We start from the raw sequence: 56,213 nt of genomic DNA on the forward strand, positions 1-56,213 counted from the left end.
CTGAGGTAGTCGGGGACCGCCACCGGCAGGAGCTGCACGGGTTCCCGGATGCCGTCACGGGCCAGCTGCCGGACGGCTCGGTGCAGCGGCTGGTTGTGGAGCCCACCCGCAGGCGCGACGAGCACGGCCCGCTCGAGCCGCTCCGGGTAGTGGTGCGCGAACTCGCAGATGACGGCGCACCCCATCGAGTTGCCGACGAGCGTCACCCTGTCGATGCCACGGTCGTCGAGGAACGCCGCCGCGGCATGGGCGAGCTCGGGCACGTCGAGGGGTTCGCGCGGCTTGCCGCTGCGGCCGAAGCCCGGCAGGTCAGGCACGAGGGTGTGGAACTTCCCCGCCAGGCGCTCGGCCGTGGGGAGCAGGTAGCGGCCAGACAGCCCGAAGCCGTGCAGGTGCATCATCGACGCCGCACCCGGACCGCCGGCTGACTCCCGGTAGAAGACCCGGATGCCCGCGATCGTCGTCCAGCGTTCGGCCAGCACCGTCATGTCCTCATCGTGACGACGGCCGGACGGCGCAGCCTCACCCCCTCGGGATGAACGGGCCAGTCGACCAGGGCCGGACAGCACGACACCCCGACCGGGAACTGATCGGGGTGTGGTGTTCTGTCTCAACACAGAGTGCACCCGTAGGGATTCGAACCCCAAACCTTCTGATCCGTAGTCAGATGCTCTATCCGTTGAGCTACGGGTGCGTCGTTCCGTCACTGGGAGGAACGAAAAGTTACCTTAGCGCCTCGGGTCCGCATCCACGAAATCGGTCACCCGCGGGCGGCCGGCGCCGGCGTCGGCACGGTCGCAACCGGCATACGCCGTCTGGCCGTGACCGCGGCGCCCGGCGGGCTCCCCGACCTACGGACGGGTACTGAAATTCCTGCAAGAAACCGACAGACAGTCGTCGTATTTCTTGCGGCCCTCAGGCGGTGTGAGCCGTCTCACCGCCCTCCCCCCTGCTTGCGGCCAAAGGCGCTCCCGGCGGCGCGTACCTTGAAGTCATCACGTCATCTGTTCAGCATGTGGACACCTGCGGCCCGATCCGGGCCGGCCCGGGATCCACGTGGGGAGCAGCTTCACACCGGCACGACGTGGTGCCGGGCGGCACCGCGCGCGAAGGGATGGGCCCCGAGTTGACCACGACCCACGAGAAACAGACACACACGACGCACGCGGGACTGGCCGCATGGGTCGAGCAGGTCGCGCAGCTGACGCAGCCGCGCGACATCCGCTGGATCACCGGCTCCCCCGAGGAGTGGACCGAGCTGACCGACCAGCTCGTCGAGGCCGGCACGTTCACGCGGCTCGACGAGAGCAAGAAGCCGAACTCCTTCTACTGCGCGAGCGACCCCACCGACGTCGCACGCGTCGAGGACCGGACCTACATCTGCTCCGTCGACGAGAAGGACGCAGGGCCCACCAACAACTGGATGGCGCCCGAGCTGATGAAGGCTCGGATGACCGAGCTCTACCGCGGCAGCATGCAGGGCCGCACGATGTACGTCATCCCGTTCGTCATGGGTCACCTCGACGCCAAGGTCCCGATGTTCGGCGTCGAGATCACCGACTCGGCCTACGTCGTGGTCTCGATGCTCGTCATGGCCCGCTGCGGCGACTCGGTGCTGCACAAGATCGAGGAGACGGACGCCACCTACGTCCCGGCCCTCCACTCGGTCGGCGCCCCGCTCGCCGAGGGTCAGGCCGACGTCGCGTGGCCGTGCTCCGACACGAAGTACATCGTCCACTTCCCCGAGGAGCGCACCATCTGGAGCTACGGCTCCGGCTACGGCGGCAACGCCCTGCTCGGCAAGAAGTGCTACGCGCTGCGCATCGCCTCGGCGATCGCCCGCGACGAGGGCTGGATGGCCGAGCACATGCTCATCCTCAAGCTCACCTCGCCGAAGGGCTCGGTCCACTACGTCGCGGCCGCGTTCCCCTCGGCCTGTGGCAAGACGAACCTCGCGATGATCACGCCCACCGTTCCCGGCTGGAAGGCCGAGATGGTCGGCGACGACATCGCCTGGATGCGCTTCGGTGAGGACGGCCGGCTGTATGCCGTGAACCCGGAGTTCGGGCTCTTCGGCGTCGCCCCCGGCACCGGCGAGTCGACCAACCCCAACGCCATGGCGACCATCGAGCACGGCAACTCGGTCTTCACCAACGTCGCCCTGACCGACGACGGCGACGTCTGGTGGGAGGGCATGACGGACGAGCCGCCGGCCCACCTCACCGACTGGCTCGGCAACGACTGGACGCCGGCCGACGGCGAGGCCGGCACCAAGGCGGCCCACCCGAACAGCCGCTTCTGCACGCCCGCCAAGCAGTGCCCGATGATCGCCCCGGAGTACGACAACCCGAACGGCGTGCCCATCGACGCGATCCTCTTCGGCGGCCGCCGCAAGACGACCGTGCCCCTCGTCTACGAGTCGCGCGACTGGCAGCACGGCACCTTCATCGGGGCGACGCTCTCCTCGGAGACCACCGCAGCAGCGACCGGTGCCGTCGGCGTCGTCCGCCGTGACCCCATGGCGATGCTGCCCTTCATCGGCTACCACGCCGGCGACTACATGAACCACTGGCTCGAGATCGGCAAGAGCGCGGACGCCTCCAAGCTCCCCCGCATCTTCGGCGTCAACTGGTTCCGTCGCGACCAGGAGGACGGCTCCTTCCTGTGGCCCGGCTTCGGTGAGAACAGCCGCGTCCTCAAGTGGGTCATCGAGCGCCTCGACGGCGACGCCGATGCTGTGGAGACCCCGATCGGGTTCGTGCCGACCGAGGGCTCCCTCGACATCGACGGGCTCGACATGACGCCCGAGCAGGTCGCCAAGGCCGTCAAGGTCGACCCGGCCGAGTGGGAGAAGGAGCTGCCCCTCATCCAGGAGTGGTTCGACAAGTTCGGCGACCAGCTCCCCGCGGAGCTGTGGGCCGAGTTCGACGGTCTCAAGGCCCGCGTCAGCGGCAGCTGAGAGGTCGGTCCCCAGCCTGCTGGCCGGCGGGCGAGGGGCGACGTGATGCAGGGCCCGGCACCTCACGGTGCCGGGCCCTCCGTCATCCCCCGGTGCCCGTCGAAGCCGGCCTGAGCCCGACGAGGTATGCCGTGTCCCCGGGCCCACGGCATACGCCCCCTGTCGTTCGGCGGGGTCCGTGGGGTACATGTGGGCCATGAGCGACGCACACCCCTACCGGCGCGAGGAGTCGGAGGCCGAGCGGCTCGACCGCAACTTCGGCGAGCAGCTGCAGGAGGTGCGCATCGCCCAGGCCGGCGTGCAGATCCTCTTCGCCTTCTTGCTGACGATCCCCTTCCAGCAGCGCTTCTCGGCGCTGACGGACCTGCAGCGCGACATCTACGTCGCCACGCTGGTGTCGATCGCGATCAGCACCCTCGTGTTCATGACGCCCGTCGCGATGCACCGGATGCTCTTCCGTGAAGGGCTCAAGGACTTCGTCGTCCGGCACACCGACACCCTCATCGGGACCGGGCTCTTCTTCCTCGGCGCCGGCATCATCGGCGGGGTCGTGCTCGTGCTCGACGTCCTGCTGTCGCACACGACCGCCTTCTGGATCGGCGGGTCGCTCGCGCTGCTCGCGATCGCCCTCTGGGTGGTGCTCCCGTTGACGCAGCGCCGCCGGCGCAGCCGCGAGGACGCCGACGGCTCCTCCACCGACTGACCCGTCCGGACCGACGGAAGGACCCCCGACACACACAGCGTGTCGGGGGTCCTTCTTCCTCGGCGGAGGCGGCGGGATTTGAACCCGCGAGAGGTTTTATCCTCAACCCGCTTAGCAGGCGGGCGCACTAGGCCACTATGCGACGCCTCCGTGCCCACGACGACGCCGCCGAGGCGGCGGCGGATGCGCGGGCGAGCACAGGCTACCGGCACTGGCGCACCCGACCCAAACCGGGGGGCCCGTCAGCGGCGTGCCTTACCCCGCAGGATGCGGCGCATATCAGGTTGGCGAGGCACAATGTGCAGGCGGCTCGTGCGGACGGGTCGGTGAGAGAGGACTCCATGACCCAACCGAACACGCGAGGTCCGGCTGCGCCCCCGACCCGCGAGGCACTTCGACGCGAGCTCAGGTCGGGCTTCCGTCGCGCCCTCGGCCTCACCGCTCTCGGCACGGTCGTGCCCGGGGCCGGTCTGACCCGGACGCGCAGCCGAAAGATCGGTTGGGTCCTGCTCATCCTGGCCCTCGCCAGCCTCGTCGCGGGCGGCTACTACGTCGCACGACACGGCCTGACCAACACCGCACTGTCGATCGTCGCGCAGCCGACCGTGCTGCAGACCGTCGCCGTCGTGTTCGTGGTCGTCGGCATCGTGTGGTGTGGGTCCATCATCCTCACCGCGGTCCAGTCACGCCCGACCCGGCTGGACCGGGGCCGCACACGCGCGCTCGCGGCCTTCACCACGCTCATGGTCTTCCTCGTGGCGGCCTCGTCCTTCAAGTTCGCCGAGCTCACCACCATCACGAAGGACACCGTCAAGGGCGTGTTCCAGGCGGCGCCGGCGAAGCCCGGCGAGGGGGCCAAGATCGTGACGGGCGAGGACCCGTGGGCCGAGACGCCACGCGTCAACGTGCTGCTGCTCGGTTCGGACTCCGGGGTGGGCCGCACCGGCACCCGCACCGACTCCATGATCGTCGCCAGCATCGACACGAAGACGGGCCACACCGTCCTCATCTCACTGCCGCGCAACCTCGAGCGGGTCCCACTGCCGGCCTCCAGCCCCCTGCGGAACGTCTACCCGAGCGGCTCCTACGGTCGTCCGACCTGCCTGCACCAGGCAGCGAACGACGAGTGCATGCTCAACGCCATCTGGACCGAGGCGGACACGTACAAGCAGGAGCACCCCTCGGCCTACGCCGGCGAGCAGAGCGCCGGGCGCTACGAGACCCGCCAGGTGATCAGTGAGGTGCTCGGCCTCAAGATCGCCTACACCGTGGTCGTCGACCTGCACGGGTTCGAGCAGCTCGTCGATGCCATGGGTGGTGTCACCGTCAACGTGAAGCTCGGCCCGAGCGGGCGCCTGCCCATCGGGGGCTACCAGAGCCACGTCGACCCCACCAAGGTGGTGAACAACGAGGGCTGGTTCAAGGCCGGGGTCCAGAAGCTCAACGGTCACTATGCGCTGTGGTACGCCCGAGCCCGCGCCACCGACAGCGACTACTACCGGATGCAGCGCCAGCGCTGCGTCATCCGCGCGGTCGTCCAGCAGGTCAACCCCGGGGCGATGCTCGGGAAGTACGCCGAGCTGGCCAAGATCGCCAAGGACAACATCTACACCGACATCCCGGCCGACAACCTCATGGCGTTCGTGGACCTGATGGAGCGCGTGCAGAAGTCGACGATCACGAGCCTCCCCCTCACTCCCGAGGCCGGGGTGAACACGGCGCGCCCCGACTACGAGAAGATCCGCGCCATGGTCAAGGCCGCGCTTGCTCCCCCGCCTGCTCCCGCGCCCAAGCCGAGCGGCTCCCCGACCGCGACGCCGACTCCCTCCACGCCGAGCACCCCGACGCCGACCCCCTCGACGCCGTCCGGCGGGGCGACCTCGGCCCCGCCGACGGACGAGTGCGCGTGAGCTGACCTCGACCCGGTGCCGGCCCGCGACGTCCTCTGCGGGCCGGCGCCGCCGGGCCAGTCACGGCGACAACAACAACAACAACAACAAGGCCCCCCGGCCGAAGCCGGGGGGCCTTGTCACAAACGACGATGGGGTGTCGCTCGTTGCTGTTGATCCCTATCGATCAGAGCGGGCGAACTGCGTCGGCCTGCGGGCCCTTGGGACCCTGCGTGACCTCGAACTCGACTCGCTGCGCCTCTTCCAGCGAACGGTAGCCGTTCGACTGGATGGCCGAGTAGTGGACGAAAACGTCGGGGCCGCCGCCGTCCTGGGCGATGAAGCCGAAGCCCTTTTCAGCGTTGAACCACTTGACGGTGCCCTGTGCCATACGGGTAACTCTTCCTTCTTTAGCGTGTGGGACAACGCACCTCGCGCATCCCAAGCTGCCGCTTCGACCCCACTCGACGGGCGAACCCACCGATGTCGAAAAGAAATCCCGTCATCGTTGCGGATGACGGGCCCTGCTCGACGACGAGGAACTGCAACTGCAACCGCGACGAACCTAGCAGAATACCGATCGGTCGGCCCGTCAGATGACAGCATCTTCTGGGCGTTCAGGAGCCGTTGTCCCCGGCGACACGTCGGGTGCCTCGCAGCGCCAGGCGAGGTCGGCGATCTCCACGGATCGTCGCGACCATGTCGACCACCCGGCGGGTCGCCCGCACGTCGTGCGCACGGAAGACCGTGGCTCCCAGCCACGCGGCGACCGCGGTCGCCGCGAGCGACCCCTCGAGGCGTTCCTCGGCTGGCAGGTCGAGCGCCTCCCCGACGAAGTCCTTGCGCGACATCGCTTGCAGCACAGGGTAATTGAGCGCCACCACGTCAGCCGTGTGTCGTAACACCTCGAGCGAGTGCGCCGTGGTCTTGCCGAAGTCGAGCGTGGGGTCCACGAGGATCCGTTCACGAGGTATGCCGGCCAGCTCCGCCGCATGGGCGCCGTCCGCCAGGGTGCGCACGACGTCCCGCACGACGTCGAGAGGGTCGTCGCCATAGGTGACGTCGACGGGGTCGGTGCGCGGCGGCAGGCCGCCGGTATGTGAGATGACGTATCCGGCACCGAGGTCCGCTGCGACATGGACGAGGTCGGGGTCGTGTCCGGCCCAGGTGTCGTTCACGAGGTCCACGACGCCGTCGGCCTCGCGGGCGACCTCCGAACGCCACGTGTCGAGGCTCAGGAGGACGTCCGGGTGCTCCGCACGAGCCCACTGGAGGAACGGGACGACGCGGCGGATCTCCTCGTCGGCATCGACGACCTCACCCTCCTGGCCGGCCCTCACACCGCCCACGTCGACGAGGTCGGCGCCGAGCTCCACCGCATCGACGAGGGCCGCCTTGGCCGACTCCAGATCGGCGTGCCGGTTGCCGCTGAAGAAGGAGTCACGGGTTCGGTTGACGATCGCCATGACCGCGGGCGTGGCCGAGTCGAAACGCTTGCCGCGCAGGACGAGCGGCCTGGCGGAGGCGAGCTCGAGCGGAGCCAGTCGGCCGAGGACGTCGGCAGTTTCGGGCGTGGGGTCCGGGCCGGGCTGTCTGGTCACACTGTCCTATCTCACGGCCTCGCCCAAAGATCAACGACGGCGCCGAGCATGGTTGCGGAACTGTTACGATTGCGGTGCAGACAACCCCTTTGTCCCGTGCCATGAACCCCGGCTCGGTTGGGGGCTGTCCGCCGGTCCTGACCGTCCCGCAATGACGGTCGACCACCGAGCCCTCACCCATGCACGAACTGGGCTCAACCACAAGGAAACTGAATACAGAGATGTCGTACATCGTGTCGTTGTTCGCGGCCATGAACCGTCCGTCCACGTCAGTGCCGGTCGGTCAGTACAACTCCAGCACGACGTTCGAGGAGCGGCTCGGCCTGCTCTGACAACGCGTGCACGCTGGACTCGCTCGAGACCAGCGCATGAGAACAAAAGGGACTCCGGATCTCCGGAGCCCCTTTTTTCATGCCCGCGCCCGACGGCGCGCGTGGCGGAGGGCGTGGGATTCGAACCCACGATGGGCTATGAACCCATAGCGGTTTTCAAGACCGCCGCACTCGGCCACTATGCGAGCCCTCCAGTGTCCCGGGAGTCTATCCGCGGTGGGTCAGATGTAGATCGCAGGGTCGAGCCACTGGTTGGTGGCGTCGCGCTTCGGGAAGCGGATCACTGCCGGTATGCCGGTCGCCACCGCGCCTGCCGGAACGTCCTTGACGACGACGGAGTTCGCACCGATCTGCACGTCGTCACCGATGCGGACCGGGCCGAGCACGCGGGCGCCGGCGCCGATGGTGACGCGGTTGCCGACCGTGGGGTGGCGCTTGACGTGCTGCAGCGACCGGCCTCCGAGCGTGACGCCGTGGTAGAGCATGACGTCATCCCCCACCTCGGCGGTCTCGCCGATGACGACCCCCATGCCGTGGTCGATGAAGAAGCGTCGACCGAGCCGGGCCGCGGGGTGGATCTCGACGCCGGTGATGGAGCGTGCAACCGTGGCGAGCACTCGCGCCGGCAGTCGGCCGCCTGGCTGCTTCCACAGCGCATGCAGACCGCGGTGTGCCCAGACGGCGTGCAGGCCCGGCGACGTCAGCACCAGCTCGAGCCGGGAGTTCGCGGCCGGGTCTCGCGCGATGGCGCCGTCGACGTCCTCGAGGGCCCGGTCGGCGAGCTTGCGCACGAGACCGAGCGGGCCGGCATACGAACGCTCGTCGGAGACGAGACGCGCGTCCGACCCGCCGTCACCGCGCACGAGCGTCAGCGGCTTCTCGGCCGGCCTCGGCTCGTGGTCCATCTGTGGTGCGGTGCTCATGCACGAACTCCTCGGGGTGCTTGATGTGCAACGACGGTCAGTCGACGAGACCCTCGAAGAGGATGGTGGACAGGTAGCGCTCACCGAACGAGGGGATGACGACGACGATCGTCTTGCCCTTGTTCTCCTCGCGCTGCGCCACCTGGACGGCGGCCGCGATGGCAGCGCCGGAGCTGATGCCGACGAGCAGACCCTCCTCGGTCGCGGCGCGCCGGGCCCACTTCACGGACGTCTCGGCGTCGATGTCGATGACCTCGTCGTAGATCTCGGTGTCGAGGATCTCCGGGACGAAGTTGGCGCCGAGGCCCTGGATCTTGTGGGGGCCGGGCTGGCCGCCGTTGAGGATCGGCGACTCCGCCGGCTCGACGGCGATGATCTGCACGCCGGGCTTGCGGGCCTTGAGGACCTGGCCGACACCCGTGATGGTGCCGCCCGTGCCGATGCCGGCGACGACGATGTCGACCTCGCCGTCGGTGTCCTTCCAGATCTCCTCGGCGGTGGTCTTGCGGTGGATCTCGGGGTTGGCCTCGTTGGCGAACTGGCGCGCGAGCACCCCGCCACGCTCTGCGGCGATCTCGTCGGCCTTGGCGACCGCGCCCTTCATGCCGGTCGACGGATCGGTCAGGACGAGCTCGGCGCCGAAGGCCCGCAGCAGCGCGCGGCGCTCCTTGCTCATCGACTCCGGCATCGTCAGGACGACCTTGTAGCCGCGGGCTGCGCCGACCATGGCGAGCGCGATGCCGGTGTTGCCGGACGTCGCCTCGACGATCGTGCCGCCCGGCTCGAGCTCGCCGCTCGCCTCGGCCGCATCGATGATCGCGACCCCGATGCGGTCCTTGACGGAGTTGGCGGGGTTGTAGAACTCGAGCTTGGCGGCAACGGTCGCCGGCGCTCCATCCGTGACCTTGTTGAGGCGCACGAGCGGCGTGTTGCCGATCAGCTTGGTCACGTCGTCGTAGATCGGCATTGCGGTGGGCCCTTTCGGCTGAGTGCGGCGGGACGGTCTGGCGACCCGGATCGCTATCGACAACCGGGCTCTTCTTATACATATTCCAACACGTCGTTATCCAGTGCCAAGTGGCGCCCAAGATCCGGGCGCAGGCCGTCCCGCGGGCTGGGGCGCGCGTGTGCAGCACCGGGACGAAGGGGACGAGCGTCACGGCGCGACGGCCGTCACATTCACTAAGCGCTTGCTAACTCGTCAGTAGACTCCCCGGCATGAGTGCGCTCCAGATCGTCGCCGTCGTCGTCTGCCTCGGCGTGACCGCCGTGGCCGTCGCCCTGCTCGTCAAGACGGTCAACCACTTCCTCGCCACGTTCCGGCTCGGGCAGCCCGAGGACCGCGGTGACGACAAGGGGGCCCGCACCCGGACGCTGCTGCGCGAGTTCCTCGGCCACACGCGCATGTCGCGCCTGCCGGTCGTGGCGATCGCGCACTGGTTCACGATGATCAGCTTCGGGGTCCTCTTCTTCACCCTCCTCAACGCCTTCGGCCAGCTCTTCGCACCGGACTTCGTCCTGCCGGTGATCGGCCACTTCTTCCTCTACGAGTGGATCACCGACTTCTTCGCCTTCGCCGGCTTCATCTCGATCCTCGTGCTCATGGCGATCCGGCAGAAGAACCACCCGCGCTCGGCCGCCGGCGAGGACGGTCGTCGCAGCCGCTTCTTCGGATCCACCTGGTGGCAGGCGTACTACGTCGAGCTGACCATCCTCGGCGTCACCCTCTGCATCGGCCTGCTCCGTGCCCTCGAGTGGACCCTCGCCCGCAAGACGGGCACCGGCATGGACACCGCCCTGCACTTCCCGCTGACCGGCTGGATCGGCAACTTCTTCACCGGCCTGTCGATCGGGGCCATCGAGAACCTCATCGTCGTCATCGCCGCGGTCAAAATCATCATCAGCTTCGCGTGGATGATCACCATCGCCCTGCAGCCGACGATGGGCGTCGCCTGGCACCGCTTCCTCGCCTTCTTCAACATCTTCTTCAAGCGGCACCCCGAGGGCCGCACGAGCCTCGGTGAGCTGCAGCCGATCCGTGTGGGCGGCGAGGTCCTCGACTTCGAGAACGTCGACGAGCTCGACGAGGACGCCGCGCTCGGCGTCGGCAAGGTCGAGGACTTCACGTGGAAGGGCCTGCTCGACTTCACGACCTGCACCGAGTGCGGTCGGTGCCAGAGCCAGTGCCCGGCCTGGAACACCGACAAGCCGCTCAGCCCCAAGCTGCTGGTCATGACGCTGCGCGACCACGCGTACGCCAAGTCGCCGTGGCTGCTCGCCTCCGAGGAGGTGCGCGCCGGCGGCATCGAGTCGGCCGAGGGCTTCAGCGACGCCACCAAGGGCGCGGTGGCCACCGAGCAGCTCGTCGGCGAGACCGGCTACGACATCCGTCACCCGCTGACGGCCTACAACCCGCACGGGCCCGACGCCGTCATCGACGAGGACGTCCTCTGGTCGTGCACGACGTGCGGCGCCTGCGTCGAGCAGTGCCCCGTCGACATCGAGCACGTCGACGCGATCGTCGACATGCGCCGCTACAAGAACCTCATCGAGTCGGCCTTCCCCGCCGAGCTCAACGGCCTGTTCAAGAACCTCGAGAAGAACAGCAACCCGTGGGGCCTCGCGCCGCGACTGCGGATGGACTGGGCCAAGGACCTGCCCTTCGACGTCAAGCAGGTCGGCCAGGACGTCGAGGACCTGAACGAGGTCGACTACCTCTTCTGGGTCGGCTGTGCCGGCGCCTACGAGGACCGCGCCAAGAAGACGACGCGCGCCGTCGCGGAGCTGCTCGACACCGCCGGCGTCAGCTTCGCCGTCCTCGGTGACGGCGAAGCCTGCACCGGCGACTCGGCCCGCCGCGCCGGCAACGAGTTCCTCTTCCAGATGCTCGCGCAGCAGAACGTCGAGACCCTCAACGAGGTCGGCGCGACGAAGATCGTCGTCACGTGCGCCCACTGCTTCAACACGATCAAGAACGAGTACCCCCAGCTCGGCGGGCAGTACGAGGTGCTGCACCACACGCAGCTGCTCAACCGGCTCGTCCGCGAGAAGCGCCTCACGCCGGTCGCCCGACCCGGCGACGCGTCGTCGGCCGGCACCCTGACCGGAGCCGCCTCCACCGGCGCCAAGGTCACGTACCACGACCCCTGCTACCTGGGCCGGCACAACCAGGTCTACGCCCCGCCGCGGGAGCTGCTCCAGATCCTGCCCGGGGTCGAGTACGCCGAGATGGAGCGCTCGAAGGAGAAGTCGTTCTGCTGCGGCGCCGGTGGCGCCCGCATGTGGATGGAGGAGAAGCTCGGCACACGGATCAACAACAACCGCACCGAGGAGGCCCTCGCGACGGGCGCCGAGCGCATCGCCGTCGGCTGCCCCTTCTGCAAGGTCATGCTCTCCGACGGCCTCAACGCCGCCATCCAGGACGGCAAGGCCACCGACGCCGTCGAGGTCGTCGACGTCGCGCAGATGCTCCTCGCGGCCGTCCGCCGGGGCGACGGCGACGGCGGGGCGACTGAGACGCAGACGCCTGAGCCCCAGCCCGACCCGGAACCCACGCCGGTCGGCTGAGCCCGGCGGACGGCATACGTCCTCCCGTCAGCGGTCACGAAGGCCCCCTCCCCCGAGGGGGCCTTCGGCGTCCCACCGCGCGGTGCTTCGGCCTCTTGCCGGCCGCACCGTGAGAACGCTCTCACAAACTCTTGCCCAACCCGTCGCCACCGTGAAAGGTGAGCCCATGACTCAACGACGAGAACGACGCGGCCGGCCGGCCCGCGGACTCCACCTCCTGGCCATCGCGGCTCTGGCCGTCGCCACTGCAGCCGTCCCGACTGTTGCCGCCGCCGGAGCCGGAGCGGCTCCGGCCCCGTCGTCCGCGACCACCGCGGCCGCCAGCTCACCCGACCTCGGTGCGGGCACGCTCGTGCTCGACCCGTCCATGTCGATCCCCGACATCCAGGCCAAGGTGGACGCGATCGCCGCCGCCCAGATGTCCAACGAGATGGGTCCCGAGCGCCACGCCATCCTCTTCAGGCCCGGCACCTACGGCTCCGCCGACCAGCCACTGAACTTCCCGGTCGGCTACTACACCGAGGTCGCCGGTCTCGGGAAGAATCCGGGCGACGTCGTCATCAACGGCTCGGTCTACGTGCGCAACCAGTGCCGGCCGAGCGGGTGCATCGCACTCGACAACTTCTGGCGCTCGATGTCCAACCTGACGATCAACGTGACCAACCCGGACGCCGGCTGCTACAGCGGCCAGTTCTGGGCCGTGTCGCAGGCGGCGCCGCTGCGTCGGGTGCACGTCAAGGGCCTGACGACGCTGATGGACTACTGCACCGGTCCGTCGTTCGCCAGTGGCGGCTTCATCGCCGACTCGAAGTTCGACGGGACCGTCGTCAACGGGTCGCAGCAGCAGTTCTTCACGCGCAACAGCACCGTCGGCACGTGGACCAACGGCGTCTGGAACCAGGTCTTCTCCGGCGTCGAGGGTGCCCCCGCCGAGTGCTTCCCCGCCGCCACGGCGTGCGGCGGCCCGTACACGACCGTGGCCAAGACCTCGGTGAGCCGCGAGAAGCCCTACCTCTACGTCGACGAGTCGGGGGGCTACCGCGTCTTCGTGCCGTCGGCCGCGACCGACACCAGCGGGGTCTCCTGGGCGGCGTCCGGGTAGACGCCCGGACGCTCGGTCGGCATCGGTGACTTCTACGTCGCCAAGCCGTCGGACTCGGCACAGGCGATCAACCGCGAGCTCGCCCGGGGTCGCAACCTGCTGCTCACCCCCGGCGTCTACCACCTCGACCAGACCCTGCGGGTCAAGCGGGCCGACACCGTAGTGCTGGGGCTCGGTCTGGCCAGCCTCACCCCGACCACCGGGCAGGTCGCGATGAGCGTCGCCGACGTGCCGGGCGTCGACATCGCCGGCATCACCTTCGACGCCGGGCCGGTCAACTCGCCGGTCCTGCTCCAGCTCGGCACCCAGCGTGCCGCCAAGGGACAGGGTCCGAGCCGTGCCGGGTGGAGCAGCGCCGCCGACCCGACCGCCCTGCAGGACGTCTTCTTCCGCATCGGCGGGCCCTACGTCGGCAAGGCCACGGTCAGCCTCGAGGTCAACAGCGACCATGTCGTGCTCGATGACATCTGGGCCTGGCGTGCCGATCACGGCAACGGTGTCGGCTGGACGAGCAACACCGCCGACACCGGACTCGTCGTCAACGGCGACTACGTCACTGCGACAGGGCTTTTCGTCGAGCACTACCAGAAGACCGAGGTCATCTGGAACGGTGAGCACGGGTCGGTCACGTTCTTCCAGAACGAGCTGCCCTACGACCCACCGAGCCAGGCTGCCTGGATGTCGGCGCCGGGCCACGAGGGCTACCCAGCCCTGCTCGTCGGGTCCGACGTGAAGAGCTTCTCGGGGTCCGGGATGGGCTCCTACAGCTTCTTCAACCAGGGCGTCGACATCTTCGCCGCCAACGCGTTCGAGGTGCCGACGACGCCCGGCGTGCGTCTGCACGACCTGCTGACGATCTTCCTCGACCCGTCCACCGGCAAGGGCGGCATCCGCCACGTCGTCAACGGCGTCGGCGGGTCCGCGACGATCGCCAACCCCGACACGCCTGTGACGGTCGTCGACTACCCCTGAGCCGGGCCGTCGTCCCGGCCAGACGGCATACGCGATCGTGCGGCCAGCTCGGCGGCGGTGAACAGGCGCGAGCGGATGAGAAACCGCACGCCCTCCGGCGCCTCGACGGAGAAGCCGCTCCCCCGCCCCCCGCACGACGTCGACGGTCAGGTGCGTGCGCTTCCAATCGCATACTGCGACGCCGACATCCAGAAGCCCACGGGCTCCTCGAGACCGTCGACCACCAGGTCGGCGAGGTGGACGTCGGCCTCGCTCGTGATGAAGTCGCCGACCGGGAAGCCTATGGGCGAGCTGCCGTCGCAGCAGCCGCTGGACTGGTGGAACATCAGGTGCCCGTGCAGGCTGCTAAGGCCGCGGAGCAGATCCGCCGCCTCACCGGTGAGGTCGACCCGGCTCGGGGAAGCCGAGGGCATCGGGCGAGTAGGAGACGAGCAGGTTCTTCGTCTGCTGGTAGTGGTCGAGCATCATCTGGTGGCACACACTCCGGGGCCCGTCGACAGGAGTGTGGTGGATCCGCAACCCGTACGCCCGGGTCGGGTTGGACAGAAGGGGTGGCCAAGCGGCGGATTGAGGCGCACCATGAAGGAATCCGCGCAGGATCTCGAGGGAAAGTCCGAGGAGCGACGATGTCACGACGAGCCCCCTTCGTGCCCGACGGCGTGCCGGTGCTGTCACGCGGCCGCCACCGCAGCCCCCGCAAGGGCGCCTGCTTCATGGAGATGGCCTCGTTCCTCGCCGGTGAACGCTGGAGCGACCATCCGGAGTGCACCCACCCGGTGCTCGCGACGCTCGCCCGCTGCGTCAACGACATGCTCGACGAGACTCACCGGCAGCGCCTCGTGACGATGATCCCGGAGGTGGTGGGCCTCAATCCGCATGACCCGCGCGTCGCCACGGCACTCGTGCTCACGACAGCTCGCGCGGCACTGCCCATCGCCGCGGAGGAGCGTCAGAACGTCATGGCCCTGGCGATCCTCAACGCCGAAGGCATCCTCGCCGAGCAGGACGGCCGCTCGGCCGGACAGCTCTCCCAGGCGTCACGGACCGCACTCGCGACCTCGCCGGCAGCGGAGCGCTGGGCACGGATCCATCTGGCACGCATGGGCTTCAACGCTGCAGCGGTGCGCCCCTCGAACGCGGCCAAGGTCGTCGCCCTGGCCGTCGACGGCATCGCGCGGGCCTGCGTCGACGACCCCGAGGAGCGCCTTGTCAGGCTGCTGCGCGACGGCATCGACGTCGTCGCGGCCTTCTCCCCGCTCGCCCCGCCTCTCGCCCCGGCTGTCGTCCCGTGGGTGGCGCCGACCACGAGACCGGCCAGGACGTCGCCCAGCGCGCCCGCCGACCAGCAGGCCCGGACGCTCGCCCGCTGACCCGCTGTTCGCCCAAGATCGAAAGAGCAGTTCGTCGGCCGTCCCGTGGGCTCGAGACCCAGGAACTCGGCGACGAACTGCTCTTTGGATTGCGGTCTTTTCCGACGAACTGCTCTTTCGATCAGGTCAGCGGGTCTCGCGGAAGTCGACGTGCTCGCGAGCGACGGGGTCGAACTTGCGCAGCACCATGCGGTCCGGGTTGCTGCGCCGGTTCTTGCGGGTCACGTAGCTGTACCCGGTACCGGCGGTCGAACGCAGGGTGACGACGGGGCGCAGGTCGGTGCGCTTGGCCATTGAGTGCTCCTTGGGTCTCGGTGTCACGACGTTTCGTGACAGGAATGAGAACCGTTATCGTCCCCCGGGCATTCCCTGACATCACGGGGACTGCCCGTGACCGGCATGACGAAGGCCCCCGCAGCCGCGGGGGCCTTCGTGCTGTCCTGTCGGACGAGGCGGTGTCAGGTCAGGCGAGCCCGGCGCTCGCGAGCCACGTCTTGGCCACCTCGCTCGCGTCCTTCTTGTCGACGACGACCTGCTTGACCATGTCGGCGAGAGCCGCCGTGTCGAGCTTGGCCGAGACCGAGTTGAGAACGGTCTTGACGCTGTCGGCCTTCTCGGTCCGGACCAGCGGCACGACGTTGTCCGAGCCGAAGAGGCTCTGCGGGTCAGCGAGCACGACGAAGCCGTTGGCTGCGATCGACGGGTCGGTGCTGAAGATGTTGGCCGCCTTGACCTGGCCGTTCTTCAGAGCTTCGACCGTCGCCTGGCTCTGCAGCGGGCGGAACTCCTTGGGCGTGATGTTGTAGACCGACTTCAGGCCCACGAGGCCCTGCTGACGGGTCTTGAACTCCGGCGGAGCTCCGATCGTCAGGTCGCCCTGGTGGGCGGCCAGGTCGGGGATCGCCTTGAGCGACCACTCGCTGGCGGTCTGCTTCGTCACAGCGAGCGAGTTCTTGTCCTCGGCGGCGGACTTGTCGAGCACCGTGAGTCCCTGCGGGACCGCCTTCTGGAGGGCGGCGTAGACCTCGTCGGGCTGCACGACCTTGGCGTTCTTGTCGTAGTAGTTGAGCAGGGAGCCGGTGTACTCGGCGAGCACGTCGACCTCGCCCCCGGTGATGGCCTTGAGGTAGGTCTCACGGCTGCCGATGTTGAACTGGCGCGTCACCTTGGTGCCCTTCGCCTCGAGCGCCTGGGCGTAGATCTCGCCGAGCAGGGCGGCCTCGGGGAAGTCGGCAGAGCCGATCTTGATCGAGCCGGCGGCACCGGTCGAGCCGCCGGTCGAACCTGCTGCGGGGCTCGAGGCCGGGGTGAGCGGGTTGCCGCCGCCACCGCAGGCGGCCAGCGGCACGACAGCGGCGAGCAGCAGGCCCGCGGCGAGGAAGCGCGTGCGTGTCATGTTCGGTCCCTTTCGGATGGGGTGCCCGTGGCGGCGGTCGCCTCCACAGGTCCGGAACTGCCAGTGCCGCCGGAGCCGACGACGGCGGCCTGCCGCGCGTCGCCGTCTGGACGGTCAGCGCCAGCGGAGTGTTGTGGGTCGGAGTGGGGATGGGCGTTTCCGGCGCGTGAACGAGCAACACGCGGGGCCCGGCCGGAGATTCCCGGTGAGACCGCCCATCTCTCGAGCAGGGCCAGGACGCCGTCGGCGACGAGCGCGAGGAGGGCGACGAGGATCGATCCGCAGACCATCTGGACGTAGTCGCGCGAGGCCAGACCGTCGATGAGGTAGCGGCCCAGACCGCCGAGGCTGACGGACGCGGCGATGGTCGCGGTGGCGATCACCTGGAGGGTCGCGCTCCGCAGTCCGCTGAGGAAGAGGGGCAGCGCGCAGGGCGCCTCGACCTTCGACAGCACCTGCCACCCGGTCATGCCCATCCCGCGCGCGGCATCACGCGCCGCGGGCTCGACGCTGTCGATGCCGGCGTAGGTGCCCGACAGCAGCGGCGGGATCGCGAGCAGCACGAGCACCGTGATGCTCGGGATCACGAAGGCGAGGTCGCTGCTGATGAGCGGCCCGACGAACATCGACACGGCGAAGAGCAGGCCGAGCGTCGGGATGGCCCGGGCGGCGTTGGCACCAGTGACGAGCCACCGCAGACGACCCGAGTGCCCTACCCACGCGCCGAGCGGCACGGCAATGGCGAGGGCGATGACCAGGGTCAGGCCGGTGTAGAAGAGGTGCTCTAGCAGGCGGTTGGGCACGCCGTCGGTGCCCTGCCAGTTGGCCGGGTCGGTGAACCAGGCCCAGATGGTCGCGAGGCTCATGCGGGCACCGCCCGGGTCCACGGCGTCAGCACCCGCGAGACGACCTGGATGACGAGGTCGAAGACGAGGGCAAGGAGCAGGCAGGCGACGATGCCGACCCACACCTCGGTCGGGAACGAGCGGGCGTAGCCGTCGGTGAGGAAGTAGCCGAGCTGGGAGATGCCGATGAGCGAGGCCACGCTGACGATGCTGACGTTGCTCACTGCGGCCACGCGCAGGCCGGCCGCGATGACCGGCACGGCGAGCGGGAGGTCGACGGCACGGAAGCGCGCGAACGAGCCGTAGCCCATCGCGATGGCGGCCTGCCGCGTGGACGCGTCGACCGACGAGAGGCCGTCGGCGACGGTGCGGGTCAGCAGGGCCACGGTGTAGACGGTCATGGCCACGATGACGTTGACGGGGTCGAGGATCTTCGTGCCCAGCAGCGGGGGCAGGAGGATGAAGAGCGCGAGCGACGGGATCGTGTAGAGCAGACCCGTGGTCGTCAGCACGGTGGCTCGAAGACCCGGCCGGCGGGCGGCGAACCAGCCGAGGGGCACGGCGATGACGAGCCCGAGCACGAGCGGCAGCCCCGCGAGCCAAGCGTGCTGGGCCGCTCGCGACAGGATGTCGCCGATGTGGTCGAAGGCCCAGGTCACCGGGTGACCGCCCCCTCGTGACGTCGCGCCTCGATCGCGGGGATCACGTCTGCAGCACGGATGGTGCCCACCAGACGGCCGTCGTCGTCGGCCACGACGCCCCGACCGCTCGGCGAGGAAAGAGCCGCATCGAGCAGGGCCCGGAGCGATCCGGAGGTCGACGCGACGGTGCCGCCCCGGTGCAGGACCGTGCGCGTCACCTCGGACTCGACGGCCGCTACGCGGACCCACCCGATCGGCTCGCCTGCGTCGCCGACGCAGAGCACCCACGGCGCACCGACCGCGCGGACGTCGGCGGCGGTGGCCCCGAGCCGGACCGTGGGCTCGTCGGTGAGCGAGAGCTCCGGGGCGGCTGCGAAGGACAACGCGCGATAGCCCCGGTCGCGGCCGACGAAGCCGGCGACGAAGTCGTCGACCGGGTCGGCGAGCAGCTTGGCCGGCGAGTCCAGCTGTGCGAGAACGCCGCCCACGCGCAGCACGGCCACCTGGTCGCCGAGCTTGACGGCCTCGTCGATGTCGTGGGTGACGAAGAGGATCGTCTTGCCGAGCTCGGACTGCAGGCGGAGGAACTCGTTCTGGAGCTGCTCGCGAACGACGGGGTCGACGGCCGAGAAGGGCTCGTCCATGAGCATGACGGGCGGGTCCGCGGCGAGCGCCCGGGCCACGCCCACGCGCTGCTGCTGGCCACCGGACAGCTGGGCCGGGTAGCGACTCGCCATCGCCGGGTCGAGGCCGACGCGTTCGATGAGCTCCATGCCCCGTGACCGTGCGGTGCGCTTGTCGGTGCCGAGGAGGCGCGGCACGGTCGTGACGTTGTCGAGGACCGTGCGGTGCGGGAAGAGGCCGGCGTGCTGGATGACGTAGCCCATCCCGCGCCGGAGCTCGGCGACGTCGAGCTCTGCGGTGTCCCGGCCGTCGACCGAGATCGTCCCGGACGTCGGCGTGATCATCCGGTTGACCATGCGCAGCGTCGTCGTCTTGCCGCAGCCCGAGGGGCCGACGAGAACGGTGATCTTGCCGGTCGGGGCCTCGAGGGTCAGGTCGTCGACGGCGACCGTCCCCTGCTGGCCGTCGGTGCCGGACGCCTCGGCATACTGCTTGGTCACGCCCTCGAAGCGGATCATGCTCCTCAACGTACCCGCCCCCGCCGACCGGGGAGCGTACCCCTCGACACGTCGTCAGATGTCGATGACGACTCCGCCGGAGTGCACGACCCGAGCCACGACCGCGCCGATGGGGCCGGACCGCGGCTCCCCTGTGCCGCCGAGCTCGCTCGCGAAGCTGGCCTGGACGACCTCCGTGACGAGTGCGGTCCAGACGCGGGCCCGCACGAGCATCGCGTGGTCCGCACGGGCGACACGGACGAGCGACGCGTCGAGCCCCTCCGCCTGCATCTGCTCGACCGCGGCGCGCGTCCGCGCGAGGGAGCAGATGACGTCGCGGTCGCCGTGGAGCAGCACGGTGCGCGTGCCGGCCCCGGGGCGCGGGTCGCCGGGCTCGACCCAGGGCGCCAGCCCCACGACGAGCCGCACGTCGGGGTCGTCCCCGACGAACATCGCCACCCGTCCGCCCATCGAGTGACCGACGAGCGCGATGGGAACGCCCGGGTATGCCGCCCGCACCTGTGCGAGCGCCCACCTGGCGTCCTCGACGGGCATCGCGTCGCCGTTCCAGCCGCGGACCCGGAACCGCAGCCGCGCGACGGCGAGCGGGCCCGGCACCTTCTTCAGTGCGCGAGCGAACGGGACGAGCCGCGCGACGTTGTGGGACCACGCACGGTTGAGCTCGTGGCCTTCGACGGCTCCGCCGTGCATGACGAGGGCGACGACGGTGGCATCTGCGGGCTGCGCGTCCCAGATGAGGGACGCGAGCGGCATTCCGGAGTGATCGCCACTGACGTTCGCCCGCTCGCCCGCAGTGCCGCTCCCCGGCTCCACGGGCGGCGCGTCGCCGGCAGCGCCGGCGGGTGCCTGTGGAGCGCTCACACCGGTGTGCGGTGGAAGTTGGCGAACGACCGGCTCGCCGTCGGGCCGCGCTGACCCTGGTAGTGCGAGCCGTACGCCGCTGAGCCATAGGGGTTCTCGGCCGGCGAGCTGAGCCGGAAGAAGCAGAGCTGGCCGACCTTCATGCCCGGGTAGAGCATGATCGGGAGGGTCGCGACGTTGGACAGCTCGAGGGTGACGTGGCCGGAGAATCCCGGGTCGACGAAGCCGGCCGTCGCGTGGGTCAGCAGGCCGAGCCGGCCGAGCGAGCTCTTCCCCTCGACCCGCGCAGCGAGGTCGTCGGGGAGCGTCACGGTCTCGAGCGTCGAGCCGAGGACGAACTCCCCCGGGTGCAGGACGAACCCGTCCTCCTCGGACGTGACCTCGACGAGCCGCGTCAGGTCGGGCTGCTCGGCCGCAGGGTCGATGTAGGGGTACTTGTGGTTGTCGAAGAGCCGGAAGAACTTGTCCAGCCGGACGTCGACGCTCGACGGTTGGACCATCTGCGGGTCCCACGGGTCGAGCACGACACGCTCGGCAGCGATCTCGGCCCGGATGTCCTTGTCGGAGAGCAGCACGGCACGAGGCTATAACGCCCCGCCGAATTCGCCCGGCGACTCCTGCCACGCGGACGTCGCGGCGCCCTATCGTCACGTCATGGACCCCTTGACGCCCGCCACCTCCTCGGACAACAACGGCGCAGGTCGCGGCGACGCGCTGCTCGCCGACTTCCACACCGTCCTGCGGCGGATCCTCGAGGAGCTGCCGGGCGCCGACGGCGGCCGACGGTTGTCCGAGGCCCTGCAGGAGCACCTCGGGGTGGAGCCGCACCTGCTCGCCGTCGTCGGGGCGCCGGTCCCGGCCCATCGGCTCGTCGACGCGGACATCGCCCTGTCCGAGGTCATGGCCGCCGACCCGGACGCCACGATCATCGGCATCGCCGGGGACGCCCGCCACCACATGTCGCTCGGCGACCTCGTGCAGCGCTTCCACGGGCCGGGGATGGCGGTCGGCCAGGTCGACTACGACCGGATGCCCACCGGGCCCGGCACGGACGACCAGCGGCAGGTCGTGACGTCCGGCATCCGGCTCTTCACCTTCGAGGGGCGTCCGGTCGCCGTCCGCCAGCAGGGCATGAACCGGCAGTTCGGCCGGGAGGCCGGCACCATCGAGGTCGTCGCCGAGGACCGCGAGCTCTCGGACGCCCTGATGGCCCGGGTGCAGGCGCTCATGGACGAGCGCAGCGTCATCCGGGGACAGGTGGTCACGTTCGGCTCGGACCCCTACGGCCCCGGCCTCGCCGGCGTGACCTTCATCGAACGCCCCACGGTCGACGCCGCCGCGGTCGTGCTGCCCGACGGCGTGCTCGGCCGGGTGGCGCGTCACGTCATCGGCATGGGCGAGCAGCGCGAGCGCCTCGTCGCCCACGGCCAGCACCTCAAGCGCGGCGTCCTGCTCTACGGTCCTCCCGGCACGGGCAAGACGCACACGGTGCGCCACCTGCTCTCTGCGACGCCGGGCACGACGGCGGTGCTGCTGAGCGGGGGTTCGCTGCGCTTCATCCACGACGCCGCCAAGGTCGCCCGCGCGCACCAGCCGGCCATCGTCGTGCTCGAAGACTGCGACCTCGTGGCCGAGGACCGGTCGTTCGCTCCGATGGGTGCCTCGCCGCTGCTCTTCGAGGTGCTCGACGCCCTCGACGGCCTCGACGCCGACGCAGACGTCGCCTTCATCCTCACGACGAACCGCGTCGAGGACCTCGAGGTCGCGCTGTCGCAGCGTCCGGGCAGGGTCGACCTCGCCGCCGAGATCCCGCTGCCCGACGCCGAGGGGCGCCGCGAGCTGCTCCGCCTCTACGGCGGCCACCTCTTCGGCGCCGAGGCGATCTCGGCCGCCGCCTCACGGGCCGAGGGGACGACCGCGTCGTTCGCCAAGGAGCTCGTGCGGCGCGCGGTCCTGGCCGCGGCGCTCAGCGACGAGCCGCCGTCGGACGAGCACCTCGGCCTCGCGCTCGACGAGCTGCTGTCGGACGCTCAGCGGCTCACCCGGAGCCTGCTGGGCGTGGGCTCGCGAGACGAGGATGCCCTCGACGGCGCCCGACCGGGTATGCCGTCCGGCCGGGTCCCGCGGGCCGCCCGCTCCGTCGCGGTCCTGGGGCCGTCCACCGACGGCGGGATGCCCGAGCCCAGCTGATCGCGGGACCCCGGCACACGGCATACGCCCTCGGTGGCCGTCGGCCGCTCGTCAGCCGGCGAAGGCGCGCACCGGAAGACCCGGCACGGCGACGCGGACGCGGAAGAGCGCGCCCGCCTCGGGCTCGGGGTCCTCGAGGTTCTCGCGGGACGTCGTGACGTAGAGGTCACGCAGGTCGTCGCCCCCGAACGTGCAGGCGGTGATGAGGCGCACGGGCAGCGTCACCTCGGCGAGCACCTCGCCCGACGGGGAGAAGCAGCGCACGCGTCCGGCTCCGTTGAGGGCGACCCAGACGTTGCCGGCGCTGTCGACGGTGAGCCCGTCGGGGTGGCCGACGTCGTGGGAGACGAAGGTCCGCCGGTTCACCAGCTCGCCGTCGACGACGTCGAAGACGTCCGTGCGGCCCGTGGGGGTGTCGTCGTAGTAGGCGAGCCGTCCGTCCGGCGAGAGGTCGATGCCGTTCGAGATCGTCACGCCGGGCAGGACGAGCGCGACGCTGCCGGCGGGGTCGACCCGGTAGAGGCGCGCACTGCCGGGCACCCGGTCGTAGCCCATCGTCCCCGCCCACAGGCGGCCCAGGCCGTCGACGCCGCCCTCGTTCATCCGCACGGACGGGTCGTCCCACAGGTCGAACCACGGGGTGGGGATTCCGTCCGCCTCGTCGGTGCGCGCCAGCCCGCGCTCGGTCGCGACCACCCACCCGCCGCTGGTGCGCGGCCGCAGGAAGGCGGCGACGTCGCCGACGTGCATCCGGTCGACGGCGCCGTCCTCGCGGAGGGACAGCACATCGCCGGCGAACATGTCGACCCACCGCAGGCCGCCCCACGTCGCCGACCAGACCGGGCCCTCGCCGTGGTAGCAGAGGGCGTCGGTGACCTGTTCGATCTCACCCTCCACGAGGTCGACCATCAGTCCCACCACACACCGACGTAGTGGTGCCCGTCGGGCACGGTCGGTCCGTCGACGAGCCAGTCCGCCTTTGCGGCCGGGCCGCCGCTCGACTCGGTGTCGGCATCGATCGTCATGGCGTCGACCTCTTCCGGCTCCAGCGTCGTGATGACGGCCACCCCACTCGCATAGGGCCATTCGTCGTGCGGGAAGTCCTGGAACTCCAGGACGTCGAGCTCGACCCGCACGTCGTGGACCTCCGGGTGCTCGCGCAGCTCGAGCAGCACTCGCCGCACCGTCTCGAGCGGCAGGTCCTCGGGTCGGTTCGGCGCGATGGACCACTCACAGTCGTTGCCGTCGAAGAACTGCTCGAGGGTCACGGCGACCTGCGCGCTGGCTCCCCCACGCTCGCGGACGTGCTCGACGAAGGCGGTCTGCTTGGCGAGATCCATGACGGTTTCGGCCCCTGGGGTCGTGGTCTTGGTACTGGCACGGCGTCGGCTACACTGGCGCCGCGTGCCGCTCACGGCCCCTTGCGGGGCACCTTCGGCGGCCCGTGCGAGCGTAGCTCAATGGTAGAGCGCCAGCTTCCCAAGCTGGATACGCGGGTTCGATTCCCGTCGCTCGCTCCGACCGATCCGATTCGACCCGTCACCCAACCGCAGGGCGGTCCCGGCCAGATCCGTGGCCCAAAGCCGTTGGCGACATCCCCGCAGTTAATGGGTGGACCCCCACGGCGCCCTGACGCATGATGGATGCCGCTCCGTCCGGGAGCGCGTCAGTTGTCGGCGGGGTGGCCCGCGGAGAGGTGGGTGGCCGTCATGGCCTGCTCAGCGGTCACGGTCCCGCGCCACCTCCCCCATCCTGGCTGACCGGGTCATCCGGTCCTGCCCGACTGACAGGTACTGACCGTGAAACCATTGACAGAGAACGAGATTCGCGCCTCCTTCGTCAACGCCTCCCGGCGTGAGGCCAAGCAGGCACCGCTCCCCAGACACCTCGAGACGCTCGGCGACCGCTGGGAGGAGCTCGACCTGCTCGGCTGGGTCGACAGCAGCAACCCCCAGCGGGCGTATGCCGTGGTCCCCGTCGACGACGAACCGGTCGGCTTCCTCCTGCGCACCGCCCAGCGCACGCGCAAGGCCAGCGCCATGTGCGCCTGGTGCGAGGACGCGTTCGCGACCAACGAGGTGTCACTCTTCGTCGCCAGGCGTGCCGGCGCCGCCGGTCGCGACGGCAACAGCCTCGGCACGCTCGTGCACGCCGACTTCAGCTGCTCGGCGCACGTCCGGCGGATGCCGAACGGCATGGAGGGCGGGCTCGACCCGCTGGCGCTCGTGGACCGGCGTGTCGCCGAGCTGCGAGCCCGGTCGTCGGCCTTCGCCCGCCGCGTTCGCGACGGATCGTAGGAGCGGCGCGGCGGATTTGGACGACGCACCCTGTCTGTTGCTACGGTGGGCGACGCCTCGCAGGCGTAGTTCAGTAGCAGAACAGCCTTCTTCCAGAAGGAAGACGTACGTGCAATTCGTGCCGCCTGCTCCAGATCAGAAGGGCCCGGTCACCACGACCGGGCCCTTCTGCTGTCCCCGGGGCGGCATGCGGCATACGTCCCCGGACGGACGGTGTGTCGCAACCGTGACCTTCCACCCTTGCGATCGTTACCCGTGAGTAGCATCATGGAAGTGACCGGCCAGTAACTTGGCGCGTCCGCCCCGACGAAGGCGCGGGCGCACGACGAGCGACAGAACGCGGAGGGTCCCGGATGGGCCACTACAAGAGCAACGTGCGCGACCTCGAGTTCAACCTCTTCGAGGTGTTCAACCGGCAGGACGTCCTCGGGCACGGCATCTACGCCGACGTCGACGTCGACGCCGCGAAGGACATCCTCCGCGAGGTGTCACGGCTCGCCGAGAACGAGCTCGCTGCGAGCCTTCTCGACAGCGACCGCAACCCGCCGGTCTACGACCCGACCAGCCAGACCGTGACGATGCCCGACTCGTTCAAGCGCTCGTTCAAGGCCTATGTCGACGGCGACTGGGGCAACCTCGACGTCCCGGCCGAGCTCGGCGGGATGGTCGTCCCGGCATCGCTGCGCTGGTCCGTCGCCGAGATGGTCTGCGGCGCCAACCCGGCCGTCCACATGTTCACGGCCAGCTACTCCTTCGCCAACCTCCTGTGGCACCTCGGCAACGACGACCAGAAGAAGCTCGCCAAGCACATCGTCGACAAGGCCTGGCACACGACGATGGTGCTGACCGAGCCGGACGCCGGCTCCGACGTCGGCGCCGGCCGCACCAAGGCGGTCCAGCAGCCCGACGGCACGTGGCACATCACCGGCGTCAAGCGCTTCATCACCTCGGCCGAGAGCGACCTGGTCGACAACGTCGTCCACTTCGTCCTCGCGCGCCCCGAGGGCGCCGGTCCGGGCACCAAGGGCCTGTCCCTCTTCATCGTCCCGAAGTTCCACGTCGACCTCGAGACCGGCGAGCTCGGCGAGCGCAACGGCGCCCACGTCACCAACGTCGAGCACAAGATGGGCCTCAAGGTCTCCACGACGTGCGAGGTGACGTTCGGCGAGCACGCACCTGCTGTCGGCACCCTGCTCGGCGACATCCACGACGGCATCGCGCAGATGTTCAAGGTCATCGAGAACGCCCGAATGTTCGTCGGCACCAAGGCGATCGCCACCCTGTCGACCGGCTACCTCAACGCGCTCGAGTACGCCAAGGAGCGCGTCCAGGGCGCCGACCTGACGCAGATGACCGACAAGTCGGCGCCGCGCGTGACCATCACCCACCACCCCGACGTCCGGCGCTCGCTCATGCTCCAGAAGGCGTATGCCGAGGGCCTGCGCGCGCTCGTCCTCTACACCGCGAGCCAGCAGGACGCGGTCAGCCAGGCCCAGTCCGGCAACCCGGCCGCCCCGCTCGAGCAGGGCTCGGCCGCCGAGATCGCCAACCGGATCAGCGACCTCATGCTCCCGCTCGTCAAGGGCCTCGGGTCCGAGCGCGCCTGGGTGCTGCTCGGCACGGAGTCGCTCCAGACCTACGGCGGTTCGGGCTTCCTGCAGGACTACCCGATCGAGCAGTACGTCCGTGACGCGAAGATCGACACGCTCTACGAAGGCACGACCGCCATCCAGGGCCTCGACTTCTTCTTCCGCAAGATCGTGCGGGACAAGGGCCAGGCCCTCCAGCTCGTCGCCGGCCAGATGCAGGAGTTCGCCAAGGACCTCGGCGGCTCGCTCGACAAGGAGCGCGAGCTGCTCGGCAAGGCCCTCGAGGACGTCCAGGGCATCGTCGGCCACATGATCGGCGACCTCGTCAAGAGCGACCCACGGATGGGGGGCGACGCCGCCAACCTCTACAAGGTCGGCCAGAACACGACGCGCCTGCTCCTCGCGGCCGGCGATCTCGTCGTCGGCTGGCTGCTGCTGCGCCAGGCCGAGGTCGCGCAGAAGGCCCTCGACGGCGGCGCCACCGGCAAGGACGCGGACTTCTACCGCGGCAAGGTCGCGGCAGCCTCCTTCTACGCCAAGAACGTCCTGCCGAAGCTCGCCGCCGAGCGCGCCATCGCCGAGGCCACCGACAACGACCTCATGGACGTGCCCGAGTCGGCATTCTGAGGCGTCCACAAGCGCCTGTACACGACGCAGCACAGCAGTGAGTCCCCGCCGGCCTTCGGTGGGGACTCACTGCTGTCGGCCACTGGACCGTGTCACTCTCCCCGGCGCCGCAGCAGTGAGGCGACGTCCGGAGCCAGGGCTCGCACCACGGGGAGGACGGTGAGGCAGACGAGCGCCAGGAGGAATCCGCCGCATGCGACAGCCACCGTCCAGGCGGACGGGGCGGCCACGCCGATGCCTGCCGCCGGGTCGACGAGGCTCGACGGGCCGCCGGAACGCATGAGCAGCCACGCCAGGACCGTGCCGAGCCCGATGCCGATCGGAGCCGAGGCGAGGGCCAGGATCGTCTGCTCGACTCCGACCATGCCAACCACTGCGCGTCGGGACCGGCCCCAGACCCGGAGGGTGACGAACTCCCCCAGCCTGGAGCGGACGCTCCACCGGGTGACCGATGCGAGCACGAAGAACGAGACGACGCCGAGGAGCAACGCGATGAGCCCGATGATGCCGGTGCTCTGTGAGGCGTCCATGGCCCCGGCCGCAGCAGCGGAGAGCGACTGCGCGACATACTTGTTCGGGAGTCGTCCGTCCTGCGTGGTGACGACGAGCTGGCTGGCGGCAGCTTGGTGCGGCAGCTCGCACGTCGTCAGCACCGTCGCGCCGTTGACGAGGGGATAGCTGCGGTCGATGATGCCCACGACGAGCGGCTCGACCGAGTGCCCGGCAGCCTGACCTCCGGCGTCGAGACCGACCGTCATCGGGGCGTCCAGCTGCGCCCCGGCGACGTCACGGCTGACCAGCGCCTCGCAGGCACCGGCTCGCGGGGTGCGTCCCTGCACGACAGGTACGTCGAGCACGGGCACATAGGTGCGCAGCTGCACCACGTCGTCCCCTGACGGTCCCTGAGCCGTCTCGACCGGCGTGACCGAGGTGACGCCCGGCTCGTGCCCGAGTGCGCCGATCTCGGCTGGACCCATCGGCTCGGACGCCCCGGCGATGCCCTCGACCAGGAAGGTCGACCGCCAGCTGGGGTCGTCGTACTGCGCCCGGAGGTTCGCACGGACGTCGTGCAGCGGCACGAGGAGCGCCACGAGGGCCGCCATGAGACTCGAGACGATGACGATCGTCGTCAGGGACGCGACCCGCCGGCCGGTGACGTTCGCCCAGGCGTTGCCGAGGGTCTGCTCACGCATCGGAGCCTCCCAGTCGTACGCGCACGGTGGCCCACTCGGCCCACGCAGGATCGTGGCTCGACACCACGACGGCTGCGCCCGTCTGCGACGCGTCGAGGAATGCCGCCATCACGGAGTCGCGCGCCGTCTCGTCCAGGCTCGAGGTCGGCTCGTCCGCGACGATGACGGCCGCGCCCTTCGCCAGCGCCCCGGCGGTGACGACCCGCTGCCGTTCGCCACCGGACAAAGAGCGCGGCTGCCGACCCTCGACCTCCACGCCCCAGCCCGAGAGCCGTGCGACGGCGTCGGGACAACGGTCTTCGCCCGCCATCGTCGCGAGGTTGCGCCGGACCGACCAGTGCTCGACGAGCTGGGCATCCTGCAGGACGAAGCCGACGTGCTGGCGACGGACCAGGTCGGCCTCACGAACGCTGCCCACGACCTGCCCTCCGATCGTGACGGTGCCGCTGACGGCTCGGGTGAGCGCGCCGACGACGTACAGGAGGGACGTCTTGCCCACCCCCGACGGACCGCTGATCCAGACGCGCGAGCCGGGATCCACGTCCAGGTCGATCGGGCGTCGCCGGGTGTCGCCGTGGGCAGCGCTGACACCCCTCAGCGCGACGGCTGGGGCTGTGGTCATCGGGGTCCCTGTCTGGTCGTGAACTCGTGGTAGAGGTCTGCGAGGAGAGACGCGCGGATGTCGCACGTGCCTCGCGTTGATATCAGCCAGGCAGCTCCCCCACAACCGGAGACGAGCTCCGGCGGGTCGGTCTTCTCACCGGCAGCGCTGAGCGCGGTCGCGCTCAGCTGGTCGAGGACCGGAGCGTCCTTGTCGGCCGCGTCCTTCGCGAGCGACACGATCTGCTTCACGTCCGCGCTGGTCAGCGTCACGGGCTTGCCGGTCAGCACGCGCTGCGTGATGGCCCACGAGGCCAACGCCGTGGCGCTGCCGCGGGCCGCCTGCTGCGTGAAGGCCATCGACACCAGCGAGAGGTCACCGGAGTCCCGGGCCGCCATGGCGATGAAGGGGTTGTAGGGCCCGTCAGGATCTGCCATCCGCAGTGGCCCCCCGCGGGCGGGCGAACTCTGACCGTGCAACAACGCCAGCCCGGCGCGAGCGAGCATCACGCGATCCGGCGCACCGCCCGTGTCCTCGCCGCGGACGGCCGTCTCCAGCTTCGCCGTGTCCAGACCTCGTCGATCCGGTCCGGCCAGGTGGAGCAGCGCCCACGTGGTGAGCAAGGTGCCCTGTGCCGGGGTCTCGTCGAAGTAGATGCCCTGCACCTGGCTCTCGTCGAGCGCGGCCTCGACCTTCTCGCGCAGTGCCGCTGCATCGATCCCCGACTCGCGCGCGATGACCGCTGCGGCCCACAGCTCGTCACTGTCGAGTGTGTTGCCGTCGGGTCCGGACAGGACGGCGTCCAGCTGCTCCCGCGTCACGGCCTTGCCGCAGGTGGCAGCTTGGAACAGCTCTGCGAGCGTCTTGCCCGGTCCGGAGCAGGCGGCGGGCCGGGCTTCGGGAAAGGCGCGGTCCACGTCGGCGAGGCGGCTCGACCGGGTGACCTGGAGAAAGGCCCGCACCGACCTGACCGTCGGGGCACAGGTGGCATCGAGCGACGCGGTGCGACAGAGGTCGCGCAGGCCGTCGAGCGCGTGGCGGACCCCCTCGGCGTCCTCTCGGTACGCCGCCCAGCGCAGCTGCAGACTCGCGCGTTCGACGGGGTCGGCGTCGGCCGCCAGGCTCTCGACCATCGCAGCCGCCGGCGCGTGCTTCGCCGGCACCCCGAGCAGGCGGGCTGCCCAGAGGCGGTCGAGCGTCACCTGGAGCGAGGGCCGATGGATCGTGGCGACGGGATCCGCCAGCAGGCCGTTGGCCCCCACGTACTGCGTCAGTGCCGAGGGCTTGCCGCCCCCGCCGACCTGCAGTGTGCAGGCGGCGGTGACGGCAAGCGCCAGGAGAAGCGGCACGACCCGGAAGGCCGTGCGTGAAGGGCGAAGACTCACCAAAGCCCGATCTTGGCGCACTTCGCGCTGACCGAGCCGTAACCGGCGGGCCCGTTGCCGGTGAGGCAGGCCTCGGTGGTGATGCCCACTGCGGTCCACGAGGGCCGAGCCTCGCCGCTCAGCTCGACGAGGTTGGACACGTACTTGGTCCAGCGCACCTGGCCGATGCTCGTCTGGTTGCCCGTGATGGTCGCGCTGGGCTGGTCCTTGGAGATGGTGACCGACGCCGAGATGCCGTTGGCGTAGATCTTCGTGGTGTTGGTGATGCTGTCCATGATCCTGCCGCCGTTGTTACGCAGCTGGACCTTCGTGTACCAGCTGCATGACGTGAGGTAGGTGTTGCACTCGTACGCCGACACGTACAGCTGGCCGTAGGGCACGTTCCAGTAGTTGTCCGACGATGCCGCCTGGGCCGACCCGCCCGTCCCGACGAGCAGGGCGGCTGTTGCCGCCGCTCCCCCGAGAACCATTCCGAGTCTCTTGACTCCAAACATGTGAAATCCCCTGTCGTCCAAGCCCTTTCGAGGGCTAGAGATGTGTAGACACGTCCCCGGGGTGGCGACGCAAGGCGAACGTATGGGTCTCCGGGAGGCCGCTTCAACGCTCCGGAACGTCCACCTCGGGCCATGTCCGGTTGCTGCCACGGCAGCCTCGAGGCGCGTCCACCTCCGGGCTCAGGACGGCCGGACGACGAAGGGCCACCACAGGACGAGGTCCGGCCAGGACCAGAGCAGGAGGCTCAGGCGCTTCCGACAGGTCGCTCTCGAGAGCCGACGTGTCAGCAGCGCGGGAGATCCGGTCGCGACGGATGTGGTGACGGGCGGAACAGGCATGGTCTATCTCCCTGCAGAGGGGCGGGGACGGGCGGCCTGCCCGTCGGGTCGAGCGTGGACGGAACGCAGGGACCTCGCACGGACAAACGCGGGCACAAAACGGACGTGGCCGGTTTCGGCCACGTCCGTGAGCGCCTTCCCTCCCAGACCTGTGCGCGGGGGCCGTCGTACGGCTATTCTCGCCCGCGAACAGGATCAGTCAGGGGAAGGATCCGCATGCTCGAGATGTTCGGGGTGCCCGCCACGACGGAGGCCGTGTACCGGGTCATGCTCGACAAGCCGACGGCCGATCTGGACGAGCTGGCTGCTCACGTCGGGCTGTCCGCGGAGGCGGCCCGCGCCGAGCTGACGGTCCTCGCGGAGCTCATGCTGGTCAACGCCGGCCCGGGCGGCGGTCCCTACTTCGCCATTCCGCCCGAGCAGGCCCTCGAGGTGCTGCTCGCCGCGGAGGAGGCGCGGATCTCCGAGTGCCAGCGCAGGGTGGGCCGGGCCAGAGAGGACCTCGGCGAGCTCGTCGAGGCCTTCGTCGCCAGCCGGAGCCTGCGCGACTCGGGCGGGTTCGTCGAGCAGATCGACGACCCTGCGGTCGTCACGTCCCGGCTCTTCCAGCTCGCTCGTTCGGGGACGCGCAAGGTCTCCTTCATGCTTCCCGGAGACGCCGTGCCCCCCGAGGCGATCGGGCCCTCCGCCCGGCTCGACAACGAGCTGCTCAGTCGAGGGATCCCGCTACGAGCGATCGTCTCGGACACGTCCCTGGAGTCCCGACACTGGCGCGACCACCTCACCGGTCAGGCCGGGCGCGGGGTGCAGGTCCGTTCCCATCCGGCACCCCCACAACGACTCGTCATCGTCGACGAGACCGTTGCGATCGTGTCGCGTGCGCAAGCCCCCGGTGCGCTCGTCATGATGGACCCCGACCTCGTCGCGCCCATCACGGCCTTGTTCGACGCGGTGTGGCACGCCTCCGCCCCGGTCCTGGCCGAACGGAGCCCGGCGGAGGGTGATGAGTTCAGTGATGCGCGAGTGCGACAGGTGGTCGCGCTCCTCGCGCAGGGACAGAAGGACGAAGCCATCGCTCGTCGTCTGCAGATCTCGGTACGCACTGTCCGACGTCTGGTGTCAGCGTCCTTGACCGCACTGCACGCGGAGAGCCGCTTCGAGGCGGGGGTCATCGCGGTACGCCGCGGCTGGGTGTCGTGACGGATCGCGGGCCCGATCACCGGCCGGCGCCTCGCCGGCGCCACGGTCGCGTGAGGTGTGCCGGGACTGGATGCCTCAGACGACGCGGTGGTAGGCGGGGCAGAGCTCTACGACGCGGAATCCGAGGTCCTCGTTGATCGAGACCATCCATGAGTTCGTGTCGTCGTTGCCGGTGACCACGCGCCGGCGCTCGGGGTGGTCGGCCTGCAGGCGCCGGAGGTTCTCGACCTTGACCGCCATCCCGAGCCGGTGGCCCCGGTGTTCGCGGTGCACGAGGGTGCCCCACTGCCAAGCCATTCCGGGGGCGCCGGACGGCAGCATGAGGTCGGTGTAGGCGACGACGTCACCCGTCGACCGGTGCACGGCGACGGTGGTCAGGCGCACCCGACCCTGCTGCCGGAAGACCTCTAGGTACTCCTCGTAGCGGGCCGGGGTCAGCGACTCCTCCTCGAACTCGATGTCGCCGGTCGGGGCGTCGACGGCGAGCTGGTTCATGACGGAGCAGAGCGACTTCTGCAGGTGCTCGGGCACTCCCCCGACGTGGGTCTCGAGACGATACGTGTCCTCCCAGAGCGGACGCGCGTGATCCGCGTGGCGATCGAGGAGGTCGTCCGCGACCGGCAGCTCGAGGTGTCGCATGATCTCGGTGTTGCTGAGGTGGAAGCCATGGCGCTCGGCGAACCGACGGTAGCCGTGGCCGTCAGAGTCGGGCGGGACGAGGAAGTCGACGATGGCCGAGGCGCGGCCCTCGTCACGGGCCCGGCCGAGCACCCGCTCGACAAGAGCCGTGCCGGCGCCACACCGGCGGTGGGGCGGGTCGACCTGGACGTCGAACCACGTCATCGAGGTGTTGTCCTCCATCGGCAGCCACAGCGTCGCGACGCCGACGAGCTCCCCGGCGAGGAAGGCGCCCCACATCTCCATCCGCTCGGCCTGGTCCACGTGACGCCACTCGACGAGCGTCTCGGCCAGCGACGGGGGCTCGTTCCATGGCCGCTCGTGTCCCTTGCTGGCACAGATGACCTCGTAGGCGCGGGTGCACTCCGAGTCGTCGTGCACGTCGATGAGCCTCGTCTCCATGCCTCGACGGTAGGGCCCGGCGTCCCCGCCGTGCCATCGGGTTTCCCGCCCCACCCGCAACACACCCGGCAATGGCCAACTCACACGGGTTGCAACCGCCGCCACCTGACGACAGCCGGGTGTGTTGCGGTCGGCGGGGGTCAGACGGCGGCGGGGGCTCGGTGCCGGGCGGGGCGGGTGGTGCGCAGGAGGAGCAGGCCGGCAGCAAGGACGGCGAACCCGACGATCGGGGTGACGTCGCCGACGAGGAAGAAGACGGGCCTGTTGCCGAGCACGTCCATCCCGACGATCGGGGTGACGTCGCCGACGAGGAAGAAGACGGGCCTGTTGCCGAGCACGTCCATCCCGACGATCGAGATGATGAGGATCCCGAAGAAGAGCACACCCGCCGACACCGCGGCGACCGGGTCGACCCAGCGGCGGCGCTCCTCGGGGACCGCCCCCGCCGCACGCGCCCCACGGTCGAAGCGCACGAAGACGACGACGAGAACACCGGTCACGAGAGCCAGCACCGCGAACAGCAGCGGCCGCGTCAGCCACCACGCCCACGACGCGACGGCCGGCTGGCTGATCCCCACGCTCCGCACCGCCAGCAGCACCGCCATGAGCCCGGTGAGGTGCCAGAGGAAGGCGGTCATGGCGAAGGGGCCGGCCACGACCACCGCCCGCCAGCCCCTCGGCCTGCCGAGCACGCGTGCCATGAGGGGCCGCAGCACCACGGCGAGTCCGCAGATGCCGACGCCCTGGGCGAGCAGGGCTGCCGTGGGGGGCGCCATGTTGGAGACGGCCTCGCCGGGCAACCCCACCATCGATGTCGGGTAGGGGCCGAACGTTATGGCCAGGCCCATCGCCCCGAAGCCGACGACGGCCATGACCCATCCGCGCCCAGTCGTGAGAAGGCCGTCGCGCCAAGCGAACCCGAGCTGGTGCAGGGCCAGCCACACGAGTGCGAAGTTGAGGTTGCCGACGAGCTCGGGGCCGCCTCCGAAACGGACGACGTCGACGATGCACGCCAGCGCGACGAGCACCCTGACGACACAAAGTCCCCAGCGCCGGTGCAGGTCGCGCATCACGGGGGCAAAGGCGCAGGCGCCGAGATAGATCCCGACGAACCACAGCAGCTGGGGCACCATGACGAGCGCGTCGCGCGCGAGCCGCCCCGCGTCACCCGGCCGCGAGGTGAGACCGGACAGGTCGGCGACGACGCCGAGGAGGACCCAGACTCCTAGGAAGACGAGGGTGGGGCGCAGGAGGCGCGCGGCCCGCGCCCGGAAGAACGCGGCATACCTGCCCGGACCGGCTGGCCGGCCCCGCTCGAGCGACCCGAGCGTGTGTGCGTGGGCGACCCCACCGACGAGGAAGAAGAGCGGCATGACCTGGAGCAGCCAGGTCAGCGGCTGGAGCGCCGGCACGACGGCGAGCGCGTTGGTGATCTGCCCGGCAGGGGTGATCGCGACCATGAGCCAGTGGCCGAGGATGACCACGAGCAGCGAGCCCACGCGGAGGGTGTCGACCCACCGATCACGGTCGGCAGGGGTCGCGGCGTGGATCTCGGACGCCGTGCGGGGCGCCGCGGCGGCGCGCGTCTGGCTCACGTCTCATCGAAGCACGAGCGGCGGCCCGAGCAGGTGAGTTCCCCTGCTCAGACCGCCGTCGAGTCGCTGGGTGGAGGGACCCGGCCTCAGCCGGGACGAGCCCGAGCCTCGCGACTCAGAGGGTCTCTTCGCGACGCTCCACACGCCGCTCGACGACGTCGTCGCCCTCGACGCGACGCTCGACGACATCAGGCGCACCACGGCGCTCGGTGACGACGGTGTGCTGCGTCCGGGCGCGCTGGGCGTTGAGCACGAGCGCGAGGATGATCGCGAGCGCACCGGCGACCATGAGGATGATGCCGATCGTGTTGCCTGTGCCGCTGCCCAGGTTGAGGACGCTGGAGTCGATGTTGGTGAAGTAGAAGATCGCTCCGACGACGAGCAGGAAGATCCCGAGTCCGATACCCATGCGCTCTCCTTGGCTGGGGTACGCCCTGAATGCGCACCTTTGCCACCCCATACCCGCCCATCGCAGAACGCCCACGCCCGACCGGTCGGCTGCCCTGGGCGACCGGGGTCAGTGGGAGCGCCGCCGCCCGACGGCGAGCGTGACCGAAGAGATGAGGAGCATGACGACGCCCACGCCGACCGCGATCGCGATCTCGTAGTAGAGGTTTCGCGCGGCGAGACCGTAGGCGGCGTCGGCGATGGTGCGCGCCACCTCCGGGTCGACGCGTCCCATCAGCGGCTCCCTCGCCATCATGACGACGAGCGCGAGCGCCAGTGCCGTCACGATCCAGCCGAGAGCCACGAGCGTCGTCGCCGTGYGCCAGCGCCGGGCCAGGGCGATGGACAGCAGTGCCAGAGCCGCGACGACCAGCGGCGCCCACGGCCCCCAGGCGCCGGCGATGCGGTATGCCTGTTGCGCGTTCTGCAGGTCGGCGGCCTTGACGAGGGGGATCGTCACGACCGGCGCCAGCGAGCCGGCATTCGGAACTCCGGCCTGCTCGAGGGTGGAGGTGAGCGCCGGGACGGGGATGGTGACGGCCACCGAGACCCGTCCCTGGTCGTCGAGCCGGGTGTCGGCACGGCCCTGCATGACATTGATGAACTGGGTGTGCACGGCACGGATGCCGTTCGTCCAGGCGTCCGCGACCTGAGGGCTGGCGACGAGAGCAGCGGCCTGGGCGCGGAGAGGCACCTCGAGCGCCTTCTCGATCGCGGGTTGCAGGTCGACGGCGCCGAGCACGCCCTGCACGAGACCGTCGGTGAGCGCCTCCTGGACCTGCGGCTTGGCGACGACGGGCCGCAGCTCCTCGACGAAGACATCGGTGCGGGTCAGCAGCACGGCGGCCCAGAACCCCACGAGCGACACGGGGAGCAGCACGATGGCCAGCAGCCCGCACACGGCCGAGAGGACGGAGCGGCCGCCACCACCAGATGCCTGTCGTGCCACGTCTGCCGCCTCGTCCGCTCGGTGTCGTCCGCGCCGGGTCGGGCGCGCTAGTCGCCCGCCTGCACCCCGCGGAGGTCGAGAGTCAGTGTGGCACCGGCGGTCGGGTCGAGGGCGACCGGGATCCCCCAGTCCTGCTGGAAGAGGTGACAGGCGGCATGCTCGGGCACCTCACCCGTCTCGGGGTCGCCGTCGCACGCGGCGGCCTGGACCGAGATGTGCAACGTGCCCGACCCGATCCCCTCGCGGAGCACGAGCGTCCGGGTCAGTCCCTCGGCCCGGCCGGCGCCCGAGACGAGCAGGGCGTCGGGGGTGGCGGACACGTCGAGCCGGGTCGGATCGCCCCAGCGGAAGTCGAGCTTCTGGCCGGCCGGCGGCACGAACGTGACCTCGAGGGCCACCTCGCCGGCAGGCAGCGCCGTCGGGGGTCGCTGGGTGCGGTGGGCGGGCCCGTCGACGCGCTGGGCGGCCTCGGGCAGGGCCACACGGGTCAGCCGGTGCGCTGCGGACTCGACGACGACGAGCCGCGTCCCTCCCGTCTCCTGGTCACGCTCGACGACGACGTCACTGGGCTCGGCGAGGCCCTGGGCGAGGGTCGTCACCTGATCCGTGGACGGGTCGAAGCGGCGGACGGCCCCGTTGTAGGTGTCGCTGACGGCGACGGAGCCGTCAGGCAGCTCGGTGACGCCGAGCGGGTGCTGGAGCAGCGCGTCCGCCGCGGCGCCGTCGCGGTGGCCGAAGTCGAACAGGCCGGTGCCGACGTGGGTCTCGACGACGAGGTCCCCCTCGGGCGTCGACGTCACCGAGCGCAGCGCGGAGGTCTCCGAGTCCGCGACCCAGACGCGGTCGCCCGAGGCGGAGGCTGCGAGCCCGGACGGTTGGGCGAACCAGGCCTCGCGGGCCGGGCCGTCGACGAGACCCTCGTTGGACGTGCCACCGATGACCTCGACCCGGCCCTGCTCGAGGGTGTCGCCGGGTGTCCACGCCCACAGCTGGTGGGTGCCGGCCATGGCGATGACGAGCCGGTCAGCGAGCCACGCGAGGTCCCACGGCGTCGACAGCGCCTGTTCGAGGGCAGGCCCCCCGCCCGTGCGCTCGCGCAGCTGTGCACCCGTGCCTGCCACGACGTGGATCGAGCCGTCGGAGAAGCGGATCCCCTTGAGCTGGTGGTTGACCGAGTCCGCGACGAGGAGGTCCACCCGGAGCCTCTCGGCGATCTCGGGCGTCGCGAGGAGCACACCCTGCGGCTCGTTGAACTGGCCCTCGCCGCCCCAGCGAGCCCGCTCGGTGAGCAGGTCCTCCTCGAGGTGCACGACCTGGTGGTTGGCCGTGTCGCTGACGACGAACGACCCGTCGGGAAGGGCGACCGCCTTGCCCGGGAAGCGCAGGGCCGTGTCGGGCGCCGGTGGCGGGACGTAGGGGTCGTCACCGGGCTGGAGCGTGCCCTTGGCCCCGTGCTCCTCGATGAGCTCGGCGACGAGCGAGGCCAGACCCGGGCCGTGGCCCTCCCCCGACATCGACGCGACGACGTAGCCCTCGGGGTCGATGACCACGAGCGTCGGCCAGGCGCGGGCGGCATACGCCTTCCACGTCACGAGCTCGGGGTCGTCGAGCACGGGGTGGTGGACGGCATACCGCTCGACGGCGGCCGCGAGCGCGTCGGCGTCGGCCTCGTGCTCGAACTTCGGCGAGTGCACGCCGATGATGGTCAGCGCGTCGGGGAACTGCGCCTCGACGGGGCGCAGCTCGTCGAGGACGTGGAGGCAGTTGACGCAGCAGAAGGTCCAGAAGTCGAGGACGACGACGCGTCCGCGCAGGTCGGCGAGCGACAGCGACCGGCCACCGGTGTTGAGCCAGCCACGTCCGACGAGCTCGGCCGCGCGGACCTTGACGCGCGAGCGCAGCGAGCCGGTGTCGGCCGTCACGAGAGCCTCCGGTCGGCCAGCACGGGGAAGATGCGGCGCCACTCGGGCGTCGCCGCCGTGTCGATGTCGATGCTCAGCACCTCCTCGTCAAGGCCCGCAGCGGCCAGAACCTTCCCGGTGGCGTCGACGACCTGGGAGTGACCGCCCATCTCGTGGCGCGCGTGCGTGCCGGCGGTGTTGCACTGGAGCACGACGCACTGGTCCTCGACCGCCCTCGCCTGCCCGAGCAGCGTCCAGTGGGCCACCCGCTTGCGGGGCCACGCAGCCGGGATGACGAAGACCTCGGCGCCCCGGTCGAGCAGGCGACGGTAGAGCTCGGGGAAGCGCAGGTCGTAGCAGGTCGACAGGCCGACGGGGACCGTGCCGCCGGCCGCGACGGGCACGTCGACGACGACTAGCTCATTCCCGGCGTCCATGAGGCTGGGCTCACCCTCGCCGAAGCCGAACCGGTGGATCTTGCGGTAGGTCGCGACGAGCTCACCCTCGGGCGAGAAGACGAGGCTCGTGTTCCACAGGCCTTGGCCGTCGGGCTCGACCGGGGCGGCCCGCTCGACGATCGAGCCGCCGTGCAGGGTGACGCCGGCGTCCCGCGCGGCGAGGGCCAGCGCCTGCGCGACGGGTCCGTCGACTGCCTCCGCGCGTTCGTTCCACGCCGTGTAGTCGAAGCCGCCCGCCGACCACAGCTCCGGCAGGACGACGAGGTCGTGACCGGCTTGGGCGCGCACGAGGTCGGTGACGCGGGTGGTGCGGTCGGCGACCGACTCGTCGTCGCCGTAGGCCAGCTGGATGAGCGCAACCTTCATGGCCCAACTCTCACATGCGCGGCGCCGACTGGTCAGGCCGCGTCCGGGTCAGCGGACCCCACAGGTCGAGTCGGGTCAGCGGGAGGGGTTGGCGTCGCGCTTCGCGAGAGCGGCGAGACGCTCGTTGTATGCCGTGAGCTCGGCATCGCCGTCCCGGTCGGCACGCCGGTCCTGCCGCACCGACTCCGCGCTGTCGGTGCGGAACCACTGCAGGGCGACCGTCAGTGCGAGCACGAGGCTCGGCAGCTCCCCGATGGCCCAGGCGACACCGCCGCCGTAGCGCTGGTCGGCCAGTGGCCCGCCGACCCACGGGATGGCGATGGTCGGGAAGAAGTCGCCCCCCAGCAGCATCGTGCCGCTGATCATCGCGACCCCGAAGAACGCGTGGAAGGCGATCGTGGCGAAGAGCACGACGAGGCGCAGCGCCGGGCTCCACCGCTTCGGACCGGGGTCGACCCCGACGAGCACCCAGGCGAAGAGGTAGCCGGCCACCACGAAGTGCGCGGTCATGAGCATGTGGCCCGTGTGCGTCTCCAGTGCCAGCTGGAACAGGCGTGTCCAGTAGAAGACCACGAGGCTCATGAAGAAGAAGGTGGCCGCGAAGATCGGGTTGCCGACGACGGCCAGGAGCCGGGAGTGGATCATCGCGAGGAGCATCTCGCGGGGGCCGAGAGTGCCGTCCCGGCGGGGCTTGATCGTGCGCAGCGCCAGCGTTACGGGCGCGCCGAGCACGAGGAAGATCGGCAGGACCATCGCCTCGAGCATGTGCAACGTCATGTGCCACGAGAAGGCGACGCGACCGTAGATGCCGAGGATGCCGTTGGTCGCATAGAGGAAGAGCAACCAGCCGACGACCCAGCTCAACGTGCGCAGCACGGGCCACGCGTCGCCACGCCGCCGCATCCGGACCACCCCGGCGACGTAGAGGCCGATGGCGAGCAGCCCCGTGGCGAGGAACAGCCACTCGACCCGCCACGCCGTGACCCAGTCCAGCGCGGTCGGTGCGGGCGGCGCAGGGTAGCCGGTCAGCGACAGGGCATTGCTCGGGTTGGCCACCGTCTCGGGCACGGGCGGCGCGCTGCGGGCCAGCGCCGTCGCGACACCGAAGGCGAGCCCCATCACGAGCGTCTCGACCACGGCGAGACGCACGAAGAGTCGGGTTCGCGCGCCGCGAGCGTCAGCGACACCGCCGGCGTCGGTGCTGTCCATGCGGTCGAGGGTCACCCGGCGGTGCACGACACCGGCGACACCGAGGGCCGAGAAGGCGACCACCTTGATGAGGATGAGGACGCCGTACGGCGTGGCGAGGTCGGACCACGACCCGAGTCGCGTCGTCGCCGACATGACGCCGGAGACGCCGAGGGTGACGAAGCACCAGAGGGCCACGGTCGAGTAGCGCCGGACCACGACGGGGAGGGACTCCCCGAGCGCGCCCCGCAGGACGATGAGGGCCAGCAGGCCGCCGACCCAGACGGCGGCGCTCAGCAGGTGCGCGGCCAGGGCGTTGACCGCGGTCTCGTGGTCGGCCGAGCCGCCGGCATGACCGGCGAGTCCGAGGACGAGCAGGCCGAGCGCCGAGAGGGCCGTCAGGGCAACGGCCACGGAGCGTGCCCGCGACACCGCGGCGACAGACGCCACGACGAACGCCGCGATGGTGCTGAGCAGGGCGACGCGCAGCGTCTCGATGGGCCACACCGACCCGGCGAGGTTGCTGGCGAACGACGGGTCACTGAGCGGCATACCAGCGGCGTCGGCGAACGTGAAGACGACGCCGACCGCTCCCGCGACCGCCCAGACGAAGGCTGCCGCGGTCGCGACGCGGAACGCCGCCGCGCGGCGTGGCTCGTCGGGGGCGGCGCTCTCCGCACGGGTGCGGCCCGGGATCATCGTCGCGGCGAGCAGCAGGGAGCCGATCGTCAGCGAGGCCGCGACATCGTGGACGACGCGCACGAGCGGGAGCGCCCAGCGCACGACCGGGCCCGCGTCGGTGAGGCCACCGGCCATGGCGTCGGCCGCTCCGGTGTAGCGGGCGGCAATCACACTCGCAACGAGGCCGACGGTGACCACACCGGCCACCACCAGCGCCGCACCCGGTATGCCCGACGAAGTCGAGCCGGTGCCTGGACCGGTTCGGCCTTCTCGCGACAGGGTTGGCATGCCTCAAGGGTAAGTACTCTGAACACATGCCCATGCACCCGGCCGCCCCCGACGACCGCACCGGACTGATCGACGCGTTCGACCACTCCGTGAAGTCGATCATCGACCTCGGGTACTCCTGCCGCGACGAGGACTTCGAGATCCAGACCGAGTGCCCCGGTTGGACCGTCAAGGACCAGATCGCGCACGTCGTCGGCGCCGAGAAGTCCTTCGCCGGTCTGCCGCGACCGCGGGTCACGGTGCCCGACTACGCCCACGTCCGCAGCGACTTCGCGCGGTTCGTCGAGGTGGACGTGGAGGCACGGCGGGGCATCACCGGACGTGACATCGTGGCCGAGCTGGCGGAGTTCCACCCCCGTCGGGTGGCCGAGCTGCGTGCTTCCGACGCCGATGTCGACACCGTCATCGGCGGGTTCTTCGGGCCCGACACGACCTTCGGCCAGCACCTGCACCGCCGGATCGTCGACGCGTGGGTGCACGAGCAGGACATCCGCGCAGCCCTCGACCGGCCTGGGAACCTCGACTCCGCGAGCGCCGCGATCTTCACCGCCGACATCCTCGAGGCCCTCCCGCGCATCGCGTCCCGCGTCGCCGACATCGGCGCCGGACATGCCGTCGTGCTCGACGTGAGCGGTCCCGTCGTGGCCCGCGGCGGTGCGCGCATCGTCACCGGTGAGGACGGGCGTCCTTACGGCGAAGCACTTTTCAGCGGCAACGACCGCCCCCAGGGTGAGGAACAGCTCGACGTCACGTCCATCCACCTGACGACGGACGCGCTGACGCGGCGGGCGGCCGGGCGTCGCTCGGTGGACGAGATCCACTACACCGTGACGGGTGACGCGGAGATCGCCCGGAAGGTCCTCGAGTCTCTCGTCGTCGTCACGCACTGAGCTCTGCCAGCTGCCCGCCGCGCGTCCCGTCGGGGCGGATCACGGGAGCGGGATCGGACGGCTTATACACCTCAAAGACGTCACACGGGAGCTAAGTCCACCTTGTGTAAAGGGGACAGACGGCCTAGCGTCGTGAGTAGACGGTCAAGCCAGCGCCGCATCGGGGATCCGATCCATCGGAGTTGAAATGACCGACCCGTCCATGGGTCCGCGCAAGGATGCGCGTACCAGAGAGCTCATCCACACCCTTCGCAGCTCGGACTCGGAGTCCGAGCGCAGCGACGCTCTAGAGGCCGTGGCGAAGCTGCACATGCCGCTCGCACGCTCCCTCGCCCATCGTTACTCCGGCAAGGGGCTCGACCGCGAGGACCTCGAGCAGGTGGCCTTCCTGGCCCTGCTCAAGGCCATCCAGCGGTTCGATATGACCAAGCCCACCGAGTTCGGCGCCTACGCCACACCGACCATCACCGGCGAGCTGCGTCGCCACTTCCGTGACCACGGATGGCTCGTCCGGCCCCCGCGGGAGCTGCAGGAGCGTCGACAGCTCGTCACCGACACCCGGTCGCGGCTCGAGCAGCGACTCGGCCACGACCCGGACGTCGGCGAGCTCGCCCGCGAGCTCGACATCCCGCTCGAGTCCGTCCGAGAGGCCCAGGTTGCGGCGACCAACCTGCGACCGGCCTCCCTCGACGCGACGACCGCCGACGGCGGCCGTCCCGTGCTCGACCTGCTCGACGCCCGCGGCGACTCCGGGTCCGACCCGGCGCTGGACGAGGGCATCGTCGTGCGCACCGCCCTGGAGCGGCTGTCCGCCCGTGATCAGCGGCTCGTGCAGCTGAGGTTCGCGGGTGACATGACCCAGGCGGAGATCGCCGAGTCCATGGGTCTGAGCGCGATGCAGGTCAGCCGCCTGCTCCGTCGCACCCTCGACGAGCTGCGCCGCCAGCTGTCATCCGAGGGCATGGCCTCCGCCTGACCCTCCCACCGTCGAGAGGCCACGTGTGGCCGCTGGACGAGAGTCGAAAGGCCACTTCTGGGGACCAGAAGTGGCCTTTCGACATGTCGGGGGCGGCCACACGTGGCCTCTCGACGGGTTGGCGTTGGTCGGGGCCTGTCGGGGCGGGTAGGGGCGGGGCGGGGCGGGGCTGGTCTCGGTCAGACCGGTGAGCTCGCCGCGCCTCTGGCGGCCCCGGCATCCGACGGCCCGAACTGGGACTCCTGACCGTCGATGATCTGCGAGGCGACCCGGGTGAGCTTCATGTTGAGCTCCTGCGACGTGCTGCGCAGCAGCTCGAACGCCTCCTGACCGCTGATGTGGTGCGCGGCCATGAGCAGTCCGACGGCCTTGCCGATCTCGCGGTTGCTCTGCAGGCCCTGGCGCAGGGTTGCCGCCTCCTCCCGCGCCCGGATCGCCATCAGGGCGACGGAGGCGAACGAGGCGATGACGGCCCCGACGTCAGCCGACCGGGACGTCAGGGCCCCAGGGGTGTCGGAGAAGACGTTGAGGGCACCGACCTTGTCTCCGTCGAGGAGCAGCCGGTAGCCGATGGCCGAGCGCACCGGCGTCTCCGCGACGATGCGCTCGGTGAAGCGCGGCCACGGGGTCGTGGCATCGGTGAGATCCGCGTCGTGCTGGTACGCCTCCGAGACGATGGCGTCGACGCAGGGGCCCTCGCCGACCTCGAGCTCGATCTGGTCGATCCGGCGGGCGATGTCGTCGGTGCTCGCGGCAGTGACGTAGCGGTCGCGGGTGCGCACGAGCAACGACGCCCGGTCGCAACCCGCGATGAGCTGGCGGGCGGACTCGACGAGTGACTGGTGGATCGACCCTGAGTCGGCGCCGGCGTAGATCAACGCCGACATCTGTCGGAACGTGTCGTTGACCGTCGGGTCGATCGGAACGTCGCTCGTCATGGCACTCCCTGCAGTCCGGCCCCTTCGCCCAGCACACTGCTGGACGGCCTGGGCGCGTCCGTCATCCTCGCACCTCCCCGCCGGCGTGAGTCCACAGACAACCACACCAGCCTCTCACGTGGCGACCCCTGCTCATCATTCTACAAAGGTTGTACACGCAAGTTGACGTCCACACGTTCCGGACAGATACTTGCATGCCGCAAGCAAGTAGTCGACACCCAGGAGCATCCCATGGCCGTCACCGAGGACCAGGCGAACTCCGTCTTCCTCGGGCTCCTGCGCGTGCAGAAGCTCCTCGTCGCGGCCAAGCACAGCGCGCCCCGCCTCGAGGACGGCGTCGACGTCACGGCATACCCCGTGCTCTTCGTCGTCGCGGGCGCTGGCACCGTCCGCATCTCCGAGCTCGCCACGACCCTGCACAACGACGCCTCGACCGTCAGCCGGCAGGTCAGCTCGCTCGTCAGCACCGGGCATCTCGAGAAGAGCGCCGACCCGAGCGACGGACGCGCCTGGGTCGTCTCCCTGACCGAGCACGGCAGCAACGCCGTCGCCCGCATCCAGGCGAGCCGAGCGGCGTGGTTCCAGGGGCTGCTCGCCGACTGGGACGGACCGGTGACCACGGAGTTCGTCACGCGGTTGGGCGAGCTCGGTGATGCGCTCGACGCCAACCTCCGGGCCCGGGGTGCACCGACGCCCCCCATGCCCTTCGACACCACCAGAGACCAGAAGCAGAAAGAGGACTGACATGTCCGACACCACCGCCGAACCGCCGCGGGTCGACGCCACTGCGGACGCACCCGCCGGCGCGGGCCCCGACCGGCGCCCGGTGCTCTCCCACAAGGAGATCCTCACCATCCTCGTCGGCCTGATGATGGGGATGTTCCTCGCAGCCCTCGACCAGACCATCGTCGCGAGCGCGATGCGCGTCATCGCCGACGACCTCAACGACCTCGCCGGCCAGGCCTGGGTCACGACGGCATACCTGATCACGAGCACCATCGCGACGCCGCTCTACGGCAAGCTCGGCGACATCTACGGGCGCAAGAAGCTCTTCCTCTTCGCCATCACGATCTTCACGATCGGCTCGATGCTCTGCACGCTCGCCTGGTCGATCCCGTCCCTCGCGGCCTTCCGTGCCGTCCAGGGCATCGGCGCCGGCGGCCTCTTCTCGCTCGCCCTCGCGATCATCGGCGACATCGTGCCGCCGCGTGAGCGCGCGAAGTACCAGGGCTACTTCCTCGCCGTCTTCGGCACGTCGAGCGTGCTCGGCCCGGTCATCGGCGGGTTCTTCGCCGGCCAGGAGACGATCCTCGGCGTCACCGGCTGGCGCTGGGTCTTCCTCGTCAACGTGCCGATCGCCGTCGCGGCCCTCGTCGTCGTCACCCGCACGCTCCACCTCAAGCACACCCGCCTCGACCACCGCATCGACTACTGGGGCGCCCTGAGCCTCTCGGTCGCCCTCGTGCCGCTGCTCATCGTGGCCGAGCAGGGCCGCGAGTGGGGCTGGGACTCCGCGACCGCGATCACCTGCTACGCCATCGGCGCAGCCGGCATGATCGCGTTCTTCCTCTTCGAGCGCGCCATGGGTGAGGAGGCGCTCATCCCGCTGCGCCTCTTCACGAACCGGACGGTCGCCTCGTCGTCGATCGCCTCGGTCTTCATCGGCATGGGCATGTTCGGCGGGCTCGCCGCGATCCCGCTCTACCTCCAGATCGTCAAGGGTTCGACGCCGACCCAGGCCGGTCTGCAGCTGCTGCCCATGACGCTCGGGATCATGTCCGGCTCGATCATCTCGGGCCAGCTCATCTCCCGGACGGGGCGCTACCGGCACTTCCCGATCATGGGCGCCGCGATCCTCGTGCTCTCGCTCTACGGCTTCCACTTCGTCGGCGCGGACACCCCGCTCTGGAAGACGATGATCGGGATGTTCTTCTTCGGCATCGGCCTCGGCTTCAACTTCCAGCCGCTGACCCTCGCCGTGCAGAACGCCGTCGACCGCCGCGACATGGGCGTGGCGACCTCGTCCGCGACCTTCACCCGCCAGATCGGCGGCACGCTCGGCACCGCGGTCTTCCTGTCGATCCTGTTCTCGCAGGCCGGCACGAAGATCTCCGAGGCCTTCGCGGCGATCGCACCGACGCCCGCCTTCCAGGCAGCGCTGCGCAACCCGACCGGCGGCGACCCTGCCACGAACAAGGCCTTCGTCCAGCAGTTGCAGGCCGCCCAGCAGGGCGGCGGTTCGGGTGCGGGGGTCGGCGGCTCGGCCCTGTCGGACAGCTCGTTCATCAACCAGCTGGACCCGGCGCTCGCCAAGCCGTTCCTCGTCGGCTTCTCCGACGCCATGTCGGTCGTCTTCCTGGTGGCGGCAGGCGTTCTCGTGTTCGCCTTCATCGCGACGCTGTTCCTCCCGAACCTCGACCTCGGTCCCAAGCCGGGCGCCGCGGCGGCCAAGGACGACGAGGCCGTGGCCATCCCCGCCGGCCACTGACGCCGGTCCCGCTCCCGCTGCTCCACGTCGAGAGGCCACGTTCGGCCGCTGGACGACAGTCGAAAGGCCACCTCTGCTCGCTGGGGGTGGCCTTTCGACATGTCCGAGGCGGCCCTACGTGGCCTCTCGACGGTTCAGGGCACCGAGGGCGTATGCCGGGTGGCGCTGGTGCGCTGGTGCGCTGGTGCGCGAGAGTCCGCAGATGGTGTTGCGCATGGTGCTGCGTCTGGTGGGGTCATCACCCCACCAGATGCAGCACCATCGGTCGATCCATCATCGGTAAGCCCCAGTCCGACCGGCCAGAGGTGGCCTTTCGACATGCCGGGGGCGGCCACACGTGGCCTTTCGACGGTTCAGTGCGGCGGGGGCGTATGCCGTGTGGTGCGGTCAGCGGGAGGCGTGCGGTCAGCGGAGGGCGTGCGGTCAGCGGAGGGCGTGCGGTCAGCGGAGGGTGTGCAGCTCGCGGCGGGTCAGGAACGCGCGGGTGCCGAGGGCCATGACGAAGGCGAAGCTGCCTGCGATGATGGCCACCCAGTAGCCGTGCTGGGCCCCGATGTGGTCGACGACCACACCCGAGACGGCCGAGCCGGCCGCGACACCGACGATGATGCCGGTCAGCACGATCGTCATGCCCTCGTTGAGCTGTGCCTTCGGGACGATGCGCTCGATGAGGTTCATCGTCGTGATGAGGGTCGGCGCGGTCGCCATCCCCGCGACCAGCATGAGGCCGGCGAGGATCCAGAGGTTGCTGGCGAAGAGCACCGGCACCTCGAGCACCGCCATGCCGAACGTGCCCGCGACGAGGAGCTTGACGAGGCTGCGCCCGTGCGAGACGTGACCGAAGACGAGCCCGGCGGAGGCCGACCCCACGGCATACAACGCGAGGATGGCGCCGGCTGCGCTCGGCGCGCCCAGGTCCTGCGAGACGGCGAGCGTGACGACCTCGTTGACGCCGAAGATCGCCCCCGTCATCACCATGATGAAGGCGAGCGGGACGAGCCCCGGCACGGTGTACGCGTGCGCCGTCGGGCGCTCGTGGTGCGGGACGACGGGCGGCTCCGTGGAGCGCGCCGAGATGAAGACGAGGACGCCGACGGTGTAGGCGATGGTCGCGAAGGCGAATCCGGCCTCGGGGAAGAGCGTCGTCGACAGCCAGATCGCGAGGACCGGGCCGATGACGAAAGTGACCTCCTCCATGACCTGCTCGAACGACATGGCCGCGTGGAGGTTCTTCGGGTCGTCGGCGAAGATGTGCGACCACCGCGCGCGGGCCATCGTGCCGAGGTTGGGGATGGCGCCGCACAGCGGGAAGGTGATGAAGAGCAGCCACGACGGCCAGCCACGCAGTGACGTGAGCAGAGTCATGACCGCCCAGAAGCCCGACCACAGGAAGAACGGGATGGCGATGCGCCGCTGGCCGTAGCGGTCGACGAGTCGGCCGAGGATCGGCGCGAAGAGCGCCAGGGACACCATGCCGACCGCCACCACGGCCCCGGCCAGTGCGTAGGAGCCGGTGCGCGCCGCGACCATCGCGACCACCGACACGGCGAACATCGAGCCGGCCGTGCGGGCAACGAACCCCCCTGCGATGAAGACGCGGGCCCCCGGCACCTCGAAGAGAGGTCGGTAGGACGCCAGCACAGATGCTCCTCTCGGTCGGGGACGGCCAACCTCCCCATCCTTGCATTCCACCACCCGAGGAGCGGAATGCCCGGTTTGCGGTGCGGCGCGCGTCAGCTGCCGTGCTTGCGGCGCAGCGACCACATCTGTGGGGAGCGTTCGAGCTCGACGGCGACGTCCCACGGCATGCCGCCGGGGGCGGTCTCGCGGCGGAAGCTCGCCACCATCCGGCGGGCCAGCGCAGGGTCCTTCGCGACGCGGCCGGCGACCTCGAGCGCGCGATCCTGCACGTCGCCGTCGTCGTATGCCGCCCAGGCGAGTCCCAGCGCGACGGCGCGCTCCCCGTCGACCTCGTCGCCGAAGAGCCCGAGGGCGGCGGCGGCCTCACGCCCGGCGACCCGGTCGATCAGGGTGAAGTGCCCGCCGCCGGGGTGGATGCCGATCTGGGCGAAACCGGGCAGCAGACGTGCCGTGCGCGAGACGATCCGCAGGTCGGTGGCCAGGGCCAGGTTGAGACCGGCCCCGACGGCGGCGCCGCGCACGGCCGCCACGGTCGGGACGCCGATGGACCCGATGGTGGTGAACGCGGCATAGACCGTCTCGAGGTTGCGGTAGGCCTCGTCCTCGACCGGGTCTCGGCCCGTGTCGGCCAGGACGCTGCGGACCGCGCCCGCGCAGAAGTGGGCGCCGCCGGTGACGACGACCGCACCGACCGCGTCGTCGGCCTCGGCCGTGCGGGCGGCGTCGATGAGCCCGCGCGACATCTCCACCGACAGCGCGTTGCGCCGCTCAAGCGCGTCCAGGGTGATGAGCGCGACGCCGTCGGCCACGTCGTAGCGGATCTCGGTCATGCGGCGAATCTCCTTTGGCGAGCTGGCACTTCAGCCACCGTCGTAGGGGTGGACGCGGGCACTCGACGGTTTGGCGCGACCGGTCGTGATGAGGGTCCAGAGCCGGTCGCGACCGGCCGAGGACGCGAGCGCCGTGAGGGTCTCGTCCCAGTCCTGCAACGAGCCGTACTCGCTGCGCCGGGCCAGGATGGGTTTGGTCAACGTGTGCAGCTCGTGCTCCAGCGTCGTGCCGATCGCGCCGAGCACCTGGTGCGCGCCCCGGACGACGACCGACGCGGCGTGCCCGACGCACGACTTGGCCACCCCCACCGCGAAGAGCATCCCGGGATCGCGCCAGTCCGAGGCGGCGGCACGGGCGACGGCCGCGTCGGTGGCGGCCCGGGCCAGCGCGGTCTCCGAGGCGATGTCGGCCACGAGGTGCTGCACCGCCTGGAAGCGCCCGATCGGCCGGCCGAACTGCTCACGCTCACGCACGTGCGCGAGGACCACCTCGACGACCCGCTCCATCGCGCCGACGACCTGCGCGCACCGGGCGAGGGCGCCGCGCAGGTGGAACTGCTCGCCGATCTCGTGCGCGACGACGGTGCCGGCCTCGAGGTCGTCGAGGTCGAACTCGACCGTGTCGCTGGGCTCGCCGGCCAGGTTGCGCCGCTCCTCGATGGCCACGCGCTCGACGGGCACGTCGGCGACGCGCCACTGGTCCCGGTCCTCCCACAGCGCCACGATGCGGCTCGCGTCGCGTGCCCACGTGACGTTGAGGGCCACCCCGGACGGGTCGGGACGGCATACGGTCCGCAGGCCGCCGTCGTTGGGCAGGGCCGCCGCCTCGAGGAGCCAGCCACCGAGCATGTCGTGCTCGGCGAGCGGCACGGGCGCGGCGGCCGCGGCGGCGAGCCCGAGCAGGGCCGCGGCCTCGACCCAGCTGCCGCCGCTGCCGCCGGCGGCCTCGCTGCCGGTCAGGCGGGTCAGCCCGAGGTCCTCGAGCCGCTGCCACAGGCCGCGGTCGAGGTCGACGACGGCGGTGGGTGTGGCGCGGGTGGCGCGGTAGTCGTCGAAGAGGCCGGTCAGCACGCCGACGAGATCGGGGTCGGGCGTCGTGGGGGCGGCGAGGTCGTCGAGCTCGTGACGGTCGGCCATCAGCGCATCCCCAGTCCGCGGGCGATGACGCCACGCAGGATCTCGTTGGTGCCGCCGCGCAGGGTGAAGCCCGGTCGCTGCAGGATTGCTGCGTGCAGCAGCGTGTCGAGCTCGTCGTCGATCGCCCACCCCGAGGCGGTGAGGGTGTCGACGTAGTCGGCGATGTCGCCCTCTCCCGTCGTGCCGAGCACCTTGACGACTGCCGCGGCGGTGTCGGCGTCCTGATGGTTCTCGAGCGCCGTGGACACGGCGAACGACATGTGGTGCAGGGCCGCGACGCGCGCGACGTGACGGCCGAGGCCGGGGTCGGTGGGCAGCCGCCCCTCGTCCATCGCCTGTGCGGCGGTCGCGAGGAGCTGGAACGTCGAGAGGACGCGTTCGGGGCCGCTGCGCTCGTAGGCGAGCTCGGAGGTCACCTGCGCCCAGCCGCCGCCGACCTCCCCGAGCACCCGGTCGTCGGGGATGAACACCCCGTCGAGGTGCACCTCGTTGAAGTGGTGGTCCCCGCCCATCGAGATGATCGGGCGGATCGTCACCCCCGGCGCGCGGAGGTCGACGATGAACTGGCTGAGGCCCTCGTGCCGACGGGCCGGGTCGAGCGGCGCCGAGCGGGCCAGCGCGAAGAACGCGTCGGCCTCGTGCGCTCCGGACGTCCAGACCTTGGTGCCGGTGAGGCGCCAGCCCCCGTCGACCCGCTCGGCGCGGGTGCGGACGCTCGCCAGGTCCGAGCCCGAGTCCGGCTCGCTCATCCCGATCCCGAAGACGACCTCACCTCGGCTGATGCCCGGCAGGAACGCCTGCTTCTGCTCCTCCGTGCCGTAGCGCAGCAGCGACGGCCCGATCTGCCGCTCCGCGATCCAGTGGGCCGCGACGGGCGCCCCGACGACGAGCAGCTCCTCCGTGATGACGAACCGCTCGAGGTACGTCCGGCCCTGACCGCCGTACTCGGTCGGGATGACCATCCCCAGCCAGCCGCGCCGGCCCAGCTCACGCGTGAACTCGCGGTCCCACCGGGTCAGCCACGTGTCGACGTGCGGCACGAACGCCCCGGCTGCGACCTGCTCGGCCAGGAACGCGCGAACCTCGAGGCGGAGCTCGGTCAGCGCGGGCAGCTCCCGGGCACCGGGAGGGACGAGACGGGCCGACATGCTCACCTTCCTCACGCGACGTCGCAGCGGTTCGTGCGCCACTCTCCCACACGGGCGCCCGAGGGGCGCGAGGCCGTATGCCGTCCGGTCGAGACCCGCTCGCGCCCTGGCGTGGCGTGGGGGCGAGCGCTCGCTCGAGGCGGACGGATTGCTCTTTCGATCAGAGGCTGGTGGCGACGAGGTAGGCGCAGAGGCCGACGATGACCGCCGTGATGAGGGCGGCGACAGCCGTGGTGAGGCGGTGGTTGACGAGGACGCCCATGAGCCGGCGGTCACGCGTGAAGAGCAGCAGCGGCACGAGGGTGCCCGGCAGCGCGAACGAGAGGACGACCTGGCTCCAGACGAGCGCGTGGGTCGGCTCGACACCGAGGCCGAGGATGACGAGCGCGGGCACGACGGCGAGCATGCGCCGCAGCAGTGGCGCGATGGGGCGACGGCCGAACCCCTGCATGACGACGTCACCGGTCTGGACCCCGACGAGCGTGGATGCGAGGCCCGAGGCCAGGAGGGCGACGGCCAGCATCGTGGCGACGATCTGCCCGGAGTCGGCTGCCAGTGCGGCATACGCCGACTCGATGCTCGCGCCGGCAGCCGACGGCAGGGCCGCGGAGAAGACGACGAGACTGACGTTGGCGACGCCCGCCACGGTCATGGCGGTGACGACACTGCGCACCGTGCTGCGGCCGGCGCGCAGGCGCTCCGAGTGCCCGACCTCCGCCGAGCCGTCGTCGTGACCCCGTGACGCCGCGGAGTGGAAGTGCAGGGCGTGCGGCATGACGGTGGCGCCGACGATGCCGACCGCGAGCAGCGCCGCCGACGAGTCGAGCGGGCCCGGCACGATCGACTTCAGGAGCGCGACGCGGTCGACGTCCGCCACGAAGACCTGCCAGACGAGTGAGGTGATGATGACGACGAGGAGCACGAGCACCACGGAGTCGAAGTGGCTGCGGCCGCGCACCTTGAGCGTGAGAACGACGAGGCTGAAGAGGGTCACGCACACGGCCCCGGCCATGAACGGCATACCGAAGAGCAGCTTGAGGGCGATCGCGCCGCCGACGATCTCGGCGAGGTCGGTCATGATGACGACGAGCTCGGCCTGGGCCCAGAGCAGGGCCCGGCCGACGCCGGGGAAGCGCTCGGAGCTGTGCTCCGCGAGACTCTTGCCGGTGGCCATGCCGAGCTTGGCGGCGAGGTACTGGATGACCATGGCCGAGCAGCTGGCGAAGACGACGACCCAGACGAGGGCGTAGCCGTGCTCGGCACCGGACGTGATGTTGACACCGAAGTTGCCGGGGTCGACGTAGGCGATCGCCGCGAGCAGCGCCGGCACGAGCGTGCGGGGCGCGCTGATGGTGCCGCCGAGGCCCCGCTCCGGCGAGCGGTCGTCGACGCGCGGCTGCTGCGCCACCCGCTCTTCCATGGGAGACAGCATCGGGCCTGCGCGACTCGACCGCCAACTCCCGGCTCAGCGTGCTCCGGCCACGCCCAGCAGGGCCGCGATCCCCAGCGCGCTGCGCGGGTCGTAGGCCGCGGTCCACAGGCCCCCGTGGGCGGCGGCATACGCCTCGTCCTGCCAGGCGGTCGGCTGGGCCGGCGAGCCGGTGCGCAGGTCGTGGACGAGCAGGGCGGCCATCAGGGTGTTCGCTGTGCCCGGCTCGAAGACCTCGATGCCGAAACGGTGGGCGCCGGCGTAGGCCGCGGCGAGCGCCCGGTTCTTCACGACCGAGCGGGTCCGCGTGGGCGGGGCGACCTTGAACGACACGAGACCGCCGTCGGCGCGGTATGCCGTCGCCCGCCACCGCTGGAGCCGTTTGGCGAGCAGGTAGTTGGGGCCCTGCTGGAGCACGACGCTGTCGTTGATGCCCGGGTCCTGGCCCGGCACGTAGTTGCGCCGCAGGAGCCGTCCGCCGCTGACCGTGCGCAGCGGCACCCGCAGCAGCTTCGAGGTGCGGCGGTGCGCGTAGCTGTCGACGGAGCGCTCGACCGCGGCACCAGGCACGGCGAAGACGTCGGTCGGCGTCGCGAGGAAGGCGAGGGCGACGTCGTCACGGCCCTTGTCCTCGACGACGTGCCGGGTCAGGGCGTCGACGGCCATCGAGACGCGGACGTTCGTCTCGCCGTCGGCGTAGACGTAGTTGCCGATGGCCAGCGGGCCCTCGAGGGCTGCCACCCACTCCGTGACGGACCCCAGGTCGTGGACGAGGTCGCCGCCGGCCCGCCCCGCAAGGGGCCCGTCGCCGTGACGGACGGGCATGGTGATCGACCCGGCGAGTCGTCGCGTGTCGGCGATCAGCCTGTCCCACAGGTCTTTCCGGGGGAGGTCGACGGCCGCGACATCGGCTCCCCACCGGAGCAGGGAGCGCAGTGGCCCCATCTCGGCGGCCGCACCGAGCACGACCACGGTGCGGTCGGAGAGGTCGAGCCAGTCGGGATTGTCGATGACACGGACAACGGCCTCGGCGCAGGTGGGCTCGACGGTGCCGGCCTCGACCCAGAGGTCGAGGCGACGGCGCAGCGCGTCCCCCGAGAGGCGCTCACCGGCATACGGCACCGACAGCACGCGATCGGGCGTGCCCTCGCCGCGGACGGTCTCGGAGCCCATCGGCTCAGCCCGCTGGTCGGACGCGAAGGCCGTGTCGAGGGGGTGGTCCCCGGTGGCATCCGCCCAGCGCATCCTCCGGTGCAGGGAGTCGAGGCCGCTCGCCGCGATGGTCTGCGCGGCGCCCGGGGCTGCGACACCTGCCTCGACGAGGCGCCGGAAGTGCGGGAGGTAGCCCTGGCGCCAGTTGGTCTCGCGCTCGGCCGACGCGGCGCCCACAGGGTCGACACCCCGCAGGGCGTCGGCGACGACGGCCCGTCCGGTGGCGGTCGTGCTGCGGCGTCCGGATGCCGGGTCGAGTGGGAAGACCACTCCGCTGGGGTCGCTCATGGGCCCATCCTGCCCGAGTGTCCATCGACGGCAACGAGGCCGACATCACTCCGCCGCGCTGGTGCAGTCCACCACGTGTCCCCCCGAGACGCGCCCGAACGGAGGATCATGGGGACATGAGCACCAAGACGGCCGCCCGTGCGGCAGAGCTGGAGACGAGCCGGGCCAACGAGGTCGAGCGCATCACCGGCCTACGTCGAGAGTTCGCCGACGTCGTGGAGGCCTCGGAGGCCAACATGGCCGATGACGAGCACGACCCCGAGGGATCGACGATCGCCTACGAGCGCACCCAGATCGGCGCGCTGATCCAGCAGGCCGAGCAGCACCTCACCGAGATCGACGCCGCCCTCCAGCGCATCGCCGACGGGACCTACGGTCGCTGCGAGGTGTGCGGCGACCCGATCCCCGACGAGCGGCTCCGGGCACGGCCAGCGGCCCGCACCTGCATCGCTCACGCGGGAGCCGCCCTCCGCCGCTGAAGGTTCGGCGACCGGTCGGTGCTCAGTGCAGGCCGGCAGCGATGCGGTCGAAGGCCTGGTCGATGTTGCGCTCCAGGCGGCCTGCCCCGCCGTTCTGCTGGTGCTCGATGCAGGCCCGCACCGCCGCAATCGCGACGGCCACGGTGAGGCGCGGCTCGAGCGAGGCCCCGGCCCGGATGCCGAGCCGGCGCTCGAGCGCCGCCGTCAGGGCGTTCTCGATGCGGATGTTGTTGCCCACGAGGGCAGGCGCGAGCGAGGGCTCGCCAAGCAGGATGCGCCGCCGCTTGGCCCGGAGCTCGCGGTCGATCGAGGTGGGCGCGAGCATGCCGGCGAGGATCCGACGGAGGGAGCCGAGCGGCGACTCGCCCTCCGTGTCCTCCTCGAGCGACGCGGCATACGCCTCGAGCTCCTCGGCCGTCGTGCCGATGACGGCGGCCTCCTTCGACGGGAAGTAGTTGAAGAAGGTGCGGGCGCTCACGCCGGCGCGGGCCGCGATCTCCTCGGTGGTGACGGCGGCGAAGCCCTTCTCCTCGACGAGGTCGAGTGCAGCGAGGTTGAGCGCGCGGCGGGTCTCGCGCTTCTTGCGCTCACGCAGGCCGCACGACTCGTCGGTCAGCAGGTCCGTGCTCATGCGTTCATGGTGACACGATCAGTGCATGGACTGCAATTTTGCAGTCACTGCACATTCGGCGTACCGTGACCGGCATGCCACAGACGACCCAGGGGGTAGCCACGAGCTCGGCGCCGACCACCACCCCGCAGACACGCAGCGCGAGGCACGCGGCGAAGCCCGCCGGCCTCGACCGTTCGACCCGCAACATCTTCATCGCGCTCATGCTCGGCATGCTCGTCGCGTCGATCAGCCAGACGATCGTCGGACCGGCGATGCCGCGCATCGTCGCCGAGCTCGGCGGGATCGACCACTACTCGTGGCTCGCCACCGCCGCCATGCTCGTCAGCGCGATCACCGTGCCGATCGTCGGGAAGATGAGCGACCTCTACGGTCGGCGTGGCTTCTACCTCGGCGGGCTCGTCGTCTTCATGGCCGGCTCGGTCCTGTCCGGCTTCGCGCAGAACTTCTGGTGGCTCATCGCTGCCCGCGCCATCCAGGGCGCCGGCATGGGCACGCTGATGCCGCTCTCGCAGACGATCATCGGCGACATCATCCCGCCGCGTCAGCGCGGCAAGTACCAAGGCCTCATGGGCGGCGTCTTCGGCCTCGCCTCGATCCTCGGCCCGCTCGTCGGCGGCTTCGTCACCGACAACTGGGGTTGGCGCTACCTCTTCTTCATCACGCTGCCCGTCGGGGTCTTCGCCTTCTTCGGCATCAGCCGCTTCCTCCACCTCGAGCACACGCCGCGCGAGACCGTCGTCGACAAGGCCGGCATCGCCGCGCTGTCGATGACGCTCATCCTGCTGCTCGTGCCGACCTCACTCGGTGGCACGACGCTCGACTGGGGCTCCCCCGCCATCATCGGCATGTACGTCGCCGGCGTCGTCCTGCTCGGCGTCTTCATCGCCATCGAGCGCAAGGACGTCGAGCCGGTGCTGCCGCTCCGCCTCTTCAAGAGCCCGCTGTTCACGCT

At 70.5% G+C, this 56,213-nt stretch carries 50 protein-coding genes, 5 tRNA genes and 1 pseudogene (2 of these 56 cut by a window edge); 19 read left to right on the top strand and 37 right to left on the bottom strand.

Going from position 1 to position 56,213, the window contains the following annotated elements; translation table 11 throughout:
- Together AB4030_RS11560 and AB4030_RS11565 are read right to left on the bottom strand one after the other, a co-directional pair.
- Window positions 1–488: the 5' portion of an alpha/beta fold hydrolase gene (locus tag AB4030_RS11560; RefSeq protein ID WP_442279368.1), read on the bottom strand. The gene continues 367 nt to the left of window position 1, outside the view; 488 of the gene's 855 nt are visible here — the first part of the coding sequence; its start codon is at window positions 486–488; its stop codon lies off the left edge, out of view.
- Between the two features lie 133 nt (window positions 489–621).
- Window positions 622–694: transfer RNA gene (locus AB4030_RS11565), tRNA-Arg, on the bottom strand.
- A 420-nt stretch (window positions 695–1,114) separates the two neighbouring features.
- Between AB4030_RS11565 and AB4030_RS11570 the strand changes: the two genes are divergently transcribed.
- A complete protein-coding gene (locus tag AB4030_RS11570; protein ID WP_442279369.1) occupies window positions 1,115–2,959 on the top strand; it encodes a phosphoenolpyruvate carboxykinase (GTP) in 1,845 nt (614 codons plus the stop codon).
- A gap of 196 nt (window positions 2,960–3,155) precedes the next feature.
- The gene (locus AB4030_RS11575; RefSeq protein ID WP_442279370.1) at window positions 3,156–3,662 is read left to right on the top strand and encodes a DUF6328 family protein; all 507 of its coding nucleotides are present in this window, start codon (window positions 3,156–3,158) and stop codon (window positions 3,660–3,662) included.
- 63 nt (window positions 3,663–3,725) lie between these two features.
- Here the strand turns inward: AB4030_RS11575 and AB4030_RS11580 are convergent.
- Window positions 3,726–3,812 (bottom strand) — tRNA-Ser (locus AB4030_RS11580).
- Window positions 3,813–4,003: 191 nt separating this feature from the next.
- Here AB4030_RS11580 and AB4030_RS11585 point away from each other — a divergent pair.
- Window positions 4,004–5,572, top strand: a complete 1,569-nt coding sequence (locus AB4030_RS11585; RefSeq protein ID WP_442279371.1) for an LCP family protein — start codon at window positions 4,004–4,006, stop codon at window positions 5,570–5,572.
- A gap of 166 nt (window positions 5,573–5,738) precedes the next feature.
- Here the strand turns inward: AB4030_RS11585 and AB4030_RS11590 are convergent, their stop codons facing one another.
- The 5 genes from AB4030_RS11590 to cysK form a co-directional block, all read right to left on the bottom strand.
- A complete protein-coding gene (locus AB4030_RS11590) occupies window positions 5,739–5,942 on the bottom strand; it encodes a cold-shock protein (protein WP_030200907.1) in 204 nt (67 codons plus the stop codon).
- Between the two features lie 226 nt (window positions 5,943–6,168).
- On the bottom strand, window positions 6,169–7,095 hold the full coding sequence (gene folP / locus AB4030_RS11595) for a dihydropteroate synthase (RefSeq protein ID WP_442279460.1): 927 nt from the start codon (window positions 7,093–7,095) through the stop codon (window positions 6,169–6,171).
- Window positions 7,096–7,586: 491 nt separating this feature from the next.
- A tRNA-Ser gene (locus tag AB4030_RS11600) sits at window positions 7,587–7,677 on the bottom strand.
- Window positions 7,678–7,705: 28 nt separating this feature from the next.
- Complete coding sequence (gene epsC, locus AB4030_RS11605; protein ID WP_442279372.1) at window positions 7,706–8,407, bottom strand: serine O-acetyltransferase EpsC; 702 nt, start codon at window positions 8,405–8,407, stop codon at window positions 7,706–7,708.
- A gap of 37 nt (window positions 8,408–8,444) precedes the next feature.
- Complete coding sequence (gene cysK / locus AB4030_RS11610; RefSeq protein WP_442279373.1) at window positions 8,445–9,374, bottom strand: cysteine synthase A; 930 nt, start codon at window positions 9,372–9,374, stop codon at window positions 8,445–8,447.
- Window positions 9,375–9,625: 251 nt separating this feature from the next.
- On the opposite strand from cysK, the gene AB4030_RS11615 reads away from it, so the two are divergent.
- The 3 genes from AB4030_RS11615 to AB4030_RS11625 all read left to right on the top strand — a co-directional run bounded on the left by AB4030_RS11615 (window position 9,626) and on the right by AB4030_RS11625 (window position 14,048).
- A complete protein-coding gene (locus AB4030_RS11615) occupies window positions 9,626–11,974 on the top strand; it encodes a heterodisulfide reductase-related iron-sulfur binding cluster (protein WP_442279374.1) in 2,349 nt (782 codons plus the stop codon).
- 166 nt (window positions 11,975–12,140) lie between these two features.
- Entirely contained in the window at window positions 12,141–13,076 is a 936-nt protein-coding gene (locus AB4030_RS11620) for a glycosyl hydrolase family 28-related protein (RefSeq protein WP_442279375.1), read from the top strand.
- Window positions 13,077–13,289: 213 nt separating this feature from the next.
- Window positions 13,290–14,048 carry a hypothetical protein gene (locus AB4030_RS11625; RefSeq protein WP_442279376.1) on the top strand — a complete coding sequence of 253 codons (759 nt, stop codon included), beginning with the start codon at window positions 13,290–13,292 and terminating at the stop codon, window positions 14,046–14,048.
- On the opposite strand, the pseudogene AB4030_RS11630 reads toward AB4030_RS11625, so the two are convergent.
- Window positions 14,039–14,461, bottom strand: a pseudogene (locus AB4030_RS11630) (DUF779 domain-containing protein). The gene AB4030_RS11625 and the pseudogene AB4030_RS11630 sit on opposite strands and share 10 nt — an antisense overlap.
- Window positions 14,462–14,674: 213 nt before the next feature.
- Between AB4030_RS11630 and AB4030_RS11635 the strand changes: the two are divergent.
- A complete protein-coding gene (locus AB4030_RS11635) occupies window positions 14,675–15,418 on the top strand; it encodes a hypothetical protein (protein WP_442279377.1) in 744 nt (247 codons plus the stop codon).
- Between the two features lie 126 nt (window positions 15,419–15,544).
- Here the strand turns inward: AB4030_RS11635 and rpmG are convergent, their stop codons facing one another.
- From rpmG to dcd, 7 genes are all read right to left on the bottom strand, one after another.
- The gene (rpmG, locus tag AB4030_RS11640) at window positions 15,545–15,712 is read right to left on the bottom strand and encodes a 50S ribosomal protein L33 (RefSeq protein WP_020143871.1); all 168 of its coding nucleotides are present in this window, start codon (window positions 15,710–15,712) and stop codon (window positions 15,545–15,547) included.
- A gap of 169 nt (window positions 15,713–15,881) precedes the next feature.
- Window positions 15,882–16,814: an ABC transporter substrate-binding protein gene (locus tag AB4030_RS11645; protein ID WP_442279378.1), complete on the bottom strand. Its 933-nt coding sequence runs from the start codon at window positions 16,812–16,814 to the stop codon at window positions 15,882–15,884.
- Window positions 16,811–17,680, bottom strand: a complete 870-nt coding sequence (locus tag AB4030_RS11650; protein WP_442279379.1) for an ABC transporter permease — start codon at window positions 17,678–17,680, stop codon at window positions 16,811–16,813. The genes AB4030_RS11645 and AB4030_RS11650 overlap by 4 nt, the downstream gene beginning before the upstream one ends.
- Window positions 17,677–18,318, bottom strand: coding sequence for an ABC transporter permease (locus AB4030_RS11655; protein WP_442279380.1), 642 nt, complete (start codon window positions 18,316–18,318; stop codon window positions 17,677–17,679). Before AB4030_RS11655 ends, AB4030_RS11650 begins: the two co-directional genes overlap by 4 nt.
- Window positions 18,315–19,442 carry an ABC transporter ATP-binding protein gene (locus AB4030_RS11660; RefSeq protein ID WP_442279381.1) on the bottom strand — a complete coding sequence of 376 codons (1,128 nt, stop codon included), beginning with the start codon at window positions 19,440–19,442 and terminating at the stop codon, window positions 18,315–18,317. The genes AB4030_RS11655 and AB4030_RS11660 overlap by 4 nt, the downstream gene beginning before the upstream one ends.
- Window positions 19,443–19,496: 54 nt before the next feature.
- A complete protein-coding gene (locus AB4030_RS11665; protein WP_442279382.1) occupies window positions 19,497–20,195 on the bottom strand; it encodes a serine aminopeptidase domain-containing protein in 699 nt (232 codons plus the stop codon).
- Window positions 20,196–20,299: 104 nt separating this feature from the next.
- On the bottom strand, window positions 20,300–20,878 hold the full coding sequence (gene dcd / locus AB4030_RS11670; RefSeq protein WP_442279383.1) for a dCTP deaminase: 579 nt from the start codon (window positions 20,876–20,878) through the stop codon (window positions 20,300–20,302).
- A 79-nt stretch (window positions 20,879–20,957) separates the two neighbouring features.
- On the opposite strand from dcd, the gene AB4030_RS11675 reads away from it, so the two are divergent.
- The gene (locus tag AB4030_RS11675; RefSeq protein ID WP_442279384.1) at window positions 20,958–22,493 is read left to right on the top strand and encodes an AAA family ATPase; all 1,536 of its coding nucleotides are present in this window, start codon (window positions 20,958–20,960) and stop codon (window positions 22,491–22,493) included.
- A 51-nt stretch (window positions 22,494–22,544) separates the two neighbouring features.
- Here AB4030_RS11675 and AB4030_RS11680 read toward each other — a convergent pair whose 3' ends face one another.
- Both AB4030_RS11680 and AB4030_RS11685 read right to left on the bottom strand, forming a co-directional pair.
- The gene (locus AB4030_RS11680; protein ID WP_442279385.1) at window positions 22,545–23,402 is read right to left on the bottom strand and encodes an SMP-30/gluconolactonase/LRE family protein; all 858 of its coding nucleotides are present in this window, start codon (window positions 23,400–23,402) and stop codon (window positions 22,545–22,547) included.
- On the bottom strand, window positions 23,402–23,833 hold the full coding sequence (locus tag AB4030_RS11685) for a hypothetical protein (protein WP_442279386.1): 432 nt from the start codon (window positions 23,831–23,833) through the stop codon (window positions 23,402–23,404). The genes AB4030_RS11680 and AB4030_RS11685 overlap by 1 nt, the downstream gene beginning before the upstream one ends.
- A 106-nt stretch (window positions 23,834–23,939) precedes the next feature.
- Here AB4030_RS11685 and AB4030_RS11690 point away from each other — a divergent pair.
- From AB4030_RS11690 to AB4030_RS11705, 4 genes are all read left to right on the top strand, one after another.
- Window positions 23,940–24,010: transfer RNA gene (locus tag AB4030_RS11690), tRNA-Gly, on the top strand.
- Window positions 24,011–24,292: 282 nt separating this feature from the next.
- On the top strand, window positions 24,293–24,790 hold the full coding sequence (locus tag AB4030_RS11695) for an FBP domain-containing protein (protein WP_442279387.1): 498 nt from the start codon (window positions 24,293–24,295) through the stop codon (window positions 24,788–24,790).
- Between the two features lie 59 nt (window positions 24,791–24,849).
- Window positions 24,850–24,923: transfer RNA gene (locus AB4030_RS11700), tRNA-Gly, on the top strand.
- A gap of 220 nt (window positions 24,924–25,143) precedes the next feature.
- Entirely contained in the window at window positions 25,144–27,006 is a 1,863-nt protein-coding gene (locus AB4030_RS11705) for an acyl-CoA dehydrogenase (RefSeq protein ID WP_442279388.1), read from the top strand.
- Window positions 27,007–27,098: 92 nt separating this feature from the next.
- Here the strand turns inward: AB4030_RS11705 and AB4030_RS11710 are convergent, their stop codons facing one another.
- The 4 genes from AB4030_RS11710 to AB4030_RS11725 are packed head-to-tail and all read right to left on the bottom strand — an operon-like array spanning window position 27,099 to window position 30,655.
- On the bottom strand, window positions 27,099–28,199 hold the full coding sequence (locus AB4030_RS11710) for an FtsX-like permease family protein (protein WP_442279389.1): 1,101 nt from the start codon (window positions 28,197–28,199) through the stop codon (window positions 27,099–27,101).
- The gene (locus tag AB4030_RS11715; protein WP_442279390.1) at window positions 28,192–28,821 is read right to left on the bottom strand and encodes an ABC transporter ATP-binding protein; all 630 of its coding nucleotides are present in this window, start codon (window positions 28,819–28,821) and stop codon (window positions 28,192–28,194) included. Before AB4030_RS11715 ends, AB4030_RS11710 begins: the two co-directional genes overlap by 8 nt.
- Window positions 28,818–30,185, bottom strand: coding sequence for a hypothetical protein (locus tag AB4030_RS11720; protein WP_442279391.1), 1,368 nt, complete (start codon window positions 30,183–30,185; stop codon window positions 28,818–28,820). Before AB4030_RS11720 ends, AB4030_RS11715 begins: the two co-directional genes overlap by 4 nt.
- Window positions 30,182–30,655 carry a hypothetical protein gene (locus AB4030_RS11725; RefSeq protein WP_442279392.1) on the bottom strand — a complete coding sequence of 158 codons (474 nt, stop codon included), beginning with the start codon at window positions 30,653–30,655 and terminating at the stop codon, window positions 30,182–30,184. Before AB4030_RS11725 ends, AB4030_RS11720 begins: the two co-directional genes overlap by 4 nt.
- A gap of 579 nt (window positions 30,656–31,234) precedes the next feature.
- Here AB4030_RS11725 and AB4030_RS11730 point away from each other — a divergent pair.
- The gene (locus AB4030_RS11730; RefSeq protein ID WP_442279393.1) at window positions 31,235–32,218 is read left to right on the top strand and encodes a helix-turn-helix transcriptional regulator; all 984 of its coding nucleotides are present in this window, start codon (window positions 31,235–31,237) and stop codon (window positions 32,216–32,218) included.
- Between the two features lie 75 nt (window positions 32,219–32,293).
- On the opposite strand, the gene AB4030_RS11735 is transcribed toward AB4030_RS11730, so the two are convergent.
- The 7 genes from AB4030_RS11735 to AB4030_RS11765 form a co-directional block, all read right to left on the bottom strand.
- Window positions 32,294–33,298, bottom strand: coding sequence for a GNAT family N-acetyltransferase (locus tag AB4030_RS11735; protein WP_442279394.1), 1,005 nt, complete (start codon window positions 33,296–33,298; stop codon window positions 32,294–32,296).
- A 140-nt stretch (window positions 33,299–33,438) separates the two neighbouring features.
- Window positions 33,439–34,893, bottom strand: a complete 1,455-nt coding sequence (locus AB4030_RS11740; protein WP_442279395.1) for an acyltransferase family protein — start codon at window positions 34,891–34,893, stop codon at window positions 33,439–33,441.
- Between the two features lie 115 nt (window positions 34,894–35,008).
- Window positions 35,009–35,302 (bottom strand): DUF6458 family protein, encoded by a 294-nt coding sequence (locus AB4030_RS11745; RefSeq protein ID WP_442279396.1) that lies wholly within the window; start codon window positions 35,300–35,302, stop codon window positions 35,009–35,011.
- Between the two features lie 108 nt (window positions 35,303–35,410).
- Window positions 35,411–36,289, bottom strand: a complete 879-nt coding sequence (locus AB4030_RS11750) for a hypothetical protein (protein WP_442279397.1) — start codon at window positions 36,287–36,289, stop codon at window positions 35,411–35,413.
- A 47-nt stretch (window positions 36,290–36,336) separates the two neighbouring features.
- A complete protein-coding gene (locus tag AB4030_RS11755; RefSeq protein ID WP_442279398.1) occupies window positions 36,337–38,211 on the bottom strand; it encodes an NHL domain-containing thioredoxin family protein in 1,875 nt (624 codons plus the stop codon).
- Window positions 38,208–39,014, bottom strand: a complete 807-nt coding sequence (locus tag AB4030_RS11760; RefSeq protein WP_442279399.1) for a carbon-nitrogen family hydrolase — start codon at window positions 39,012–39,014, stop codon at window positions 38,208–38,210. The genes AB4030_RS11755 and AB4030_RS11760 overlap by 4 nt, the downstream gene beginning before the upstream one ends.
- Before the next feature lie 75 nt (window positions 39,015–39,089).
- A complete protein-coding gene (locus AB4030_RS11765; RefSeq protein ID WP_442279400.1) occupies window positions 39,090–41,171 on the bottom strand; it encodes a cytochrome c oxidase assembly protein in 2,082 nt (693 codons plus the stop codon).
- Window positions 41,172–41,197: 26 nt separating this feature from the next.
- Between AB4030_RS11765 and AB4030_RS11770 the strand changes: the two genes are divergently transcribed.
- A complete protein-coding gene (locus AB4030_RS11770) occupies window positions 41,198–42,061 on the top strand; it encodes a maleylpyruvate isomerase family mycothiol-dependent enzyme (RefSeq protein WP_442279401.1) in 864 nt (287 codons plus the stop codon).
- 187 nt (window positions 42,062–42,248) lie between these two features.
- Window positions 42,249–43,037, top strand: a complete 789-nt coding sequence (locus AB4030_RS11775) for a sigma-70 family RNA polymerase sigma factor (RefSeq protein WP_442279402.1) — start codon at window positions 42,249–42,251, stop codon at window positions 43,035–43,037.
- 179 nt (window positions 43,038–43,216) lie between these two features.
- Here the strand turns inward: AB4030_RS11775 and AB4030_RS11780 are convergent, their stop codons facing one another.
- Entirely contained in the window at window positions 43,217–43,975 is a 759-nt protein-coding gene (locus tag AB4030_RS11780) for an ANTAR domain-containing protein (protein ID WP_442279403.1), read from the bottom strand.
- Between the two features lie 231 nt (window positions 43,976–44,206).
- Here AB4030_RS11780 and AB4030_RS11785 point away from each other — a divergent pair, with 231 nt between their 5' ends.
- Complete coding sequence (locus tag AB4030_RS11785) at window positions 44,207–44,719, top strand: MarR family winged helix-turn-helix transcriptional regulator (protein ID WP_442279404.1); 513 nt, start codon at window positions 44,207–44,209, stop codon at window positions 44,717–44,719.
- A gap of 1 nt (window position 44,720) precedes the next feature.
- On the top strand, window positions 44,721–46,463 hold the full coding sequence (locus AB4030_RS11790) for an MDR family MFS transporter (RefSeq protein ID WP_442279405.1): 1,743 nt from the start codon (window positions 44,721–44,723) through the stop codon (window positions 46,461–46,463).
- Window positions 46,464–46,904: 441 nt separating this feature from the next.
- Here AB4030_RS11790 and AB4030_RS11795 read toward each other — a convergent pair whose 3' ends face one another.
- The 6 genes from AB4030_RS11795 to AB4030_RS11820 form a co-directional block, all read right to left on the bottom strand.
- Window positions 46,905–48,104 (bottom strand): MFS transporter, encoded by a 1,200-nt coding sequence (locus tag AB4030_RS11795; protein ID WP_442279406.1) that lies wholly within the window; start codon window positions 48,102–48,104, stop codon window positions 46,905–46,907.
- Between the two features lie 92 nt (window positions 48,105–48,196).
- Entirely contained in the window at window positions 48,197–48,934 is a 738-nt protein-coding gene (locus tag AB4030_RS11800) for an enoyl-CoA hydratase-related protein (RefSeq protein WP_442279407.1), read from the bottom strand.
- 30 nt (window positions 48,935–48,964) lie between these two features.
- Entirely contained in the window at window positions 48,965–50,071 is a 1,107-nt protein-coding gene (locus AB4030_RS11805) for an acyl-CoA dehydrogenase family protein (protein WP_442279408.1), read from the bottom strand.
- Window positions 50,071–51,219 (bottom strand): acyl-CoA dehydrogenase family protein, encoded by a 1,149-nt coding sequence (locus AB4030_RS11810; RefSeq protein WP_442279409.1) that lies wholly within the window; start codon window positions 51,217–51,219, stop codon window positions 50,071–50,073. Before AB4030_RS11810 ends, AB4030_RS11805 begins: the two co-directional genes overlap by 1 nt.
- A 160-nt stretch (window positions 51,220–51,379) precedes the next feature.
- A complete protein-coding gene (locus AB4030_RS11815) occupies window positions 51,380–52,639 on the bottom strand; it encodes an Nramp family divalent metal transporter (protein WP_442279410.1) in 1,260 nt (419 codons plus the stop codon).
- A 45-nt stretch (window positions 52,640–52,684) separates the two neighbouring features.
- Window positions 52,685–54,148: a hypothetical protein gene (locus AB4030_RS11820; RefSeq protein WP_442279411.1), complete on the bottom strand. Its 1,464-nt coding sequence runs from the start codon at window positions 54,146–54,148 to the stop codon at window positions 52,685–52,687.
- A gap of 116 nt (window positions 54,149–54,264) precedes the next feature.
- Here AB4030_RS11820 and AB4030_RS11825 point away from each other — a divergent pair, with 116 nt between their 5' ends.
- Window positions 54,265–54,627, top strand: coding sequence for a TraR/DksA family transcriptional regulator (locus AB4030_RS11825; protein ID WP_442279412.1), 363 nt, complete (start codon window positions 54,265–54,267; stop codon window positions 54,625–54,627).
- A 22-nt stretch (window positions 54,628–54,649) separates the two neighbouring features.
- Here the strand turns inward: AB4030_RS11825 and AB4030_RS11830 are convergent, their stop codons facing one another.
- Window positions 54,650–55,258 carry a TetR family transcriptional regulator gene (locus AB4030_RS11830; protein WP_442279413.1) on the bottom strand — a complete coding sequence of 203 codons (609 nt, stop codon included), beginning with the start codon at window positions 55,256–55,258 and terminating at the stop codon, window positions 54,650–54,652.
- A gap of 74 nt (window positions 55,259–55,332) precedes the next feature.
- On the opposite strand from AB4030_RS11830, the gene AB4030_RS11835 reads away from it, so the two are divergent.
- Window positions 55,333–56,213, top strand: the 5' end (the start) of a protein-coding gene (locus tag AB4030_RS11835) for an MDR family MFS transporter (protein WP_442279414.1). Its footprint extends 1,264 nt past the window's final position; the window shows 881 of its 2,145 coding nt (coding positions 1–881); it begins with the start codon at window positions 55,333–55,335; the stop codon falls past the right edge of the window.

Source organism: Terrabacter sp. 2YAF2 (assembly GCF_052114705.1).
GTDB lineage: Bacteria > Actinomycetota > Actinomycetes > Actinomycetales > Dermatophilaceae > Terrabacter.

Excerpts from the sequence above, each read along its gene's own strand:
- AB4030_RS11570 (WP_442279369.1), top strand. The coding sequence starts at position 1,115 with ATGGGCCCCGAGTTGACCACGACCCACGAGAAACAGACACACACGACG.
- AB4030_RS11575 (WP_442279370.1), top strand. The coding sequence starts at position 3,156 with ATGAGCGACGCACACCCCTACCGGCGCGAGGAGTCGGAGGCCGAGCGG.
- AB4030_RS11585 (WP_442279371.1), top strand. The coding sequence starts at position 4,004 with ATGACCCAACCGAACACGCGAGGTCCGGCTGCGCCCCCGACCCGCGAG.
- AB4030_RS11590 (WP_030200907.1), bottom strand. The coding sequence starts at position 5,942 with ATGGCACAGGGCACCGTCAAGTGGTTCAACGCTGAAAAGGGCTTCGGC.
- epsC (WP_442279372.1), bottom strand. The coding sequence starts at position 8,407 with ATGAGCACCGCACCACAGATGGACCACGAGCCGAGGCCGGCCGAGAAG.
- cysK (WP_442279373.1), bottom strand. The coding sequence starts at position 9,374 with ATGCCGATCTACGACGACGTGACCAAGCTGATCGGCAACACGCCGCTC.
- AB4030_RS11615 (WP_442279374.1), top strand. The coding sequence starts at position 9,626 with ATGAGTGCGCTCCAGATCGTCGCCGTCGTCGTCTGCCTCGGCGTGACC.
- AB4030_RS11620 (WP_442279375.1), top strand. The coding sequence starts at position 12,141 with ATGACTCAACGACGAGAACGACGCGGCCGGCCGGCCCGCGGACTCCAC.
- AB4030_RS11625 (WP_442279376.1), top strand. The coding sequence starts at position 13,290 with ATGAGCGTCGCCGACGTGCCGGGCGTCGACATCGCCGGCATCACCTTC.
- AB4030_RS11635 (WP_442279377.1), top strand. The coding sequence starts at position 14,675 with ATGTCACGACGAGCCCCCTTCGTGCCCGACGGCGTGCCGGTGCTGTCA.
- rpmG (WP_020143871.1), bottom strand. The coding sequence starts at position 15,712 with ATGGCCAAGCGCACCGACCTGCGCCCCGTCGTCACCCTGCGTTCGACC.
- AB4030_RS11645 (WP_442279378.1), bottom strand. The coding sequence starts at position 16,814 with ATGACACGCACGCGCTTCCTCGCCGCGGGCCTGCTGCTCGCCGCTGTC.
- AB4030_RS11650 (WP_442279379.1), bottom strand. The coding sequence starts at position 17,680 with ATGAGCCTCGCGACCATCTGGGCCTGGTTCACCGACCCGGCCAACTGG.
- AB4030_RS11660 (WP_442279381.1), bottom strand. The coding sequence starts at position 19,442 with ATGATCCGCTTCGAGGGCGTGACCAAGCAGTATGCCGAGGCGTCCGGC.
- AB4030_RS11665 (WP_442279382.1), bottom strand. The coding sequence starts at position 20,195 with ATGCCGCTCGCGTCCCTCATCTGGGACGCGCAGCCCGCAGATGCCACC.
- AB4030_RS11675 (WP_442279384.1), top strand. The coding sequence starts at position 20,958 with ATGGACCCCTTGACGCCCGCCACCTCCTCGGACAACAACGGCGCAGGT.
- AB4030_RS11680 (WP_442279385.1), bottom strand. The coding sequence starts at position 23,402 with ATGGTCGACCTCGTGGAGGGTGAGATCGAACAGGTCACCGACGCCCTC.
- AB4030_RS11685 (WP_442279386.1), bottom strand. The coding sequence starts at position 23,833 with ATGGATCTCGCCAAGCAGACCGCCTTCGTCGAGCACGTCCGCGAGCGT.
- AB4030_RS11705 (WP_442279388.1), top strand. The coding sequence starts at position 25,144 with ATGGGCCACTACAAGAGCAACGTGCGCGACCTCGAGTTCAACCTCTTC.
- AB4030_RS11710 (WP_442279389.1), bottom strand. The coding sequence starts at position 28,199 with ATGCGTGAGCAGACCCTCGGCAACGCCTGGGCGAACGTCACCGGCCGG.
- AB4030_RS11715 (WP_442279390.1), bottom strand. The coding sequence starts at position 28,821 with ATGACCACAGCCCCAGCCGTCGCGCTGAGGGGTGTCAGCGCTGCCCAC.
- AB4030_RS11725 (WP_442279392.1), bottom strand. The coding sequence starts at position 30,655 with ATGGTTCTCGGGGGAGCGGCGGCAACAGCCGCCCTGCTCGTCGGGACG.
- AB4030_RS11730 (WP_442279393.1), top strand. The coding sequence starts at position 31,235 with ATGCTCGAGATGTTCGGGGTGCCCGCCACGACGGAGGCCGTGTACCGG.
- AB4030_RS11735 (WP_442279394.1), bottom strand. The coding sequence starts at position 33,298 with ATGGAGACGAGGCTCATCGACGTGCACGACGACTCGGAGTGCACCCGC.
- AB4030_RS11745 (WP_442279396.1), bottom strand. The coding sequence starts at position 35,302 with ATGGGTATCGGACTCGGGATCTTCCTGCTCGTCGTCGGAGCGATCTTC.
- AB4030_RS11760 (WP_442279399.1), bottom strand. The coding sequence starts at position 39,014 with ATGAAGGTTGCGCTCATCCAGCTGGCCTACGGCGACGACGAGTCGGTC.
- AB4030_RS11765 (WP_442279400.1), bottom strand. The coding sequence starts at position 41,171 with ATGCCAACCCTGTCGCGAGAAGGCCGAACCGGTCCAGGCACCGGCTCG.
- AB4030_RS11770 (WP_442279401.1), top strand. The coding sequence starts at position 41,198 with ATGCCCATGCACCCGGCCGCCCCCGACGACCGCACCGGACTGATCGAC.
- AB4030_RS11775 (WP_442279402.1), top strand. The coding sequence starts at position 42,249 with ATGACCGACCCGTCCATGGGTCCGCGCAAGGATGCGCGTACCAGAGAG.
- AB4030_RS11780 (WP_442279403.1), bottom strand. The coding sequence starts at position 43,975 with ATGACGAGCGACGTTCCGATCGACCCGACGGTCAACGACACGTTCCGA.
- AB4030_RS11785 (WP_442279404.1), top strand. The coding sequence starts at position 44,207 with ATGGCCGTCACCGAGGACCAGGCGAACTCCGTCTTCCTCGGGCTCCTG.
- AB4030_RS11790 (WP_442279405.1), top strand. The coding sequence starts at position 44,721 with ATGTCCGACACCACCGCCGAACCGCCGCGGGTCGACGCCACTGCGGAC.
- AB4030_RS11800 (WP_442279407.1), bottom strand. The coding sequence starts at position 48,934 with ATGACCGAGATCCGCTACGACGTGGCCGACGGCGTCGCGCTCATCACC.
- AB4030_RS11805 (WP_442279408.1), bottom strand. The coding sequence starts at position 50,071 with ATGGCCGACCGTCACGAGCTCGACGACCTCGCCGCCCCCACGACGCCC.
- AB4030_RS11810 (WP_442279409.1), bottom strand. The coding sequence starts at position 51,219 with ATGTCGGCCCGTCTCGTCCCTCCCGGTGCCCGGGAGCTGCCCGCGCTG.
- AB4030_RS11815 (WP_442279410.1), bottom strand. The coding sequence starts at position 52,639 with ATGGAAGAGCGGGTGGCGCAGCAGCCGCGCGTCGACGACCGCTCGCCG.
- AB4030_RS11820 (WP_442279411.1), bottom strand. The coding sequence starts at position 54,148 with ATGAGCGACCCCAGCGGAGTGGTCTTCCCACTCGACCCGGCATCCGGA.
- AB4030_RS11825 (WP_442279412.1), top strand. The coding sequence starts at position 54,265 with ATGAGCACCAAGACGGCCGCCCGTGCGGCAGAGCTGGAGACGAGCCGG.
- AB4030_RS11830 (WP_442279413.1), bottom strand. The coding sequence starts at position 55,258 with ATGAGCACGGACCTGCTGACCGACGAGTCGTGCGGCCTGCGTGAGCGC.